Origin of the sequence: Listeria grandensis FSL F6-0971 (genome assembly GCF_000525835.1) — a bacterium.
Classification (GTDB): domain Bacteria; phylum Bacillota; class Bacilli; order Lactobacillales; family Listeriaceae; genus Listeria_A; species Listeria_A grandensis.
The window spans coordinates 1-57,671 of the sequence record NZ_AODD01000026.1 but is presented as its reverse complement, the minus strand read 5'-3'; the positions used below and the strand labels follow the sequence as shown (position 1 = coordinate 57,671).

52 protein-coding genes, 1 other RNA gene and 6 pseudogenes (1 of these 59 running past the window's edge) are annotated in these 57,671 nt (G+C 42.1%); 43 read left to right on the top strand and 16 right to left on the bottom strand.

Annotation, left to right across the window (positions count from 1 at the left end):
* Both PGRAN_RS13120 and PGRAN_RS13115 read left to right on the top strand, forming a co-directional pair.
* Positions 1–1,497: the 3' portion of a gluconokinase gene (locus PGRAN_RS13120; protein ID WP_036067691.1), read on the top strand. It extends 48 nt beyond the left edge of the window; 1,497 of the gene's 1,545 nt are visible here — the last part of the coding sequence; its start codon lies off the left edge, out of view; the stop codon is at positions 1,495–1,497.
* A 261-nt stretch (positions 1,498–1,758) separates the two neighbouring features.
* Complete coding sequence (locus tag PGRAN_RS13115; protein WP_149024070.1) at positions 1,759–2,130, top strand: hypothetical protein; 372 nt, start codon at positions 1,759–1,761, stop codon at positions 2,128–2,130.
* A 245-nt stretch (positions 2,131–2,375) separates the two neighbouring features.
* On the opposite strand, the gene PGRAN_RS13110 is transcribed toward PGRAN_RS13115, so the two are convergent.
* Positions 2,376–3,233, bottom strand: coding sequence for a GRP family sugar transporter (locus tag PGRAN_RS13110; protein WP_036067689.1), 858 nt, complete (start codon positions 3,231–3,233; stop codon positions 2,376–2,378).
* A gap of 157 nt (positions 3,234–3,390) precedes the next feature.
* On the opposite strand from PGRAN_RS13110, the gene PGRAN_RS13105 reads away from it, so the two are divergent.
* From PGRAN_RS13105 to PGRAN_RS13070, 8 genes and pseudogenes are all read left to right on the top strand, one after another.
* On the top strand, positions 3,391–5,352 hold the full coding sequence (locus PGRAN_RS13105) for a BglG family transcription antiterminator (protein WP_036067687.1): 1,962 nt from the start codon (positions 3,391–3,393) through the stop codon (positions 5,350–5,352).
* A complete protein-coding gene (locus PGRAN_RS13100) occupies positions 5,352–5,816 on the top strand; it encodes a PTS sugar transporter subunit IIA (protein WP_036067684.1) in 465 nt (154 codons plus the stop codon). Before PGRAN_RS13105 ends, PGRAN_RS13100 begins: the two co-directional genes overlap by 1 nt.
* The gene (locus PGRAN_RS13095; RefSeq protein ID WP_036060685.1) at positions 5,813–6,133 is read left to right on the top strand and encodes a PTS fructose transporter subunit IIB; all 321 of its coding nucleotides are present in this window, start codon (positions 5,813–5,815) and stop codon (positions 6,131–6,133) included. The genes PGRAN_RS13100 and PGRAN_RS13095 overlap by 4 nt, the downstream gene beginning before the upstream one ends.
* A gap of 12 nt (positions 6,134–6,145) precedes the next feature.
* Positions 6,146–7,252 carry a PTS fructose transporter subunit IIC gene (locus PGRAN_RS13090; RefSeq protein ID WP_036067681.1) on the top strand — a complete coding sequence of 369 codons (1,107 nt, stop codon included), beginning with the start codon at positions 6,146–6,148 and terminating at the stop codon, positions 7,250–7,252.
* Positions 7,253–7,267: 15 nt separating this feature from the next.
* Positions 7,268–9,870 (top strand): annotated as a pseudogene (locus PGRAN_RS13085) (alpha-mannosidase).
* Between the two features lie 103 nt (positions 9,871–9,973).
* Positions 9,974–10,240, top strand: an RNA gene (gene ffs / locus PGRAN_RS16065) — signal recognition particle sRNA large type.
* 214 nt (positions 10,241–10,454) lie between these two features.
* The gene (locus tag PGRAN_RS13080; protein WP_036067679.1) at positions 10,455–10,706 is read left to right on the top strand and encodes a DUF2187 domain-containing protein; all 252 of its coding nucleotides are present in this window, start codon (positions 10,455–10,457) and stop codon (positions 10,704–10,706) included.
* 729 nt (positions 10,707–11,435) lie between these two features.
* The gene (locus PGRAN_RS13070) at positions 11,436–11,918 is read left to right on the top strand and encodes a hypothetical protein (RefSeq protein ID WP_036067674.1); all 483 of its coding nucleotides are present in this window, start codon (positions 11,436–11,438) and stop codon (positions 11,916–11,918) included.
* Between the two features lie 82 nt (positions 11,919–12,000).
* On the opposite strand, the gene PGRAN_RS13065 is transcribed toward PGRAN_RS13070, so the two are convergent.
* The 3 genes and pseudogenes from PGRAN_RS13065 to PGRAN_RS16860 all read right to left on the bottom strand — a co-directional run bounded on the left by PGRAN_RS13065 (position 12,001) and on the right by PGRAN_RS16860 (position 15,096).
* Positions 12,001–12,909 carry a LysR family transcriptional regulator gene (locus tag PGRAN_RS13065; RefSeq protein ID WP_036067672.1) on the bottom strand — a complete coding sequence of 303 codons (909 nt, stop codon included), beginning with the start codon at positions 12,907–12,909 and terminating at the stop codon, positions 12,001–12,003.
* A gap of 74 nt (positions 12,910–12,983) precedes the next feature.
* Positions 12,984–14,752, bottom strand: a pseudogene (locus tag PGRAN_RS13060) (CocE/NonD family hydrolase).
* 191 nt (positions 14,753–14,943) lie between these two features.
* Complete coding sequence (locus tag PGRAN_RS16860; RefSeq protein WP_159101149.1) at positions 14,944–15,096, bottom strand: hypothetical protein; 153 nt, start codon at positions 15,094–15,096, stop codon at positions 14,944–14,946.
* Positions 15,097–15,253: 157 nt separating this feature from the next.
* On the opposite strand from PGRAN_RS16860, the pseudogene PGRAN_RS13055 reads away from it, so the two are divergent.
* The 7 genes and pseudogenes from PGRAN_RS13055 to rpsN all read left to right on the top strand — a co-directional run.
* Positions 15,254–15,688: pseudogene (locus tag PGRAN_RS13055) on the top strand (DUF3284 domain-containing protein); the annotation flags it as partial.
* Positions 15,689–15,892: 204 nt separating this feature from the next.
* Positions 15,893–17,623: a DNA polymerase III subunit gamma/tau gene (dnaX, locus tag PGRAN_RS13050; RefSeq protein ID WP_036067668.1), complete on the top strand. Its 1,731-nt coding sequence runs from the start codon at positions 15,893–15,895 to the stop codon at positions 17,621–17,623.
* Positions 17,624–17,654: 31 nt separating this feature from the next.
* Entirely contained in the window at positions 17,655–17,972 is a 318-nt protein-coding gene (locus PGRAN_RS13045; protein ID WP_036067665.1) for a YbaB/EbfC family nucleoid-associated protein, read from the top strand.
* Between the two features lie 265 nt (positions 17,973–18,237).
* Complete coding sequence (gene recR, locus PGRAN_RS13040) at positions 18,238–18,834, top strand: recombination mediator RecR (protein ID WP_036067663.1); 597 nt, start codon at positions 18,238–18,240, stop codon at positions 18,832–18,834.
* A gap of 17 nt (positions 18,835–18,851) precedes the next feature.
* On the top strand, positions 18,852–19,112 hold the full coding sequence (locus PGRAN_RS13035; RefSeq protein ID WP_036067661.1) for a YaaL family protein: 261 nt from the start codon (positions 18,852–18,854) through the stop codon (positions 19,110–19,112).
* 72 nt (positions 19,113–19,184) lie between these two features.
* Positions 19,185–20,060 (top strand): alpha/beta hydrolase, encoded by an 876-nt coding sequence (locus PGRAN_RS13030; RefSeq protein WP_051998640.1) that lies wholly within the window; start codon positions 19,185–19,187, stop codon positions 20,058–20,060.
* A gap of 286 nt (positions 20,061–20,346) precedes the next feature.
* Positions 20,347–20,616 (top strand): 30S ribosomal protein S14, encoded by a 270-nt coding sequence (gene rpsN / locus PGRAN_RS13025; RefSeq protein ID WP_036067659.1) that lies wholly within the window; start codon positions 20,347–20,349, stop codon positions 20,614–20,616.
* Between the two features lie 47 nt (positions 20,617–20,663).
* Here rpsN and dhaM read toward each other — a convergent pair whose 3' ends face one another.
* Genes dhaM through dhaK form a run of 3 tightly spaced genes read right to left on the bottom strand, consistent with a single transcriptional unit; the run spans position 20,664 to position 22,640 of the window.
* A complete protein-coding gene (dhaM, locus tag PGRAN_RS13020; RefSeq protein ID WP_036067657.1) occupies positions 20,664–21,038 on the bottom strand; it encodes a dihydroxyacetone kinase phosphoryl donor subunit DhaM in 375 nt (124 codons plus the stop codon).
* Position 21,039: 1 nt separating this feature from the next.
* Positions 21,040–21,636: a dihydroxyacetone kinase subunit DhaL gene (dhaL, locus tag PGRAN_RS13015; protein WP_036067655.1), complete on the bottom strand. Its 597-nt coding sequence runs from the start codon at positions 21,634–21,636 to the stop codon at positions 21,040–21,042.
* A gap of 11 nt (positions 21,637–21,647) precedes the next feature.
* Positions 21,648–22,640: a dihydroxyacetone kinase subunit DhaK gene (gene dhaK, locus PGRAN_RS13010; RefSeq protein WP_036067652.1), complete on the bottom strand. Its 993-nt coding sequence runs from the start codon at positions 22,638–22,640 to the stop codon at positions 21,648–21,650.
* 109 nt (positions 22,641–22,749) lie between these two features.
* Here dhaK and PGRAN_RS13005 point away from each other — a divergent pair, with 109 nt between their 5' ends.
* From PGRAN_RS13005 to PGRAN_RS12990, 4 genes and pseudogenes are all read left to right on the top strand, one after another.
* Complete coding sequence (locus tag PGRAN_RS13005) at positions 22,750–24,114, top strand: aminotransferase class I/II-fold pyridoxal phosphate-dependent enzyme (protein WP_036067649.1); 1,365 nt, start codon at positions 22,750–22,752, stop codon at positions 24,112–24,114.
* A 196-nt stretch (positions 24,115–24,310) separates the two neighbouring features.
* The gene (locus tag PGRAN_RS16665) at positions 24,311–28,621 is read left to right on the top strand and encodes an immunoglobulin-like domain-containing protein (RefSeq protein ID WP_036067646.1); all 4,311 of its coding nucleotides are present in this window, start codon (positions 24,311–24,313) and stop codon (positions 28,619–28,621) included.
* Positions 28,622–28,745: 124 nt separating this feature from the next.
* Entirely contained in the window at positions 28,746–29,372 is a 627-nt protein-coding gene (tmk, locus tag PGRAN_RS12995; protein WP_036067643.1) for a dTMP kinase, read from the top strand.
* 112 nt (positions 29,373–29,484) lie between these two features.
* Positions 29,485–29,815, top strand: a pseudogene (locus PGRAN_RS12990) (cyclic-di-AMP receptor).
* A gap of 25 nt (positions 29,816–29,840) precedes the next feature.
* On the opposite strand, the gene PGRAN_RS17050 reads toward PGRAN_RS12990, so the two are convergent.
* Positions 29,841–30,833, bottom strand: coding sequence for a PucR family transcriptional regulator (locus PGRAN_RS17050; RefSeq protein WP_206537372.1), 993 nt, complete (start codon positions 30,831–30,833; stop codon positions 29,841–29,843).
* 1 nt (position 30,834) lies between these two features.
* Positions 30,835–31,461 carry a PucR family transcriptional regulator ligand-binding domain-containing protein gene (locus PGRAN_RS17045; RefSeq protein WP_206537371.1) on the bottom strand — a complete coding sequence of 209 codons (627 nt, stop codon included), beginning with the start codon at positions 31,459–31,461 and terminating at the stop codon, positions 30,835–30,837.
* 310 nt (positions 31,462–31,771) lie between these two features.
* Here PGRAN_RS17045 and PGRAN_RS12980 point away from each other — a divergent pair, with 310 nt between their 5' ends.
* Positions 31,772–32,983 carry a pyridoxal-phosphate-dependent aminotransferase family protein gene (locus tag PGRAN_RS12980; protein WP_036067642.1) on the top strand — a complete coding sequence of 404 codons (1,212 nt, stop codon included), beginning with the start codon at positions 31,772–31,774 and terminating at the stop codon, positions 32,981–32,983.
* Between the two features lie 248 nt (positions 32,984–33,231).
* Complete coding sequence (locus PGRAN_RS17345) at positions 33,232–33,426, top strand: hypothetical protein (RefSeq protein ID WP_036067639.1); 195 nt, start codon at positions 33,232–33,234, stop codon at positions 33,424–33,426.
* 33 nt (positions 33,427–33,459) lie between these two features.
* Here PGRAN_RS17345 and PGRAN_RS12970 read toward each other — a convergent pair whose 3' ends face one another.
* Both PGRAN_RS12970 and PGRAN_RS12965 read right to left on the bottom strand, forming a co-directional pair.
* Positions 33,460–33,840, bottom strand: coding sequence for a DUF1700 domain-containing protein (locus tag PGRAN_RS12970; RefSeq protein ID WP_036067637.1), 381 nt, complete (start codon positions 33,838–33,840; stop codon positions 33,460–33,462).
* Complete coding sequence (locus tag PGRAN_RS12965; protein ID WP_036067634.1) at positions 33,833–34,162, bottom strand: PadR family transcriptional regulator; 330 nt, start codon at positions 34,160–34,162, stop codon at positions 33,833–33,835. The genes PGRAN_RS12970 and PGRAN_RS12965 overlap by 8 nt, the downstream gene beginning before the upstream one ends.
* Positions 34,163–34,368: 206 nt before the next feature.
* Between PGRAN_RS12965 and PGRAN_RS12960 the strand changes: the two genes are divergently transcribed.
* Positions 34,369–34,650: a hypothetical protein gene (locus PGRAN_RS12960; protein ID WP_036067631.1), complete on the top strand. Its 282-nt coding sequence runs from the start codon at positions 34,369–34,371 to the stop codon at positions 34,648–34,650.
* 217 nt (positions 34,651–34,867) lie between these two features.
* Here PGRAN_RS12960 and allB read toward each other — a convergent pair whose 3' ends face one another.
* Both allB and PGRAN_RS12950 read right to left on the bottom strand, forming a co-directional pair.
* A complete protein-coding gene (gene allB, locus PGRAN_RS12955) occupies positions 34,868–36,241 on the bottom strand; it encodes an allantoinase AllB (protein ID WP_036067629.1) in 1,374 nt (457 codons plus the stop codon).
* Complete coding sequence (locus tag PGRAN_RS12950) at positions 36,231–37,739, bottom strand: allantoin transporter (RefSeq protein WP_036067627.1); 1,509 nt, start codon at positions 37,737–37,739, stop codon at positions 36,231–36,233. The genes allB and PGRAN_RS12950 overlap by 11 nt, the downstream gene beginning before the upstream one ends.
* Before the next feature lie 242 nt (positions 37,740–37,981).
* Between PGRAN_RS12950 and PGRAN_RS12945 the strand changes: the two genes are divergently transcribed.
* From PGRAN_RS12945 to PGRAN_RS12900, 10 genes are all read left to right on the top strand, one after another.
* Positions 37,982–38,476, top strand: coding sequence for a dual specificity protein phosphatase family protein (locus PGRAN_RS12945; RefSeq protein WP_036067624.1), 495 nt, complete (start codon positions 37,982–37,984; stop codon positions 38,474–38,476).
* An 80-nt stretch (positions 38,477–38,556) separates the two neighbouring features.
* Positions 38,557–39,549 carry a DNA polymerase III subunit delta' gene (gene holB, locus PGRAN_RS12940; RefSeq protein WP_036067622.1) on the top strand — a complete coding sequence of 331 codons (993 nt, stop codon included), beginning with the start codon at positions 38,557–38,559 and terminating at the stop codon, positions 39,547–39,549.
* A gap of 5 nt (positions 39,550–39,554) precedes the next feature.
* Entirely contained in the window at positions 39,555–40,385 is an 831-nt protein-coding gene (locus tag PGRAN_RS12935; protein ID WP_036067620.1) for a PSP1 domain-containing protein, read from the top strand.
* A gap of 11 nt (positions 40,386–40,396) precedes the next feature.
* Positions 40,397–40,786, top strand: coding sequence for a DNA replication initiation control protein YabA (yabA, locus tag PGRAN_RS12930; protein ID WP_036067619.1), 390 nt, complete (start codon positions 40,397–40,399; stop codon positions 40,784–40,786).
* A 52-nt stretch (positions 40,787–40,838) separates the two neighbouring features.
* Positions 40,839–41,579: a tRNA1(Val) (adenine(37)-N6)-methyltransferase gene (locus PGRAN_RS12925; RefSeq protein WP_036067616.1), complete on the top strand. Its 741-nt coding sequence runs from the start codon at positions 40,839–40,841 to the stop codon at positions 41,577–41,579.
* A complete protein-coding gene (locus tag PGRAN_RS12920) occupies positions 41,566–41,829 on the top strand; it encodes a GIY-YIG nuclease family protein (protein WP_036067614.1) in 264 nt (87 codons plus the stop codon). The genes PGRAN_RS12925 and PGRAN_RS12920 overlap by 14 nt, the downstream gene beginning before the upstream one ends.
* A gap of 9 nt (positions 41,830–41,838) precedes the next feature.
* Positions 41,839–42,720 carry a 16S rRNA (cytidine(1402)-2'-O)-methyltransferase gene (gene rsmI / locus PGRAN_RS12915; RefSeq protein WP_036067613.1) on the top strand — a complete coding sequence of 294 codons (882 nt, stop codon included), beginning with the start codon at positions 41,839–41,841 and terminating at the stop codon, positions 42,718–42,720.
* A 286-nt stretch (positions 42,721–43,006) separates the two neighbouring features.
* Positions 43,007–43,600, top strand: a complete 594-nt coding sequence (locus tag PGRAN_RS12910; protein WP_036067611.1) for a nuclear transport factor 2 family protein — start codon at positions 43,007–43,009, stop codon at positions 43,598–43,600.
* A 469-nt stretch (positions 43,601–44,069) separates the two neighbouring features.
* Complete coding sequence (locus PGRAN_RS12905) at positions 44,070–46,469, top strand: hypothetical protein (RefSeq protein WP_036067608.1); 2,400 nt, start codon at positions 44,070–44,072, stop codon at positions 46,467–46,469.
* Between the two features lie 21 nt (positions 46,470–46,490).
* Positions 46,491–46,712: a hypothetical protein gene (locus PGRAN_RS12900; RefSeq protein WP_036067606.1), complete on the top strand. Its 222-nt coding sequence runs from the start codon at positions 46,491–46,493 to the stop codon at positions 46,710–46,712.
* Between the two features lie 61 nt (positions 46,713–46,773).
* Here PGRAN_RS12900 and PGRAN_RS16655 read toward each other — a convergent pair whose 3' ends face one another.
* Complete coding sequence (locus PGRAN_RS16655; protein ID WP_420911978.1) at positions 46,774–46,926, bottom strand: IS3 family transposase; 153 nt, start codon at positions 46,924–46,926, stop codon at positions 46,774–46,776.
* A gap of 56 nt (positions 46,927–46,982) precedes the next feature.
* Positions 46,983–47,204, bottom strand: a pseudogene (locus PGRAN_RS16405) (IS3 family transposase); the annotation flags it as partial.
* Between the two features lie 601 nt (positions 47,205–47,805).
* Between PGRAN_RS16405 and PGRAN_RS12890 the strand changes: the two are divergent.
* The 5 genes from PGRAN_RS12890 to PGRAN_RS12870 all read left to right on the top strand — a co-directional run bounded on the left by PGRAN_RS12890 (position 47,806) and on the right by PGRAN_RS12870 (position 51,117).
* Complete coding sequence (locus PGRAN_RS12890; protein ID WP_036067604.1) at positions 47,806–47,991, top strand: hypothetical protein; 186 nt, start codon at positions 47,806–47,808, stop codon at positions 47,989–47,991.
* A 219-nt stretch (positions 47,992–48,210) separates the two neighbouring features.
* The gene (locus tag PGRAN_RS12885; RefSeq protein ID WP_036067602.1) at positions 48,211–48,819 is read left to right on the top strand and encodes a P-loop NTPase fold protein; all 609 of its coding nucleotides are present in this window, start codon (positions 48,211–48,213) and stop codon (positions 48,817–48,819) included.
* A 135-nt stretch (positions 48,820–48,954) separates the two neighbouring features.
* Positions 48,955–49,815: a hypothetical protein gene (locus tag PGRAN_RS12880; protein WP_149024066.1), complete on the top strand. Its 861-nt coding sequence runs from the start codon at positions 48,955–48,957 to the stop codon at positions 49,813–49,815.
* Between the two features lie 170 nt (positions 49,816–49,985).
* Positions 49,986–50,327, top strand: a complete 342-nt coding sequence (locus PGRAN_RS12875; RefSeq protein WP_149024065.1) for a hypothetical protein — start codon at positions 49,986–49,988, stop codon at positions 50,325–50,327.
* 511 nt (positions 50,328–50,838) lie between these two features.
* Entirely contained in the window at positions 50,839–51,117 is a 279-nt protein-coding gene (locus PGRAN_RS12870) for a hypothetical protein (protein WP_206537370.1), read from the top strand.
* A gap of 481 nt (positions 51,118–51,598) precedes the next feature.
* Here the strand turns inward: PGRAN_RS12870 and PGRAN_RS12865 are convergent, their stop codons facing one another.
* A complete protein-coding gene (locus tag PGRAN_RS12865) occupies positions 51,599–51,883 on the bottom strand; it encodes an AbrB/MazE/SpoVT family DNA-binding domain-containing protein (RefSeq protein ID WP_036060638.1) in 285 nt (94 codons plus the stop codon).
* Between the two features lie 222 nt (positions 51,884–52,105).
* On the opposite strand from PGRAN_RS12865, the gene PGRAN_RS12860 reads away from it, so the two are divergent.
* The 4 genes and pseudogenes from PGRAN_RS12860 to PGRAN_RS12845 all read left to right on the top strand — a co-directional run bounded on the left by PGRAN_RS12860 (position 52,106) and on the right by PGRAN_RS12845 (position 57,669).
* Positions 52,106–52,954, top strand: a complete 849-nt coding sequence (locus PGRAN_RS12860; protein WP_036067598.1) for a GRP family sugar transporter — start codon at positions 52,106–52,108, stop codon at positions 52,952–52,954.
* Between the two features lie 159 nt (positions 52,955–53,113).
* A pseudogene (metG, locus tag PGRAN_RS12855) lies at positions 53,114–55,109 on the top strand (methionine--tRNA ligase).
* Positions 55,110–55,363: 254 nt separating this feature from the next.
* Positions 55,364–56,131 carry a TatD family hydrolase gene (locus tag PGRAN_RS12850; protein ID WP_036067597.1) on the top strand — a complete coding sequence of 256 codons (768 nt, stop codon included), beginning with the start codon at positions 55,364–55,366 and terminating at the stop codon, positions 56,129–56,131.
* 296 nt (positions 56,132–56,427) lie between these two features.
* The gene (locus PGRAN_RS12845; RefSeq protein ID WP_036067596.1) at positions 56,428–57,669 is read left to right on the top strand and encodes a G5 and 3D domain-containing protein; all 1,242 of its coding nucleotides are present in this window, start codon (positions 56,428–56,430) and stop codon (positions 57,667–57,669) included.
* Positions 57,670–57,671: the final 2 nt, after the last annotated feature.

Sequence of the window (57,671 nt, the reverse complement as noted above, 5' to 3'; positions counted from 1 at the left end):
ACGAAGGCAGTGATTTTTGATGGGAATGGGGAGGTTGTAGCAAGGGAATCGCGAGGCTATCCTTTGTTGACGGATGATTCTGGGATGGCGGAGCAGGAGCCACGCGTGATTTTGGATGCGGTTGTGGCGGCGATTAATGCCGTGATAGAGACGGCGGCGGTGGACGCGAAACAGTTGCTAGCGATTTCCTTTAGTGCTGCGATGCATAGTTTGATTGCGGTGGACGTGGACGGTGAGCCTTTGACGAATTGCATCACTTGGGCGGATCAGCGAAGTGGTGCGGCTTTGGAGCGACGGAAACGCGATTTTTATTTGCATCAAGTGTATGAGAAGACAGGGACACCGATTCATCCGATGAGCCCGTTTGCGAAGCTCTGCTGGTTGCATGATGATTTTCCAGATGTGGTGGCGCGAACGGACAAGTTTATTGGGATTAAAACCTATGTTTTGCACGCGCTTTTTGGCGAGTATGTCGTGGACGAGGCGTCGGCTTCTGCATCAGGACTTTACAATATGTTGGAACACGACTGGGAGCCGATAGCACTCGACATTACGCGAATCACAGCGTCTCAACTGCCAAAAGTTGTCGGGGAATCGTATCAGCTTCGGGGCGTGGTGTCAGCTTGGAAAGAGGCGCTACACGTCGTTGCGGAAAACACGATTTTCGTCGTTGGCAGCAGTGACGGTGCGCTTGCCAATGTGGGGATCGGCTCGGTTGGTGAGCATGACGTCACGCTGACTGTCGGAACAAGCGGTGCCGTACGCAAACTGACGCAAACGTATCACGTCGATGATTGGCAGCGAACCTTTTGCTATGGCGTCGCGGACGGTTACTTCGTGCAAGGCGGTGCGGTAAACAATGGCGGTGCCGTTCTTGCTTGGGGATTAGAGCAGTTTGGTACGGATGCCGAGCGCGCCACGAACGATTTCACACGTTTTATCGACGATATCGCGCAGACAGAACCAGGTGCAAACGGTCTCCTTTTTCAACCCTATTTACTAGGTGAACGCGCGCCTTACTGGACCGATCAAATTCGTGGTAGTTTCGTCGGGATCACGATTAACCATACACGTGCGCACTTTATCCGAGCTATTTTAGAAGGAATCGCTTTTAATTTGGCGCATGTGTACGAAGTAATGAGTGATCCTAACGACAAAATTCACGTCACCGGTGGCTTATCGCAACATCCGATTTGGTGCCAGCTCGTTGCCGACGTATTCGACCGTGAAGTCATCGTGCCACACACAATCGAAGGCTCAAGTCTTGGCGCGGCCATCATCGCGTTATATTCGCTAGGCATTTTGCCGACACTAGAACTTCCAAAAAAATGGCCACCAAGCCATGTGTACCAACCGAATCCAGAGAATGTGGCGATTTATAAAAGCCTTCAACCGATTTTCCAACAAATCACGACGCAATTAATGAGTAGTTACGAACGCCTAATTGATTGGCAAAAAAGCCAACTAAATGGTAAGATAGAGAGAAATAACAGATGAGAAGCGCATCGTAACAAAAAAATCGTGGGGTGATACAAATGAACCGCAAATTAGTATGGACGTTAATTATTTTAGTCGGAATTTGTCTGTTAGGGACATTGATCGCAGTATTGGCAAACTTATTTTATTTTCACGCTTAAAGAACTGGCTTCGGCCGGTTTTTTTATTGGTTAAATTTTGAAAGTAGGAACGAATGTGGTAATATAATACATGTATTGGTTTGTCAAAAATAATACTTAATTAAAGAGGGGAAACATGTCGATGAAAAATAAAATAGCGTTATTTCTAATGGCGGTCTTGGTTGTCCTATCACCAGTTACAGCTGGAATGACAGGCGTTTCAAGTATTCAAGCCGAGGCGGCAGTTAAAAATCCTGTCAAAGTATCACTGAGCACGACGACACCAAAGCAGTACAGCACGGTAAAACTAAACGTGTCAGGTGTACCAAAAAATACATCTTATTCTGCGGTTCTTCATTACAAAACAACGAAACGTACCATTTACGGAAAAGTAGGTACGCCGTACAACATTAAAATTAGTTCAGCGACAAAAAGATACAAGGTAAAAGTAGAAGTAACTGTGAAATATAATAAAAAGACCTATAAACAATACGCCTATTTCACACCGCGTTGATTTGAGTGATAAACCAGTATAGGAATGAGGGATGACACCGATTAGTCGGTCTTGTTCCTTTTTTTATTTCAACAAACGAGAAAGTGATTAAAAATGAAAAGGAATTGGATAGCATAGCAACATTTATTTTGATAGTGTACACGGTATTGTTTTGGGTTCTCATTCACTTTTGGGTAAAAAATATCATACGTATTTTTCCATTTAAGCACGCGTGGAGTGCCAGTTTTCTTATATTCTCATACCTTTTATTTCAGCAAACTTAGCATCACAACCCCACCCATAATCAATCCAACCCCCGAAAGAATAAACGTCCACTCGAGTGGGCTCTTTTTTTGCTTGAAAATCAGAATTCCACCAATCGTCGCCACAATCACGCACGCCTGTGACATCGAGAAACTAGTTGCTACACCAAGCACTGCGGTCGCAAGGAACATGCCTAGATTCGCAATCGACCACGATAACCCCGTCAGCAGATTGAACGTGATATTTTTGCGGGAAATGGCAGATTTTTTCGCTAAATTAATGCCAATGGCGCATGTCAGCATCCCGATCGCCTGTGGTAAGATGATAGCGAAACCAGTGACGTGAAAAAGCTGGTTCGTCACGACGTAAAGCGTTAAAAAGAACGAAGATAAAATAACGATAGCGTAGACATGAATGGAAACAGACTCCTTGATATGATTCCCGCGTTTTTGAAATCCGGTCATCACCACCCCAACTAATATTAAAATCACTGCAAAAATCCCAATGATAACGGCGCTCACGGTTTGCCATTCGTGAAAAATGACGACGGCGAACAGTGTGGCTCCAACGAGTTGCGTGCCATTAGAGATCGGCATCGCCTTAGCGACACTAGATGCCGCGATTCCTTTAAATTGTAGTAATTGTCCAAAACTCCAAAAAATGCCCGATACGAAGCTTACGATAAATGAAGCGAGTGTGACTTCGGGAGACACAATCCAAAATAAAATAAAAGCGAATACAAGTGCGCTAATCGACGTCCCGAGTAATTGCTCTTCTGGGGTGCTTTTTCGTAAGTTCGCAATGATTGGCATAAAGCCCCAACCAAGAACAGGTAATAAGGCAACAAAATAAATCAACATAACAAGCTTCCTCTCCTAATTAATGATGCCTTTTAAACGTATCATGCGCGTTATGAGTCGGCAATATACCAAAATTACGGTATTCAATGCGGTAATTTTCGTAGTTTTCGGCGTGGGAACTTTGTAATAGAATAGGTTTAGGGAAAGGAAATCAAAAATGAAAGCGGTAACGAAAATGATTGCAAATCGTGAAAAAAATATCATCCAGTTTCTAATGAAGGCAGGCCAGACACGTGTAGGGGCGATTGCGGACCACCTGGGACTTTCAGAAAAAACCGTATCTAATTCGCTCAAGGAAATCGATCCAATGTTACAAGCGTTCGGAGTAACCGTCGTGCGCAAACCGAAAATCGGCGTGTATCTGGAAGGGGATAGTCAGGCATTCACACAAGTAGCGCGGTTCATCGAGAGCCAAGCAAGTACGATTCCCTCGACGAAAGAAGAGCGCGTCATCTACATTTTCATCCAGCTACTAAAAGCAAGCGATTACGTAACGATTCAAAAGCTCGCAGAAGCGCTCTACATCAGCCGCGCAACGATTGAAAAAGACATGATCGAAGTCACTAAAATGTTGGAAAACGAAGGCGTGGCGCTTTATAAAAAGCCGAGTAAAGGCATGAAACTACTCATTGATGAACGCGAAAAGCGCGCCTTAACATCGAAGTTTATTAGCAATTTCTGGGGTAGCAACTGGTATTTAAAGCAAGAGGGGGAAAAAGTTCTGCAAGCGTTTGATACGATTCAGGCGGATGTCACCGGTATTTTTCCAGAAGAAGGCTTGAAAGAAATCATTGCGATTGTTCGCGAATTTAGTGAGACACACGATTTCGAGTTTACCGATTACGCTTTTCAGTCGATTGTTATCCATTTAGCCATTGCGGTGGAGCGAATTCGGAAAGAAGAATATGTGGGAAATCTGGCAAGTAGTGTCATGAAAGACGCGTTGGCATCGCAGCAACAAAACACCGAGGCGCTCGTGACGATGCTTGAAGAAAGCCTAGATATCAGCATTCCTGACTTTGAAATTGGCTATATTCAAATGCATTTAACCGCCGCGTACAATCAGCGAAATGACGATTTTTTCAGTAACCCAGTTGATCCACAAGACGATGTTGCGGGATTTATTGCCGCGTGTTTGGCGCAAATGGCGTATGATCAAGAGCTGTTAGAGGGCCTCACAACACATATGAAATCCGCGATTAATCGATTGCAACTCGGCATGCATTTTAAAAATCCGTACCTTAGCAAAATCAAGCAGAACTTTCCTAGAGCATTCGAGGAGGCGCTTTATTTAAAGACAAACGTGGAGCAAAAGTATGACGTACAAGTGAATGAGGATGAGACGGCATATATCGCGCTTCATTTCGAGGCCTATCATGAGCGCATCCGTTCCTTCCCCGATCCAATCCACGTGGCGCTTGTCTGTAGCACCGGCCTTGGTTCGTCTAGGTTGCTCGCTGCTCGGATTAAGAAATACTTCCCAATGATCAAAATCGAAAAAATCCTCTCTGTGCAGGCGATGATGGAGGCGCGCATCGATGTGGATCTTGTTATCAGTACGATTTATCTGGAGCTAGAGGGCATTCCGAGCATTGTTGTGAGCCCGATGATGAGTAAAGAAGATTTGCAACAAGTCGAGCGACATATGGGACAGGCACGACATCGGAATAAAACGCGTAGCCAGCCGTTTCTAGATTTGATCCAACCGGAATATATTTTTGCGAAACTAGCGGTGACAACGATGGAAGAGGCTATTGCGGCGATTGGAAAAGAACTTATCACACAAGGAATCGCGCAGGTGGGAATCGTTGAAAGCGCGCTTCGCCGGGAAGAACTATCGTTTACCTCGTTTGATCAGATGGCAACGCCGCACGCGGAACCAGCGCTTATCAACGAATCCGCGATCATCGTCGCCACGTTAGAAAAGCCTGTTAAATGGGGACTCGTCGACGTGGATAAAATTTTTTTCATCGCGCTGACGGAACAGAATGATCTTGATTTGGACGCGGTATATGAGCAATTTTATAAATATATTGATAATAAACGATGGATGGAACGACTCACGCAACTAGGAACGTCAGAAGCAATATATGAACATTTAATAAAGGATGGGATGTAATGGAAGTCAAAGATATTTTAACGAAGGAACTCGTCGTATTCGATTTGGAGGCGACAACGAAAGAAATGGCGATTGAAGAAATGGCGGCAATCATGGATGCGCACGATATTTTGACGGATAAAGCGAGCTACATCCAGGCTGTTTTCGACCGCGAAACCCACGCTACCACGGGAATTGGCAACAACATCGCAATCCCCCACGGTAAAAGTGAAAGTGTCAAAAATTCTGCCATCGTTTTTGCGAAGACGAGCCATCTGATTGAATGGGAATCGCTCGATGATGAGCCGGTAAATATGATTTTTCTCCTTGCCATCAGTGACGCCGACAAGACAGATGGACATTTGAAAATCCTTGCTGAAATTGCGACAAAGTTAATGGACGACGATATTGTCGCGGGGTTGAAAGAAACGAGAGATGAAGAAGAAGTCATCCGTATTTTAAATGAGGGAGTGGTAGAAGTATGAAACGCAAAATTATCGCAGTAACCGCATGTGCGACGGGTGTTGCACACACATACATGGCAGCGCAAGCTTTGAAAAAAGGTGCGAAAAAGATGGGTGACTTGATTAAGGTGGAAACCCAAGGCGCGACTGGAATCGAGAATGAATTAACCGAAAAAGACGTGAACATTGGCGAAGTTGTCATTTTTGCAGTGGATACGAAAGTGCGGAATAGTGAGCGCTTTGCTGGGAAGACGATTCTCGAAGTTCCTGTCAGCGCGCCGATTAAAGATGCCGAAAAAGTGATTAATGAAGCACTGAAACTAATCGATGAAAAATAGGGGGAAACGAATATGTTTAGAAAAATTGGGAGCGAGCTTAAAAAACATGTTTTAACAGGTATTTCATATATGATTCCACTCGTTATCGCGGGTGCGGTGATCATGGCGATTGCGCGTGTTGGTGGTTCTTTTTATGGGATTACGGACATTTGGGACGCGAAATATGCGGATAGTGCCAATGGTATTATTTCGTTGTTGCATAGCCTTGATGGGTTTGGCGGCTTGGCGCTGGGCATGATGTTCCCGGTGATTGCGGCCTTCATCGCCTATTCGATTTCGGATAAGCTGGGAATTGCACCAGGACTCATCGGTGGATTGCTGGCACGTGATATTGGCGCAGGATTCCTCGGCGCGCTTGCAGCAGGTTTGATCGCAGGTTACGCGTGTCTATTAATTAAAAAACATGTCAAATTACCAAAAGCAGCAACGTCGATCGTACCGGTCTTTTTAGTGCCAGTATTCGGGACGTTGATCACGGTTCTCATCATTAATTATGTTGTCGGCATTCCATTTGCGGATCTAAACAAAGCGCTAGAGGCATGGCTAAACGGTATGTCAGGGACGAATCAAATTTTGATGGCGGCGATTATTGGGGCGATGGTTGGCTTTGACTTAGGTGGACCTGTGAACAAAGCGGCCGTTACAACAGCGATGGCACTTTTGACGAGTGGCATTTACGCACCGAACACAGCAGCGCAAGTAGCGATCATCATTCCGCCACTAGGCCTAGGTTTGGCGACACTTATTGCCAAAAGAAAATACAATACCGAAATGCGTGAAGCTGGGAAATCCTCGCTGATTATGGGACTTGTCGGCATTAGTGAAGGCGCGATTCCATTTGCAGTCGAGTCTCCGCTCAAAGTCATCCCGGCAACGGTTCTAGGTTCAGCAATCGGTGGAGCTCTAGCAGTAGGGCTAGGCGCGATCAACCAAGCACCCATCAGCGGTTTCTATGGCTGGTTTACCGTGCAAAACTGGTGGTTCTATATTTTAGCTATCGCGGTTGGAGCGCTCGTTGTTGCAGGTATGTCTGTTGCTTTGCGCAAAGATAGCGCTGGTCAGGAAGAATCTTATACAGTGGAAGAAGATGATTTTGACGAAGCAGAATGGGAAGCTTAAAAAACGGAGGTAATTATGGTTAAAGCACACATTGTTAATCATACGCATTGGGATCGGGAATGGTATTTTACGTCCGCCGATGCGTTAGTGTTAAGTGAACAACTTTTTACAGAGGTCATCGAGGAGTTGCAGAAGCATCCAGAGGCGAATTTCGTGTTGGACGGGCAATTGTCGATTTTGGATGATTATGTCGCGCTGTATCCTGAAAAATTAGCCGACATAAAGCAATTGATCGCGGATAAACAACTATTTATTGGGCCATGGTTTACACAAACAGACGCTTTTTTCGCGCACGGCGAATCGATTTTGCGGAACGCGATGATTGGCATTTTTGATAGCAAAAAATATGGCGACTACATGAAAATCGGTTATTTGCCAGATACGTTTGGATTTAACGCCCAAATGCCGACATTGCTTGCCCACGCTGGTTTTGATAATATCATTTTTTGGCGTGGTATTCATCTCGGTGAGCAGGTGCAATCAACGTATTTTAAGTGGCAGGGTTTGGGCGATGAGGCGGAAATTTATGCGATTAATATGCCTCAAGGTTACGGAACGGGGATGTTACTTGAGCCGACGTCGGCGTATGTGAATGGGCGTCTAGACCCCGCAATTGATTTTATTACGCAGTATAGCCAGACGAAAGAAGTACTGATTCCATCGGGAAATGACCAACTAAACATCATCACTGATTTTTCTGGGAAATTGGCGCAAATAAACGAGATGGGGCGTCATTCTTACGCTTTGAGTACGTATCAGGATTTTATTGAGTATGTGAAAACATTGCCTGATTTGAAGCATTTTCGAGGCGAATTCCGAAGCCCCGTACTCGCTCGTGTTCACAAAACAATCGGTTCAAGCCGCATGAATATCAAGCTTAAAAGCGCCGAACTGGAGCAAAAACTACTCACGCGCATCGAACCGTTACTGGTTATTGCTAAAGCATCCGGCATCCACATCAGCGAACGCTTGCTCATGCACACTTGGAAAAAGTTGCTGGAAGGGCAAGCCCACGATAGTCTAGCAGGTTGTGTCTCCGATCCTGTTGCCGAAGATATTTTGCATCGGATGAAGGAGGCCGACGAATTATGCGATAGCATCGAAAACACGATTGTTAAGAAAATCGCGGACGACCTGTCGCTTGCGAGCAACGAAATCCTTGTTTTCAACACGGAGCTTACCAGATTTAGCGGCTATAAAGATATCGAGGTAATCACGAAAACGAAGCAGATTCATTTTCCGGAATATCCAGACGCAACGATCACACAAGAAACATACATTGAAGCCAGAGAAAACGTGTTAGAAGAGACGCCAGCAGGGAATCAATTTATTGAAGAACCAGGATACTATGTGCTGCAAGTGAGGCTGGGTATAGATCTGCCAGGATTGGGTTACAAGGTAATTGCGTTTGAGGAAACCAAGCAATCACTGGATGCGATGACCCAGACAGACAAAACAGCGATTCAGAATGAGCATTACAAAATTGCTTTTCAAGACGGCGGAATCACGCTAGAAACACCAGATGGCGCGAAGCAACCCGTTTTCATCGAGTTAGAAGATAGCGCCAATGCTGGTGACACGTATGACTACTCCCCGTTAGCAGGCGATGAGCCACGCTCGTTCTTGTTCACGGAGGCAAACACCGAAAAGTCGTCAAAAGTGGAGCGCTTAATTTTGTCAGGGGTAGGGAAGTTCCCGCTGGATTTAGATGATCGATTGAACGTGACGAAGGAAGGAGAATTAGCCATCCAAATGACGCTAGAACTCAAAATCGGCAGCGAATTACTTTTTTTGTTAATATCGAAGTGGATAACCAGATTCTGAGTCATCGTCTTCGCCTAAAAATCAACACTGGCGTGAAAACAACGACAAACATCGCGTCACTGCCATTTGGCTATCTCGAAAGAACACCAGGCGTACCGGCGAATTGGCAGGAAACCTATAGCGAAATGCCGATCGATATCGAGCCACTGGAACAAAGCGTCACGCTGAGCAACTCAACAAGAAGCTGCACGATCTTCACACGAGGCATCAAAGAATACCAACAACACGGCGATCAGTTAGCGCTAACGCTTCTCGCAACGACAGGTCAACTCGGCAAACCAGATCTCGCATACCGTCCAGGCCGCGCATCAGGAGACACGACCAAAAAAGGCCACATTCTCATCCAGACAGAAGGCGCCCAGCTCGTTGGTACACACACATTTTCACTCGCAATCCATCTGAGCAGCACGACTTTCGATGCCACTAGAACAGCACAAAAAAGCCGCGAATTTAACGCGACAACCGTGTCCTATCAACGCCAAGCTTACAATTATTTTTTGCACCGGCTAGATAATAAAATCCAGAAAACCGAACAACAACGAGGCTTACCGCGCACCCTAGAACTCATCGACATACCAAAAGAATACCTCGTTTCGGCGTGCTATCCCTCCTACTATGAAGCAGACAAATACATCATTCGACTCGAAAATCCAACAAGCACACCACAAAAACTGGAACCAACACAGATCACAAAAGCAAAAGTCGAATTACTAAACGCTATCGAAGAACCCTTACCAAATCAAGATTTCATCATTCCAGCGATGGACGCAATAACATTACGATTACCAATTTAAAAAGTAGTATGAATTCGAGTCAAAACCATGTTTCCACTTGCCTTTTCCAAGAAATAAAGGTATATTAGTACATGAGCCGTTTTTAGAAATGGCAGCTAATTTGTCATGCTAGATGGGGACGTAGCGGAGCCCTGTAACCCACAATCCGCTCTAGTGGGGTTGAATTCCTTATCGAGGCTTTGTACCTGTTTGGTCAGCCCTTTGTAAGTGGTGTTGACGTTTGGGTCTTGCGCAATGGAAACCTGTGAACCATGTCAGGTCCGGAAGGAAGCAGCATTAAGCAGTGCTTTCCATGTGCCGTGAGGTCGCCTGGGCTGAGCTAACTGCAGAGGTAACGCAGATGGATACATCGCCGGAATAAGGTGCATGGCATTATAATTTAGAATGTACGAGCCTTCTTTCTTCATTGAGAGGAGGCTTTTTGTTGGAGTCTTTTAATGACATGAGTTACGTGTAATCCACCTATAGCTGTTCGAATAACGCCAAATAACGAGTATCTTGCCCCTGTTGCGAAGGCACTATAACGCGATTGATGTATCTAATTCCCCTCATATAAGCTATACTAGATAAAAGGGGTGAATGAAATGCCAGTAGAAAATCAAGGTGTGAATTTGCTAGAACTGCGGAAATCTCCAAAGTTGAGCCCCGAAATACAAGGGGAAATAGAGGATTACGTGACGTGGGAACGAGAAGACAAGCTATACTTCGGTCGAATTGAAAAAATGCTCATCAACTCAGCCATTGTAGCGATCGACGAAGATTTACAAAAGGAACACAATGCACCAGTACGTACAGTTGTGAATTTTAAGAAGTATCAGGTGGTTGAGGTGGAATAGGAATAAGCGAGGATGGTAGCCATTGATCTAAAAAATCAATAGACACCTTCCTCGCCTTTTTTATGGGCTTATTTCACCACTTATTACTTGTTAATGTTACTTTGAAATGCGTATGGCCAGAATCTTTACTGGACGGTGCTACAATTTTGTACCATGCTTCACTTTCTTTAACAGGGAATGTAGCAGTGTATGTTTCTTGAGGCTTCAACAATGCGGCAGAAGGTTCAACGAGTGTTTCCGTTTTCAATTTTGAGAGTGGTAAACAAACAAAGAGTAGTACAGTAAATATAATCAGCATTTTTTTCAACAATATAACCGCATTTCCTATGATGTCTTTCTAGTTTATTGTACCTAGGAAATCTCCAAAACACAAGATATATTTAGAAAAATTTATATAAAAGACATTATTGTTATTTGGGGGCTGAGTTATGTAATATTATCATCAGAAATTGAAGTTTGCGTGATTTAAAAAAATCAGTCAAATTGGGCATGAATTATCAAATCACTCAAAATGAATTCGAAAAATGTTGACAATAAATTTCGGTGAGTTAGTATAAGTGTAAGGATGTCAGAAAAATAAAAACATATAAAATGAAGGAGTAATTATGCAAATGAGAAAGGGAGTTACTGAAGAAATTTGAAAAAGTGTCCAGCCAGGGCGCTTTTTTAATGATTAATTATGCTATAATGTAATAAATTACGAATGAACCTACACGAGGAGTCGGACCAATGAAATTCACAAAAAAATCATGGGGAATCGCAGTGCTGACAGTCATCTGCATCATTGCTATCCCAACCGTCATTTTCACTACAAACAAAGCGAAGGCAAGTACAGCAATCGACAAACGGATCGCGGTATACGGCATCCCATCCGATGATATTATTGATATAAGCAAGCTCGGCTATGACTTCAAAAGCGGTGGTTACAGTCGTATTATCACGACAAAAAAAGACATGGCGAAGTGGAAAGCTTATCTCGAAAATCCGAAGCATCTAGATGCGAATTACGACATTACTTATGACAAGAACAACAAGGAAGTCCGCAAAAAGAAAAACACAAATGACCCGCAAAGTACGGATTGGTATTATATTTTCCGTTATGATCAAGGAGAAGTGACCGTGAATATGAGTGTTTTCGGGAACTGGATTGATCCTGAGGACGACGAATCCAAAGATTACAGCGCGTTGCTTACCTATCCTAAAGTTAACTAGAAAAATGGTTCTATAATAAATGTCAGGGCAGGAATAATCTACCTCAACATTTATTAAAGAACCATTTTTGTATCTTTCTAGGCTACAAAGCCGCTAAATTCCTCTGTATAAACATAAACAAATCTAAAAGGAGATCCGTTTCATTACTTCTATCAAAAGCAGCTACAATATTTTGATCTTCGCCGTCGTTTTCTAAGTCGATAATTTTGATATGATACTTATTCTCTAGCGTGCCGTCGTTCATTCCTGAATATAAAAAGGTCAGGCCTTTACCAAGTGAAACCAAAGATAAACCTTCATCAAGTTCTTTCACATAACAATTTGCCTTCACATTGAAACCATTCTTGAGACACTGGCTGACCACGTAATCTACAATAACAGGCGACTGTTGCCTTTCAAGTAAGATAAAAGTTTCCTGACTTAAATCAGCAAAACGCAATTTTTTCTTATGACATAGCGTTGAATCAACAGGCATAGCAATTTGTAAATGATTTTTCATAAACATCGCTTTCTCAACGTCCTCACTAGATGGAATATAAGTTAATAAATTAAAAACCAAATCATATTGACCACTAGAAAGTCCATCAGCTAGCTTCATTGGTGTATCCTGTTTCATCACAAATTGGACATTAGGCCGGCTACTTTTAAAACGTTTCAACAGCTCGAACATGATACCCATATTGAAATTCGCGAGATAACCGATTTTTATAATTGGGGATGTTGAATCTAGATGTGCTTGTTTATCAAACATATGAGCTAGCTTATCTACACGCTTTAAAACATCATTTACTTCTGTTAAAAACTGTTCGCCAGCTTTTGATAATGCAATCGTATGACTATGCCTGATAAACAGTTCCACACCTAATTCTATTTCTAATTCTTGTATGCGCCTACTTAGCGTTGGTTGCGAAATATACAGTTTCTCGGAAGCTTTTGTAAAACTACTCTCCGCAGCAACGGTAACAAAATACTTCAAGGTTGTTAACTTCATCATAACTCCATTCCATTCCAATCCAATGTATTGGTAGTAGCTTTATTATAAAGTTAACACCTTTAATTCACAAGTTATTTTGATGAAATTGCCATCAATGGTAATTGGAGATAGGAAGCATGCTCTCCGCCAAGATGAAGAATATGAGTGCCCTTATTATCCGGCGTACAACCAGGTGTTCCGAGCATAACTGATCCAAGCTCATCTTTCGTACTAATAACAACGCGTAACGTTTCACCGGCTTTATAAGATAGGCCAAGGGGACTTAATACAATATCCAATGCAACGATTTCCCCTTGTACTAATTTTTCAACTCTGTCAAAACTGTAAGCGGGAATTTCATCGGTTGCGAGTTCACTATCAAGGTGACGCATGGAGGCACGAAGACGTCCCCAAGAGCCTTTATACCGTAAAGCGGATGCTCCTTCTTGCGTAAAATCTTGCAGAGCAGCGCCGTGATTTGGAACGACGAATTCACTCAAAACATTACCGAGTTTGTCTATTTTTTGAAGCCAAACAAAAACATCCATATCGTCATAGCTATCCACTTCCATGAAGAGTTTCGCTTTCGGATAACCAACAAAATCCGTGTCCTTGTCGAAGGTCATTTGAAAAGAAGTACGCCCTGGTAAGCTGTTGGCAACATATTTCACTGGGAAGTCTTCTGATTCTGGACTTTCTTGTAACGTACGGAATTTACCATTCATGTAGTAACGTTTATTTTCGCTAGCGACAGGTGGGAAAGTTTCTGATGGTAGGTCCGTTTGATTACTTCCATGGAAATCGATAAGGGAATAGCGCACTGTTGGTGTATCTAGCCAACCATTGTCTTTTTCGAGCAAATAATAATCAAAGAATCGACGTAACTCTTCTGTATTGCTTTCATCATAGTAATATGGCCATTCTTGACGATCGTGAATACGAAGCCACTTTTCTGTTGAGCCCAATGAGCGCCACGCACGGAATGTACCCATGTGTGTAATGTGTTGGAGTAGCTTGCTATAACGAAAGCAGGAACAGTGATTTTGCTTGCATCCGCAATTTTGTCTTTCCAAATATCAGCATCGGCCATCGGATAAGCGCTCATTTCTTTTACTAGATCTTCACGTTGGGCACCTTTAGCGCTAACGTGATTCACTTGCAAACGATCTATGAAATTTTCATCAGGGATACCGCCGATAAAAGCTAAATCGCGATAGCCGTCTGCAAGTCCCTCGGTAGGATTGATGCATGTTAAGTGGGGGGGCTGGGCAGATGCAATAAACCATTGGGAAAAAGCTAAATAGGACGTTCCTGTAAGCGCTGTGTTGCCATTAGACCAAGATTGAGAGGCTAACCATTCAACTAAATCATAACCGTCCTCTGCTTCTTGAGAGCCAATCATAGTTGTGTCGCCTTCACTATGAGCGATACCTCGCATATCAGGGTTGCAAACGGCATAACCATGTGCACACCAGTAAGCAGGATCAGGCGCTTCGAATTTTGTCAACCCTGAGTTCCATCCGTTTCCCATGCCCAGCATATTGAAAAGATTTTTGTAACGGGGGGCAGTTCCAGCGCTTTTTCCATAAGGGCTCCAAGCGATGAGAGCTGGCACTTTTTCTTCTGTTACGGGTAAATAGATGTCCGTGTAAATCGTAACACCATCACGTAATTTAACGGGTACGTCTTTTAACATTTTAATATCGCAAGTCAGTGGTTTAAAACCTTCAGCGATTAATTGGCCTTTTCTCAAAAGCATTTCTTTTGTTTCAAATGGACTAAGAACGCCATGCTCGATACCGTTATCAAGATATTCAAAGGATGAACTAAAACACATTTTTTCTGTAACTTTTGCAGTCATCTATACTACCTCCAAGAATAATATTACTAAGCTTCTCTACACCTCAAATTATACGGGGGAATATTTTAGAAGTACAATCGTTTTTCTGTATACGCAGGTTACAAATATTTGTGTTATGCAGTAAATGAATAGCATAAAAAAGCAAAAGCCTCGATACGTTAGATTGTTGGTCTAAGTATCGAGGCTTTTCCCTATTCTGTATCTTTGGACTCGTCTTTCTCATCATCAGCCTTCTTTTTCGTCGGTAAAATAATTTCCTTGTCACCGGGGAGCACGATGGTATAATCATTTTTCTTCACCAGTTTGCCGTTGTCGAAGTCTGGGAAATCTGCTTTTTGTGCCATGCTATGACCTCCATTTCTCTCTCATTATACTACAAATCTCATTTTCTTTCCTTATATGCTTGTAAAAGGAGCACGTAAATGGGATAATTTTAGAGAAGCAGTTGCCATGGAATAAAGTGAAGAAGGAGCGTTAAACCATTGAAAATTACGAAAAAAACTCGCGATCTCGCAAAAAGAGTGTTTTGATACGATTATGAATTCCGTTGTCCATGATGTGAAAGTGGCAACAGGGAAGAAACCGCTTGTGCAGAAGTTGGAAGGTCTTAAGTTTAAGCGGAAGATGGCGAACGGTTCGGAAGCGATGATGATTATTACGAAATGTACGCCACCTGAAGTTTATGAATTCCAGACGAAGACGCATGTGAATACGCACACGACGAGCTACACGATTGAGGCTGTTACAGAGCATACATGTGAAGTGATTTATGATGAGACAGTGGAAGCGAAGACGGCGATGGCGCGTTGGAATAATATCCTTGTCGGCGGTATGCTAGGATTCACGCGTAAGAAACGAATCACTCGGATGCTAGACGGAATCGAAGCCTTGGTAATCCAACAACATAAGGATCTAGTCTCGAAGATTGAAGGCTAACTCGAGCTTATCAAATAGGGTTTTATAAGATATAATGGAAATACAGAATACGCAGATAGCAGACAAGGCAAATTCGGAATGAAGAAAAGTCGGGAGATGGACTACAGACTCACTTCGTTCCCCTGCATAGTGGTACTGTAACTTATTACATTCGAGCAGTACCAACAAAGGTGAGCACTTGTCGCTTCGCTGAAAGGAGTAAAAATGGCATATCAGGCACTATACCGTGTTTTCAGGCCGCAAAGTTTTCAAGATGTGGTCGGGCAAGAACATGTAACACGAACACTCAAAAATGCTATCGTCCAAAATAAGACGTCTCATGCGTACTTGTTTTCTGGTCCGCGTGGAACGGGTAAGACGAGTGCGGCGAAGATTTTTGCAAAGGCGATTAACTGTCCAAATAGCGTGGACGGCGAGCCTTGTAATGATTGTGAGATTTGTACGGGTACGACGGATGGCTCGATTCCTGATGTTCTCGAGATTGATGCGGCATCGAACAATGGTGTCGAGGAAATTCGCGATATTCGGGAAAAGGTGAAGTATGCGCCAACTATCGCAAAGTATAAAGTGTACATTATCGATGAGGTACACATGCTTTCGACGGGAGCTTTCAATGCGCTTTTAAAAACGCTCGAAGAACCACCGAAACATGTTATCTTTATTTTGGCGACAACAGAACCGCATAAGTTGCCGCTGACCATTATTTCACGGGTACAGCGCTTCGATTTCAAACGTATTACGACGCAAGACATTATTGGGCGTTTGGCGTTCATTTTAGACGAGGAAAAAGTGGCGTATGATGAGAAGGCGCTTGACATTGTGGCCCGTGCAGCAGAAGGCGGGATGCGGGATGCGCTAAGTTTGCTCGATCAGGTTATTTCGTACGGTACGCAAGAGGTCACTGTTGCCGATGCGCTTGAAATCACTGGTTCCGTAGCACAAGGCATGCTCACCGAACTTGTCCAAGCCGTTATCAACTCGGACGCAAAAATGGCATTGGAAAAGCTATCCGGACTACTTGCAGAAGGAAAAGATCCAGTTCGCCTAGTGGAAGACCTACTTGTCTTTTTCCGCGATGTATTGCTATTCCAAAAGGCACCGGATTTAACAGATGCGATGGAGCGTGCGGTCATCGATGAAGCGTTCCAAACATTGGCGACGTCTGCGGATGCGAATAAAATATACCAATACGTGACGATTTTAAACGATGCTGGGCAACAAATGCGGTTTTCGAATCATCCAGGAATCTACATCGAAGTCGCGCTTGTGCAGTTGATTCAAGTTGGTGGAGCCGCACCCGTTGCGGCAGCAAATACAACTGCTGCGCCGAGTCAAGATGTTGCCGAACTCGTGAACAAAGTCGATCGTTTGGAGCAAGACTTAAACGACCTAAAACGGCAAATCGCGAATGGTGCAGTGGCAGCAAATGGGACAAATGCTCCATCCGCCGCACCGCGCAAGAAGCAAGCGATATCAGGAAACAAGCAGTTTAAAGCACCAGTAGGCCGTATCAATTCCGTACTAAGCGCTGCGAAAAAACAAGATTTGCAACTCATTCGTAGCTGTTGGAGTGACTTGATTTCGATGCTGATGGCCTCACAAGCCGCACTTTTAAACGAAGCAGAGCCTGTAGCTGCCTCTAGCGACACTTTTGTGTTAAAATTTAAGCATGAGATTCATTGTCAAATGGCGATGGATAATCCCAATTTTGTGGAAACAGTAACGAACGGTATTTCGCGGCTGACGAAGAATAACTACTCCTTCATCGGTATTCCTGAAGACCAATGGGGCGAAATCCGCGAGAACTTCCTGAAAAATGCGGACAACACCGAATCAGAAGACGGCGGCGAAAAACCGTCAGAACCGGCTGTTGACCCAATTATCAGTGAAGCTGCGAAACTAGTTGGAGAAGGCTTACTTGAAATTAAAGAATAAAAAACTAAGATAAGAAAGAGGAGATTTAATAATGCGTGGAATGGGAAATATGCAAGGTATGATGAAACAAATGCAAAAGATGCAAAAAGAAATGGCGAAAGCACAAGCTGAACTAGAGGAAAGAAGCTTCACAGGAACAGCAGGCGGCGGCATGGTAACCGTTGAAATGACAGGAAAACGCCTCGTGACAGATGTCATTGTGAAAGAAGAAGTAGTAGATCCAGAAGACATCGAAATGCTACAAGACCTAATTTTAGCAGCAACAAACGACGCGTTGAAACAAGTAGAAGACACGACGGCATCCACAATGGGCAAATTTACGCAAGGTATGAACTTACCTGGAATGTAATTAGATATTAGATTGAAATTTGTATTAAAAGTATTGATCTAAAGCAAACAATGAGCAGCATTAGGAACTTGCCATGTTTGATATAGAATTAATACTTCGCAATGCACCAAATCGAGCGAAAGCGTTTGTATTTCATGGGTTGCGAATGGATTAACGGTTCACTTTGTTCACCCTTATATTGGGGCTGTAATTCACTTCGTTTCAAACAGCCCCAACAATGCGAACGCTTGCCGCCGATTTGCCCTAGTTAAGGAGGAAACCCCAGATGCATTATCCGGAACCGATTACTAAACTAATGGACAGCTTTATGAAATTGCCAGGGATCGGACCGAAAACAGCGGCACGGCTGGCTTTTTTTACGTTGGACATGAAGGAAGAAGATGTACTTGATTTTGCGAAGGCGCTCGTGGATGCGAAGCGTAACTTGAGCTTTTGCTCGGTTTGTGGGCATATTACGGACAAGGATCCGTGTTATATTTGTGCGGATATGTCGCGGGATCGCAGTATTATTTGTGTCGTGCAGGAAGCTAAAGACGTGATTGCGATGGAAAAAATGCGTGATTTCCGCGGTTTGTATCATGTACTTCACGGTACGATTTCGCCGATGGACGGGATTGGTCCAGAAGACATTAATATTCCTGATTTGCTGAAACGCCTGCAAGATGATACGATCCAAGAAGTAGTTTTGGCGACAAATCCGAATGTGGAGGGCGAAGCGACGGCGATGTATATTTCAAGGTTGCTGAAGCCATCCGGTATTAAAGTGACGCGAATTGCACACGGACTCCCAGTTGGTGGCGATTTAGAATATGCTGACGAGGTGACGCTATCCAAAGCATTAGAAGGGCGACGCGAAATTTAAAAACGAGGTGAGCGAAAATGGAAACAAGAAGCGACAAAAATGCGAAATCTCCACGTGAAAAGAAACAAAAAATAGGTAAACTGCATAAAACATACGATGCCTACTTGGTGGAATTAATCGAAGTCACCCAAGAAAAGTGGAATCAACATAAAAATATTGCTCGCAAAAGCTTCGGATACAACTCCGAAACCGAGTATGAATTGAAAAAAGCAGAGGCTAAATATTTCTATCTTTTTCGTGAAGCAAGACACCGCAACTTAAAAAACGCGCCGAAATAATAGAAGACTAGAGATTCCTATTCGAAAAGGGTCTCTAGTTTCATGTTTAAATAGAAAATATGGAGTGAGAGAATGAAAAAACGTAACGTTATTATGCTGACCCTCGCTATTTTGCTAATAGGGTTAGTGTTATTTGCTACATTTAGAACGACGTTGCTCGATCCTTTAGGTTTTCGGGTGAAGCATGCGATGGGGATTACGAGCACTGCAGACACAACTAATGAACCAATTGTGTTTATCCATGGTTACGACGGCTCCAATTGGACTTTTTTCACTACGACAGTTCGTTATAGCGCCTCTGATTTTGCTACGCGTTCTTTGAAATTACTCGTGCGGGAGAATGGCGATATTGATGTTTCCGGAGTTTATGATAAAGCGATGAAGCGACCGATGATTCGTGTCAATTTTGAAAACCCGCGATCTATCATACCAAATAACGCGGCTTGGTTTGCCAATGCCATGGACAAATTGAAAAAAGAATACGACATCGAAAAAGTGGATATTGTCGCGCATTCTTATGGCGGTTTGACGTTCGTCAATTTCCTACAAAAATACAACTATCAATCAGACAGCTACCCCAAAGTAGACACGTTCACAGCGATAGGCACTCCATTCAATGGTTCTGCGGTATCGAGCGATGGAGACACACCATATGACTTAACGGCGACAGGACCAAAAAAGGAGTCCGCGTACTTTCGAGAGATGATGAAGCGAAAAACTAAAATTCCAAACGATTTGCCAGTATTAAATATTGTTGGTGACCTGAAAGATGGTAGTCGAAGCGATGGCCCGGTGGCGGTGGACAGTGCCAAAAGCGCGGCATTTATTTTCAACAGAAACGACTATCAAGAGGTCTTGTTCACTGGTCGTTTCGCACAGCATAGTTGGCTCCATGCTAATATCGGTGTGGATCGAGAAATTAAGCAATTCATCGAAAATCACCCATAAAAATAGTTATTCAGACTATAAAATTAGTTAAAATGAATTAAAAAGTATTTTCTGACAAATGATTGACTGCATTGAAAAAATAAGGTAGAATAAAGGAGGCTTTGTAAATAGGTTTTATATGTGTGCAGCTTATTTACACGGCCCTCATCCCAAGTAGATAGAGCTGTAAGTGCTAGCTATGGCTCTATCTACTAATGTGATGATTCTTTGGGCTTGCTTTCTAAAGTGTATGGGCGTATACTTAGTAAATCGTAATGATTACTATTTATAGAAAGGAGACAAAGATATGGCTAAGAAATCAAAAATAGCAAAAGCCGCCAAGCAACGTCAACTTATTGCCCAATACGCAGAACGCAGAAGTGAGTTAAAAGCGAATAACGATATGATCGGATTAAGTAAATTACCAAAAGACTCTAACCCAATTCGTTATAAAAATCGTGATTTAATAGATGGTAGACCACGGGCTTACATGCGAAAGTTCGGGATGTCGCGGATCACTTTTCGTGAATATGCGCATAAAGGACAAATTCCTGGCGTAAGAAAAGCAAGCTGGTAAAACCGAAAAATGCCCGCGTTACTTTTAGGAGTAGCGCGAGGCATTTTTTATTTGATGATGATTGTTTTTAAATTCTCGTTGATTTTCTGGGTGCTCTCATCCATTTGGAGCTGGGCAGCAGTGATGTAAGCTCCTTCCAGAATTGGAACATCGAACAAGATGATCTCTTTATCGGAAATCTCCTGAATGGTTTCAATGTTCATTTTGGCGCTACCGAGATCGTAGAATGCATAGATATGGTCGGCTTCATTTGTTTCAAAAGCAGTGCTTACTTTCTCAAAACTAGTACCGATTTTCCCATCATCGGTTCCGCCGACATGCGTTATAGCAACGTCTCGCGCTACTTCTTGGATGAGTTGATGAATGCCGTATGCAACATCTGCGGAATGCGATACGATGACAATGCCATATTTTTTCGTCATATTACTTCGCCTCCTGTGCTAGTAAGGCTTTGAAAAGAAGGGCTGAGGAGTAGGCGCCTGGATCGAGATGGCCGATGGAACGATCGCCAAGATACGAGGCGCGTCCTTTTGTAGCTTTCAAATCTTTTGTTTTTTGAAGTGCGGCTTCGATGACATCAGGTGTCAATTCGTCTTGGCGTAGCGCATGGATGACGGGCTCCCAAACATCGATCATTGTTTTTTCACCAGCATGGGATTTACCGCGGTGTTCGATACCTGCAAGTCCTGCTTCTAAAGCTTCGATGAATTGTTTTTCGGTCAACGTGTCGGTTTCCACAGCTTTACTCATCGCGAGAAAAGCACTGCCATACAGTGGTCCAGACGCACCGCCGACTTTGCTAAGTATTGTCATACCAGCTGTTTTGAATGCTTCTTTTACGCTTTGTGGCTCCTTTTCGCCCAGTGTTTTTTGGAGTTCGGTGAGGCCTCGCGCCATATTAATGCCATGGTCGCCATCGCCGATCGCTTGGTCTAAATCGCTAAGTAGTTGCTTATTTTGGATGATGCGTTCGCTGAAATCGTTCAGCCACAGAATGGCCCATTGTGTATTATAATTCATGATTTCGCCTCCTATTTCCATGCACTCGTTACGACAGGATAATCCAGCATATCGAGCCATTTTTCGTCAGTTAATTTCAAAATCGTTAAGGATAAGCCGTTCATATCAAGTGATGTCATGAAATCACCAACGATAGTTTTGACGATGGGGATCCCGTGCGCTGCGATGATTTTATGCACGTCATTGGCGAAAATGTACTGCTCCATGAGTGGTGTTGCGCCCATACCGTTGATGAGAACGACGATATTGTTATCCGCGCCAAGAATGAGTTCCGCGTTAATCCGTGCAAAAAGCAAATTTGCGAGTTCGTGCGAAGTCATCACTTTTTCGCGACTAGATCCAGGCTCACCGTGAATCCCGACGCCGACTTCAATCTCGTCTTCTAGGAGTTCGAAGCCGCGATGCCCAACTTCGGGAACGGTTCCTGCTGACAAGGCAGCGCCAATCGATTTGACGGAAGCTACGACTTTTTCACCGAGGGCTTGGAGTTCTTCGAGGGAGGCGCCGGCTTCGGCAGCTGCGCCAACAATTTTATGGACAAATACGGTTCCTGCGACACCTCGGCGACCAGTGGTAAAGGAACTATCTTCCACCGCGATATCATCATTGACGAGGACAGATGCGACGCGAATGTCTTCTGCCTCTGCAAGCTCTGCCGCCATTTCAAAATTCATCACATCCCCCGTATAATTTTTCACGATAAGGAGCACGCCGTTTCCTTGATCCGCGGCTTTTATTCCTTCCAAAATTTGATCAGGAGTTGGTGATGTAAAAACGTCGCCACAAACAGCCGCGCTCAGCATTCCTTTGCCAACATAACCAGCATGAGCGGGTTCATGACCTGAACCGCCGCCGCTCACTAGCCCAACTTTTCCAGGACGTTTATCGTTACGAGCAATAACGCGGGTTCCTGCGACACGATAAATAAGATCACGATGCGTTTTGACGAGACCTTCGACCATTTGTTCCACGGCTTGATCCACTTCATTTAGAATCTTTTTCATTTTTGCTGTCTCCTCCTTGAATTTAGTTACTATAATTATAAATTTCCCTGATGGTGGGAGATTAAACGTTTGTGATACAATAGATGGGATAAGATTGGAGGGATGATTGATGCAAAATAGGATGCCAATCGTGGAGGTTTTGGAGAGTCACGTGGAGATAGCTTCTCTACATGTACCAGGACATAAAAACGGACTATTATTTCCCGGGAAATATCGCGAAGTTTTGCGTTATGATCTCACAGAAGTTTTGGGATTAGATGATTTGCATCACCCAGAAGGTGCGATACTTGAGGCGCAGCAACTACTTGCGACATGTTACGATGTGGATCGAAGTTACATATTAGTGAATGGGTCGACAGTTGGGAATTTGGCGATGATTCTGGGGACTTGTAAGCGTGGTGATACGGTGATTGTGACGCGAGATTGTCATAAATCGGTGATGCATGCAATCGAAATGGCAGGTGTTCATGCGATTTATCTGGCAACACGAAAGGAACCGCAGACAGAGACGGCAAATGGTGTCGATGCCTCGCTATTACGCGAAGCCTTACAGATGGAAACGATTCGCGCCGTCATATTCACTTATCCGAGCTACTACGGTTTCGATTTTGATTTAGCAGCCTGCATCGAAGCGTGCCGAGACTTTGGCGCACTCGTACTCGTCGATGAAGCGCACGGTGCTCATTTTCAAGTGGATGCATCGTTGTTTCCGGTCTCAGCCATCCAACTTGGCGCTGATGTTGTCGTCCATTCCGCGCATAAAACCCTGCCAGCCTTGACGATGGGATCTTATTTACATATACCAAAATGGCGTGACGAATTAGCCGAGATTACGCGCTATTTGCAAATGTTGCAATCGAGCAGCCCATCCTATTTAATCATGGCGTCCCTCGATTACGCGCGGCATTATGTGGCAAAATACAACAAACAAGACACCGAAGCATTCCAAAAAATGCGCGCAGATTGGCTAGCTTGGCTTCAAAAAAATAAGCTCACCGTCATCACGCCCGGCGATCCACTAAAACTCATCGTGCGCAAAGACGGGGTGTCAGGTTTTGACCTTCAAACAGTATTCGAGCAAGCAGGCTACTATCCAGAACTCGCGGATACTAATAATGTTTTACTTACACTGCCCTTAATTAAAGAGGGGATGGAATTCCCGATACCGACAACAGGGCTAAAGTGGGAGGGTGTTGAATTTGGCACGTCAAATCCACCAAATCCAATGACAATCCCATCAATTATTCGAATCCAAGCTTTCAATACATCTCGTTCAATCTATTTCGAAAGACTTGAACATACAATTGGCAAAACAGCAGCAGAAATGGTTATCCCATACCCACCAGGAATTCCCGTTATTCTAGCTGGAGAGATAATAACAGCGGCGCATATCGAGATGCTCCTAAGGGTAAAAAAGCATCATTACCAAGGTGGCGAAAAACTCCACGAAGATAGACTTAAAATTTTTATATAGACAAACTAGTTCTCATTGGTTAAGTTACATAATCAAAGAGAACTTTTTTCAAAGTTCACAAAATGTTCACAGAAAACCCCTTCAGAACCCAAAGGCAACCTCTTCACTATGCCTCTTTATCCGGTATAATGAATCCAAGGCTCATATTTCAAATGTGAATAACCTAATGAATTCAAAGAAAAGAGGAAACAATAATATGAATAAAGTCGCAGTCCCGGTCATCGTTTTTTGCCTTGGGATGAGCTCATTAGTACCGTCCAACCAAGCATTAGCAATCGAAAATATGAGTACCACTATTGGGGCCACAGCAGTTACTAGTGGCAAACTCATCGATAGCCCATACTCAATCAAAGTACCAACACAAAAAGATCCACTACTCTACATTCCAAATCAATATTCTTTTTTCCCGAGATTTACATCGGATACAGAGATATCTTACGTAGTTAGTGGTACAGAAAGAGCGCTACCAGCAAGCGATGTTGTCTTTCAACCGAATACAATCACGCCGGGTGCAGAAGACACTTATATGGAAGCCTCAAAAGTTGGTATTTACAACTCGAGATGGGTCGATCTTCGTCTTATCCCGTTGGAACTAACATCACCAATTACAGTAGGTCATGGAGCCAATACTTTCCTAAGATTCACGAATACAGGTACAACCTCAGATCCTATCGTTAAAATTCAATACCTAGATCACGAAACGAAACAGCCTGTTGACGTATCCGGATTTTTCACTTACACGGATATTGATAACACAGAAAGCCTGAAAGTTTTTAAAGAAAGCAACGTGCAAAATATCTATGTTATGGAAAAAAGTACTTTGCTATACAGCGATGATGAAACATCCACATCCATCACATCTGGCGGCGTTGCAAGCGATGAGTTTGTCAAAGAAAGTTGGGGTTCTTTTATATATGGACCAACCGATCATCTTATTATGGCACCGCGAGCAGCTGGAACGTTTGTCATAGGTTACATCGGTAAATCTCTCGTGCCAATTGATTTTCCAAAACCACAGTTCATGGCAGACGAAGCTACATCAAATGTGGAGGATAACCAAGTAGAATACACGACAATTCAAGAAGTACCATACCGAGATACAGACGATATTGAGAGCAAATTAGTCATGAAGACATCGCTCGAAAATATGCTAGATATTCAAGATGTTAAAATCACAGATATTTCAGGCAAAGACGCGTCATCTTTATTCACCATCGCTATCGACAAAAATTCGAATACGGTGACGGCAACGGCTAATGCAGCGGCGCTAAAAAATACGAACCTATACTCTAATAGCTACATGTTAAAAGTAACCGCGAATCTAAAAGCAGGCACCAACTACGATTCCTACGTGAAAAATAAACACTTAGAAATTCCAGCAGTATCAGAAACCGAGTTAGCCGCAAAAACATTAACAAGCGATAGCGCGATTGCCAAAATTCGAATTTTCGAAGCACCAGTTTTAACAGCAAGTCATCTTCACGCAACAGCGGGGTCCACGGCGGCAGGCATCGATTGGACGAGCACGATGTCCGCGATAGATGAAGTTGATGGCGATGTTTCGGACAAAGTAACCGTTGACTACAGCGCGGTAGATTTCAAAAAAGAAGGCGACTATCCAGTCACATACACGATTACAAATAGCAAAAACAAAACTGCAACGAAAACCGTGACAATGACAATCACAGCCGACGCTCCAGTCATCGAGGCAACAGACCTTGATATCATCGCAGGTACAGATGAAAATGCAGTTCCATGGTACACAGGTGCTAGCGCGACAGACAAGGTAGACGGCGATTTAAGCAGCCAGCTTGTCGCAGATTATAGCCAAGTTAATTTTAACAAAGAAGGCAACTATCCGGTTATTTACAGCGTCAAAAATAGTAATAATAAAGCTTTGACGAAAACCGTGACAGCGCGCGTAACAGCGAATCTACCAGTCATCTCAGCACAAGACATCACCATTAATGCAGGAACCGCAGCAACAGATGTCCCGTGGTATCAAAACACATCCGCAACAGACACAGTAGATGGCGATATTAGCGCGAATTTGGCAGTCGATTACAGCAAAGTAAACTTCAAAAAAGAAGGCCAATACCCAGTCACATATACAGTGAAAAACAGCAACAACAAGACAACAACGAAAACAATCGAAGTAACCGTAAGCGCTGATTTACCAGTACTTCAAGCCACAGACCTACAACTCCTAGCTGGAACAAAAGCAGAAGACGTAGCGTGGTATCAAGACGTGACAGCAACAGATAAAGCAGACGGCGATCTAAGCACCGAAGTAATCGCCGATTACAGCGCCGTTAATTTCAAAAAAGAGGGCACATACCCAGTCGTGTACACCGTGACAAACAGCAATAACAAAACAACAGCAGTCACTGTTACTGTCACAATCACCGCAGATGCCCCTGCATTGCAAGCCGCCAATCTAGACACATTAGCTGGCACAAAAGCAGGAGATATCACATGGTTCCAAGGTGTTTCTGCAACCGACAAAACAGACGGCGATATTAGCGCAGATGTAAAAGTGGATTACAGTCAAGTCAATTTTAACAAAGAAGGCAGTTATCCAGTCGTGTACAGCGTAACAAGCAGCAACAACAAAACAACAAGCAAAACAGTCAATATGAACATTACCGCGGAGAATCCAGTGCTCCAAGCAACAAACCTAGCGACAATCGCTGGAACGAAACCGGATGAAATCCCGTGGTTCCAAGATGTTTCCGCAACCGACCTTGCAGATGGTGATATTAGCGCCAACATCAAGGTAGATTACAGCGCAGTAAACTTCAAAAAAGAAGGCAGTTACCCCGTCGTTTACACAATCACAAACAGCAACAACAAAACGACAACCAAAACAATCAACATTACCGTTACCTCTGAAAAACCTGCTCTTCAAGCTAATAATTTAGATATACTCGCAGGAACAAAAGCCACAGACATCCCGTGGTTCCAAAGCATAACAGCACTTGATAAAGCAGACGGCGATATCAGTAAAGACGTAACGGTCGACTTTTCAAAGGTTCAATTTAAAAAAGAGGGTAATTACCCAGTCATTTACACCGTGACGAACAGCAATGGTAAAACCTCGACTAGCACCGTTAACCTGCAAGTTACAGCTAAAGAACCCGTTTTAACAGCAACGGATCTCGACATTATCGCAGGAACTGATGCGCAAGATATCGCGTGGTATCAAGGCGTTTCCGCAGAAGATTTGGCAGACGGAGACATCAGCACCGATATTACAGTGAATTATGACGAAGTGAATTTCAAAAAAGAAGGCAACTATCCAGCAACGTATAGCGTGACCAACAGCAATGGAAAAACAACAACAACGACAATCAATGTACAAGTAACCGCTGAGAATCCAGTCCTTTACGCAAGAGACCTAGCAATCATTGCCGGTACAAAAGAACAAGACATTGCCTGGTTCCATAACGTTACCGCCGAAGACAAAGCAGACGGAAACATCAACGACCAAATCCAAATCGACTACAGCAGCGTGGATTTGAACAAAGAAGGCAATTACCCAGTCACATATACGGCCACAAACAGCAATAATAAAACAACAACGCAAACCGTGAACATACAAGTGACCGCCGAAAATCCAGTCATCGAAGCAAGCAATATCAGCGTTTTAGCAGGATCAACGAGCGAAGAATACCCATGGTTCCAAAATGTTACAGCAACTGATAAAGTAGACGGTGATATTTCGCAACACGTATCCGTCGATTACAGCCAAGTAGATTTCAAAAAAGAAGGCAACTATCCAGTCAGCTATACCGTGACAAACAGCAACGACAAAGAAACAACAACCACAATCAACCTACAAGTCACTGCTGAAAACCCAGTCATCGCGGCCGTAAACAAATCAATTTTAGCCGGCACAACATCAGAAGAAATCAGCTGGTTCGATGACGTTTTTGCGACCGATAAAGTAGATGGTGATTTGAGTTCCGACGTGACGGTTGATTATGCGAACGTAGACTTCAAAAAAGAAGGCATCTACCCAGTTCACTACAGCGTGACCAACAGCAACGGCAAAACAACTGTAGAAACGGTTCAAATCGAAGTCACAGCCGAAATGGCAATTTTGGAAGCATCAAATCTAAGCGTGATGCAAGGTACAAGTGAAGAAAGCGTTGCGTGGCTAGAAAACGTAACCGCTGAAGATACCGTTGACGGAGATATCACAGATCAGGTCAGCTACGACGCGAGCCAAGCCGATTTAACGAAAGCAGGCAATTATCCAGTTGTCTACAGCGTAACGAATAGCAATAACAAAACAACAACCACGACAGTAAACCTGCAAGTCACTGCACCACAATTAGCACCAGCACAACCGGCACCAGAACAGCCAACACCAACACAACCAGAAATAAAGCAACCAGAAGTAAAACAGGCGATACATCTGCGCTTCTGTATGTACTTCTTGGTTCAGCATTCATCCTATTCGGCACATTACTACAAAGACGACGCAAACAAGACTAGGCGCTAGATAAATAGAGGTAAGGAATCAGCAATTTCGATTTCTTACCTCTATTTTCATATAAATATAAGCGTTTTGCGCCAGTTCATGGTATGCTTAGAACTAAGAAAATGAATAAGGATGGTAACAAAAAATGAACGGTATTTTTATCACGTTAGAAGGTCCAGACGGATCAGGAAAAACAACGGTCGGCACACGTTTAGCAGAGCGTTTAGAAGAAGCCGGAATCCAATTTGTCAAAACCCGTGAACCCGGAGGTAGCAAGATTTCCGATGTCGTGCGGGAAATTTTCCTGAACGATCTCGACAGCAGAATGGACGCGAAAACCGAAGCTTTGTTGATTGCGGGTGCAAGACGTCAACACGTTGTGGAACTTATTCGCCCAGCGCTCGCCGAAGGGAAACTGGTTTTGTGCGACCGCTTCATCGATAGTTCACTTGCCTATCAAGGCGTTGGACGCGATATTGGGGTTGACGAAGTTTTGAAAATCAATCAATTTGCTGTGGAAACAACGATGCCAGATGTGACGTATTATTTAGACGTTCCAGCAGACGTTGGGTTGGCGCGAATCGCTGCAAATAAAGGTCGCGAAGTCAACCGGCTCGATATGGAAGATGTGACATTCCACAACAAAGTACAAACTGGCTATGAAACCGTGCGCGACATGTTCCCAGAACGGATTGAAATTATTGATGCCACAAGAACCATCGAGGAAATCGTCGCAGATATTTTCGGACGAATAAAGTCAAGACTAGGCTGACAGCACTTGTTACATATCGAGATGAGCCCCGTCCGTCATGAGGTTTTATTAGTAAAGCTTTCGACTGATTTCTGATATAATAAAGAAAAACATTGTAAGGGGATGGAAAATGATGAAACTTATTTTTGCGATTGTTCAAGATCAGGACAGCAACCGCCTATCCGACGCGTTAACGGATGCCAATTTCCGTGCCACTAAATTAGCATCAACAGGTGGCTTTTTTAAAAGCAGGAAACACGACTTTTATTATCGGTGTGGAAGACGAGCAAGTCGAAACCGCGCTTGAAATTATTAAGAATAACTGTAAAGCTCGTGAACAAATCATGAGCCCCGCTGCATCGCTTGGTGTGACGGTAGACACCTATGTGCCGTATCCGATTGAAGTCCAAGTTGGCGGCGCGACAGTATTTGTCATGCCTGTTGATCAGTTTCAACAGTTCTAAAAAAGGTTGAGCTAGAATTTCTAGCTCAACCTTTTTTGTCCGACAACAACAACGCCAACCGTAGCTTCAATGAAAAATCAGCATGCGTAATCGGGTGATCCAACAACGCCGCACATTTCGCAATTCTGTACTTCACCGTATTCCGATGAATATAAAGCTGTTTCGCCGTCTCTGTAATCTCACATTGACAACTCAAATACACTTGCAACGTCCGCCGCAATTCCTGATGCATTTCATTTTGAGGATACGCAAGCGTCTTCAACGTAAACAAACAAAAATGCTGAATCTGCTCTACCGGAATAAATTGCATCAACTCCATAATACCCTTCGACTCATAAAAATGCACAAATGAATGGTAGTGGTCCATCTCACTTTGCCGATACGTATCAACGGCCTCCATGTAAGAATAATGAATCGAAGCCGTCTCATACACCTCATTACCCGCCGCAAACGAAATCGAAATCGGGAACAGCCGGTCAAGCGCTGTCTGAATCGCAACCAGGCGCTCTTTTAAATCCACCACATGCTGCTGCAACAAAATAATAAACTTATCCTCCGTCGGGTGCGGAAATATCAGCGCGCTCTCAAAATTCCGATGCAATTCCCGCTCCAACCACTCATACGTCAGCGAATAAATTTCTTCTTGAAGCGTCAAATGTTTCAAAGCCATCGAACTCTCATCAATCCCCGCAATCAAACACCGATAATAATCCGAGGGCAACAACCCATAACCTTTCCCGTAATCCAACAAGTTCCGCGTATATTCCGCATCATCATCGCCCTTTTGCAACAACTTCGTGAAAAATTTCCCACGCAACGCCCGATTACTCTCCGCCAATTTCTGATTCTTATAAATCGTAAACGAAATAATCGTGTTCGCCTGCTCAATCGCTAGCTGTGAGAACGGATACGGAATTTGATCCGCCTTTAAAATCACCAGAAAATACGGATAATACGTCGTCACTTTCACAGGGAAAACCGAGATCAACAACGAATCATTTTCGAGCAAAAACGTCATCTCACTTATGAGTTCCGGCGTTTTTTTTTAATTTTTCATGGATATCATCCAAAGTCGTTGCATAACTCGCTTGTTTAAAGTGCTGTGTACTTGCTACGACCTCCAAAAACGGGTTAATCAAAACAACCGGTCGCTTCAAAATACCACCCAAATTCTGAATTAGCGACTGAAGCGATGCGCCCTTAATCATCATTTTCGAAAACTTCTGCTGAATATCAATTGCATAATGGAATTTCTCCGTCTGATGATCCCAAATATAAGACAACAACTGGTGAGAAATCGTGCCGAGTGTCACCGTAAGCGGAATCCGTAAAATCGGAAACTGCAATCGGTTCGCCGTCGCGATTACCATCGGATCTAGCTTATCAATAAACCGCCCCAACTTAATCCCGAGCCCGGCAGCCGGCAAACGATGCAAATCTTCAATCAATTTACACAGTGCCTCCGGATCGTTCTGAAAAGCCATCGCAGTTGTGAGCAAAAACGTATTTTTAGGCAAATAAGCAACAATATCGGGCGTCTCCGAAATCTCAATCGTATCAACCAGATTTTCGAGATTAGCCTCCGCATTAATCACTTCAATATTGGAAAACCTTGGCGTTAGTAGCAGTTCGGACATTGTTGTCATTGTAAAAACCCCTTCCATTGGCAGGACGACCAAGCATCAGACCACACCAAAGTTTAGTCCCCTCAATTGTACTATAGAAATGCCTCATTTGTCGTTAGAAAATATTGTCTACTATGGACAAAACGCCTCTATCTTTTCGTGCTACTTGACTAATGTTTCCTATTTAGAATTATCTTAAAATAAAAGCAGAAGCATAGCTATTGTGGCGGTCGGTCAATGGAGAGTGTATGATGAATTCCCAAGTAACGTTGTGAATAAATATACATAAACGACCAACCGCTCTTTTTTAATATCGAAGGAGGAACATAGTATGGTAAAAGAACTACAAGCATCGATTCGGACAATCATGACTCCCGGCCCAGTAGAAGCCGAACCACGCGTGTTAAGAGCAATGAGCGCACCAATTCTAGGACAATACGATCCAGAATTCTTCGCAATGATGAACGACGTAACGAACCTTTTGAAATTACCGTTCCAAACTGAAAATGAATGGGCCCTTGCCGTTGATGGCACAGCCCGCGCAGGACTAGAAGCAGCTGTTTGTGGCATCATCGAACCTGGCGACAAAGTACTCGTACCATCATTTGGCCGTTTTGGCTTTTTGATGGCGGAACTCGCGCAACGTGCAGGCGCGCAAGTTAAAATCGTCGAGCAAGCATGGGGTACTATTTTTGACCCGAAGAAGGTCATAGAAGAAATCAAAGCCTACAATCCAAAAATGCTCATCATGGTTCACGGCGAAACGTCGACAGGCCAAATGCAAGACTTAAAGGAGATCGGGTTATTCTGTAAAGAAAACGACGTTCTATTCATGGTCGATGCCGTAGCGACATTCACCGGAGCCGATTTCCAAACCGATGCGTGGGGAGTAGATATCGCCGTTGCCGGAACGCAGAAATGCCTCAGTGTTCCAACAGGGATGGCCCCAGTAACCTATAATGCAAAAGTCGAGAAAATCCTCGCATCCCGTTACCAAGTAGAACTCGGCCTAACAAAAGACGTTCGAAATGACCGCTTCATTTCGAGCAATTACCTGGATCTCAGCCAAATTCAGCAGTATTGGGGACCAAAGCATATCAACCACCATACGGAGATGACATCGATGATTTATGCATTACGCGAAGGCTTGCGCATTGTTCACGAAGAAGGGCTAGAAAACCGTTTTGCCCGTCACCGCAAACATGAAAAAGCGATGATGACCGGTCTAAATGCGATGGGCTTAACGCTATTCGGCGATATGGCTAGCAAAATGCCGACGGTAACGTGCGTTAACATCCCAGAAGGACTTGACGGAGAGGCCGTTCGCGCGACATTACTACACCACTACGGCGTCGAAATTGCGAGCTCCTTCGGTTCCCTTGCCGGTAAGATTTGGCGCATCGGAAACATGGGCTTCAGCAGCCGAAAAGAGAACGTTCTGCACACTTTAAACGCACTAGAAGCCTCGATCACATTCCACGGCGGCAAAATTGCAAAAGGTGAAGCAGCACAAGCCGCATTGAAATTTTATAGTGAGAACTAAATATAGTAAAGAATCCCTGCTTGAGAGAGTGGGGATTTTTTAGTTTGATAGAAAAAATGGATCAGGAGGTGGAATCAGATCATGAATAAATCACTATAAAATACGTACTAGTTCCTCTAGCTCATCACTCTAGCACGATAGAAGGCGACACAATTTCATTGGCAGGCACGGTTAAAGCAATCTAAGGAAATATTACCAATAAACTACAATACGATAGAGACGAATTCAAAACTGGTGAGAACGCTATTTTGGGCACTGATTTTCAAACAGCCAGTCCAGCAGAAACGCCAGTCCTAATGCTCATGAATTATGCGCTACTTGAGAATGACTTCCCAATTCAGATTGTAAAAGATAAACTGGAAGAAGAGAAAGAACATGCCAAACGCTTTCAAAATAGCGAAGACCAAAAAATACTGATGAACAAAAATAGAAACGTAGACTGATTTCGAGATTATCAGTCCACGTTTCTATTTTTGTTAATCCAATGCATCCAAAAGCAACATCAATATAATAAAACACATGCCTGCAATCAGCACTATTTTAAACGGAGAAATCTGCTTGGCCGCAGGTTTCTCTGTCTTTGTTTCCACCTGAACTTGAGGCGTGGCCTCTTGTGGCATCGATTTCTGAATAATTGGTTGCTGCACACGCTTGGGTACCACAACAGCTCCTTGTACATACTGCTCTATAATATCATTCGGATCACCCAACAAAGCAATGGCATCCGCTTCCGATATTCCGTTCTCTAAACTTATCGCAATGTGTTCATCCAAATCTTTGATAATACTGGCACGCTCATCTTCCGGTAATGAACGCAGACCATGATGTAGCGTTTCAAAAAAATCTGATCTATTCATTTGGATTTATCTCCTTTCGTAAAGCTGCGATACTTGCTGTGAATTCATCCCATTCTTGCAATGTCTCTTTTAAAAAAATGCGACCCTGGTGCGTGATATGATAATACTTCCGCTGTGGACCAGTAGGCGATTCCACCGTATACGTTGCACAATAACCTTCTTTTACAAGCCTGCGTAAAAGAGGATAAAGCGTACTTTCGGTAATTGGAATATGCTTCTTTATTTGTTGCGTCAAATCGTATCCATAAAAATCATCCGTCTGTAAAATGAAAAGGACACACATATCCAGCGCACCTTTTCGAAACTGTGTCGTTACGCTCATATTCATCCCCCAATAAAAAATTATTCCAGTGCAATCATATGTGATAAGTATAGCAAGTTTAAGGCTTAATAGCAATACTCTTGTTAGCTAGTATGTAGTATATATAATATTTGTGGTTGACAAAGTAATGTCCATGTATTATGCTGTTTACAGGTACTATGCATTGCATAATAGTATACTTCATAATATTTCAAAGGAGAATGAACATGAATAAATTAGCAAAAGTAACAATCGCAAGTGGAATGGCATTGATCGTAGGATTTTCAGGATTTGGAGCAAGTGAAGCATCAGCAGCAAAAGCAACAGCCAAGAATCTTTATAAAAAAGTAGAAGTATCGGTAGACTATGGTCGTCAAGAACTAGATTTCGAGTTTGAAGTAAAATCAAACGGTCGCGTGGAAGTAGAATTCGAAAATGATTTCACACGTAAAAAAATTACGCGGAGCAGCAGCTCAAACAGAAATCGACAAAGCATTTGCGACATATAATGTAACGGGTAAAACACGCGCACAGATCGTGAACCATATTCTAAAAACATACAAACTGTCTACGCGTTATCAAGAATTCGATTTTGAGGCGAAATTAAAGAACAACAAACGTGTAGCATTTGAGATTGAAAGATAATCAACCAAGATAATAAAAAATAGGGGAATAATCGAGGTTTAAATGAATTAAACTTGGATTATTCTCCTATTTTTTGTTTCCTTATTGAACGGTTTCTTTTGCGTTTTGAAGAACAAACGCGCCTTCATGTGTATCGCGTACGCCATTTTCTTTATCATAAATCACTGAACCGCGAAGTACTGTTGCGACGACTTGTGCACCAATTGTACGACCGATATACGGGCTGACTTTATGGCGATACTCTAAGTCTTCTGCTACAAGCGTGTACGGCGCATTTGGTTGGATTAGCGCGAAATCAGCGTCTTTGCCAATGGCGATGTGGCCTTTGTTGCTTAATTTGTATAGATCCGCTGGGTTCGACGCGATCAATTTCGCGAACTGAGTAAGTGCCATGCCGCGTTTTTGCACGGCTTCATCGAACATGATATCGACGTTGTTTTGCAATCCGGAAATGCCACCCCAAGCTGTAAATGCGTGGCCGATCTTCATATCTGGTGGACAAGGCGAGTGATCCGACGTGACAAAATCAATTTCACCTGCAAAAAGTTTCTCCCAGAGACGATCTTGATTCGCTTTATCACGCAGCGGCGGGGCACATTTCGCGGTTGTGCCAATCGTTTCGAATTGCTCTTCATCAATCGCGAAGTAATGCGTGCACGATTCGCACGTTACTTTTTGGCCTTCGTTACGAGCGCGAGTTACTTCTTCTACGCCTTCTGGAGTGCTCAAATGGCAAATATGAATTTGGCAACCAGCGATTTTAGCAAGATAAATGGCGCGACGAACAGCCTCTACTTCAGTGAAAACTGGGCGTGATGCCACATAATCTTTTGCGGATGTTTTGCCTTCTGCTTGAGCAACTTTGCCTAATTCATCGCAGATTAACGCATTTTCAGCATGGATTGCTAGAATTTTGTCCATTTTTGCGATTTTTTGCATACCGGCAAAGAAGGAATAGTCGTCTACGTTGCGGAAATCATTATCGACGCCGTCAAAGCCACACGTTGCTAGGAAACACTTATAAGCCGCGACGCCATCTTCGTTTAGTTCGTTCAGGCGATCTAAATTATGCGGAACAAGGCCACCAAAAAGCGCTACATCGACGCTAAGTTTACCTTTTGCGGCATCAAATTTGAGATTTAGAGATTCACGGTCAATCGTTGCCGGTAATTGGTTGAGTGGCATTTCGATGAACGAAGTTACGCCACCTTTTGCAGCTGCTTTTGTGCCCGTTTCATAGCCTTCCCATTCCGTACGACCTGGTTCAGAAATGTGCACATGCGCGTCAACCATACCTGGGGAAACGACGAGACCGCTTGCATCGATGACTTCCTTTGCCTCGCCAAGATCTGCACCAATGGCCACGATTTTCCCGTTCGTTACTGCCACATCTGTTACTACCGCTTCTGTGTCTAAAATCACTTTTCCATTTTTGATAATTAAATCATAACTCATTTCCTTCAACTCCTATGTTTTTAATATGAACTTCTGTATTTTCATCATAAAACGATGGGTTTTTCTTGCGGTGAAGTGAGGCGAACAGGGCATAAGCGCCGAAAGCGACAATCACACCGACAAACCATGAAAGTCTGGAAACTGGCTCCAAGACAGGGATGAACTTACCACTAAGCGACACAATCACGGCAACGATGGTCACCACGAAGGCGAGCGAATTAAAACCATTTTTGTAATATGAAAATTGACCAGGCTCTGTGTAGAGGCTATCCAAGTTGATTTGCCGCTTCATTATGATGAAATAATGGGCTAGCATCACGCCGATAACTGGTCCAAGAATGCCGCCGATAATATCGAGGAATAAGTAAATACTCGCCTGATTCTCCATCAATTTCCACGGGCAAATCAAGACGCTAATAATACTTGCAATCATAACGCCATGCTTATACGTCAACTTCTTCGGGAAAATCGCAGCAATCTGGTATCCTGCCGGAATAATATTCCCCGTCGCGTTCGTTGAAATCGTTGTCATCAGAATAACGAGGACGGCGAAAATCGATGCAAATAAGCTGTCCCATTTTTGCACAATGTCGAGCACATTCCAAGTTTCCGTACCGTAATGAATACTCGCACCTGCTAAGATACAGACACTGGCTATAGCGAAGAGTACATAAGCTACGGCAAGACCGAACGTCTGACCAGCTGCTTGTGATTTGAAATTTTTTGCATTTTGTGTGAAGTCCGATGCGCTGACTGCCGGCGCTGCCCAAACAGCAACAACCGCATTAATCACGACGAGGAATAAGAAAATGGAGTTCCCGCCAGTTTGGACATTAGATGGTACGTAATTCACGATATTGCCGAACCCTGCTAAATAAATCGCCCAAATAGCCATCCCGCCGAACACGATGTAAATACATGGATTGAGAATCGCGGTAAACTTGTTTAAAACGCCGCCGCCGCCAAAACCAATCGCAACATTGACCGCCCAGAAAAGCAGGAATGCAATCAAACCAGGAATCGTAATCCCCAGAATGCTAGCCCCATCTCCAATTTCCAAAAATCCAGGCCAAATTTTACCGATTAAGATCAAAAAGGCGAGTGATCCCGCGTAGCATTGCAAACCAAACCACATGATCGCCGCCACGCATCCCCGCAGAATACCTGGGAAAAGTGCGCCACGAACTCCGTAAGAAGCTCGCAGAATCATCGCGAAAGGTACGCCGTATTTCGATCCCGCTGCGCCATTTAACACCATCACCGCAGCGATAATAAAGGCGCTTACAATAATGGCTGCCATGATACTAACGGTGGAAAGCCCGAGGATCAGAAATCCCCCAACCGCCACATAGTTAGGAACGTTATGTACAGAACCCATCCACAATGTGAAATAGTTAAACGTACCCCATGTCCGCTTGTTCTCTGTTTTAGGCAGTAAGTCATCACTATAACCACGAGACTTATATTTTTCTAGTTGTGCATTATCCACCTGAACCATATCGTTTTTTTCCTCCTTTTTGTTTACATATAGTAAGAAAACGCTTTCTTTATGTTAAATATAGCATGTCGCTAAATGTATTTCCTTAGACGTTTCATATAAAGTTTTAAAATCGTTTGTCTGTTTTAGACAAGGTGAAATAGATCACAAAAATAAGGCGTTAACAGTAGGGGAATTCGCAAATAAATGCTAGAATGAAAGAGTGAGAAAAAGCTGCTCGGTGAATGAGGAGAGTGAGAAAAGTGGCTAATTATATTAATGAGAAACATCGTCAAATTGACTTTGATCCATATACATTGCCCATCATTGCCTTACCAGAAGTAATTGCAACCTCGTTTGATCCAATTGGAAAAACGCCGATTATGATTCGCATTGCCGATAAAGATAAAGCGTTTGCAAAGATAAAAGATCCTGGCCAATATCAGGGGATTCTGGAGATCAACTTCAACGACATTAATGAAGAAGACGATTATTGGGGGTTGAGTAAAAAAGAATCCGACGAAATGATGCTTTTCAATAAAAAGCATGCCGAAATTATTCACGATTTTGTGGACCAATTTGATGAAATCAGCCAAATTGTCGTGCATTGCAACGCCGGTGTAAGTCGAAGTAGCGCTGTGGCAATGCAGTTGGCGGAATACACGGATGACTTGGAAACATACGCCAAACTGCGCGAAATCAAGCGTTACTTACCGAATACACGTGTTCTTGCGATAATGCGAGGCGAAGAATTTTAAACCAACTTTTTTAGCTAAATTAGCGCCACAACCTTGCCTGTCATGTTATAATGTAGAGAAATGATTGGAGGGGGTTTTTCGTGGGACGACAAGCTGATCTGCAAGCGATGCAACCGATCGCGATGCAATTGTTCATCAAAAGTATTCTGACAGATCGGTTGGCACATGGTTATTTGCTAGAAGGCGCGCGTGGAACTGGTAAGAAGCGCACGGCTAAGTGGCTTGCCCAGACTCGTTTTTGCTTGGAGAAGAGCGACGGGGAACTTGCTTGTGGCACGTGCAATAATTGTCTGCGAATCGAAAATGATAACCACCCCGATGTTCATTGGCTAGAACCAGATGGCAACAGTATCAAAATTGATCAAGTACGGGAATTGAAGCAGGAGTTATCTAAGCGCGGTATGGAATCGGATCGCAAGGTTTTGATTATCGACAGCGCTGATAAGATGACAGTCCAATCTGCCAATTCTTTGCTTAAATTTATAGAAGAACCAGATGGTGGGATGTTGATTTTATTCCTTACCGCAAATCCGCAACAGATCTTACCAACGATTCAGTCAAGGTTGCAACCAGTTAGCTTTCGGGCTTTGCCGTTTGAAGCATTTGTTAGTAACTTAATCGCACAAGGTGTTTTGGAGCAGAAGGCACGCGTGTTAGCAAGTGTTGCTGGAAATGCAGAGCAGGCGCTCGTTTGGAATGAAGATGAGTGGTTTGCCGAAGCGCGCAATGTGACGGTGAAACTATACGAAGGGCTACATCATCAGGGTGTAGATCCTATTTTGCTCATTCATGAATCGTGGATGCCTGTTTTTAAAGATAAGCCGCAGTTGCATCTGGGCTTAGAAATGTTGCTACTTTTGTATCGTGACCGCCTGCATCTGTCCCTAAACGACGATTATCGTCCGATTTGTATGGAACAAGAACCGATGCTAAAACAAGGCATCTTACGGAAGTCACTCACAGATACGACTGCTGAAATGGAAATTATCCTAGAAGCCAAGCGCAAACTAGATTCCAATATGAATACACAACTATTAATGGAGCAGCTCGTACTCAAAATTCAAGGGAGGTAGTCTAATTGCCAAAAATTGTAGGCGTTCGATTTAAAGAAGCCGGTAAAATATATTATTTTTCGCCCGAGAAGCTCACGATCAAAGAGGGCCAGGGTGTTATTGTTGAAAACGCACAAGGAATTGAGTTTGGGAAAGCAGTTATTGCTCCGCGTGACGTCGATGAAGAGGATGTTGTTATGCCTCTAAAACGGGTGATACGTGTTGCAACAGACGCAGATTATAAATGTGTAGAGGAGAATGCGGCATCTTGTCAGCGCGCTTTTCTACTCTGTGACGAGAAGATTCATGAACACAACATTGAGATGAACTTAGTGGATGTTGATTATACATTTGATCGTAATAAAATTATTTTTTACTTCACTGCCGAAGGACGCGTCGATTTCCGAGAACTTGTGAAAGACTTAGCGTCGATTTTCCGGACGCGAATTGAATTGCGCCAAATCGGTGTACGAGATGAAGCGAAATTACTCGGCGGGATTGGCCCATGTGGCCGGATGCTGTGTTGTTCGACGTTTTTAGGAGATTTCGAACCAGTGTCGATCAAAATGGCGAAAGATCAGAATTTATCGCTGAATCCGACGAAGATTTCTGGCCTTTGCGGTCGTTTAATGTGTTGTTTGAAGTATGAGAACGATGAATACGAAGCGGCGAAGAAAGAAATGCCTGATGTAGGCCAAAGCGTTGTCACACCAGATGGCAAGGCGCGGGTTGTGGGCATTAATCTGCTTGGCCGAATTATGCAAGTTAGATTACCAGATCAAGACGCGGTCATTGAATATGCATTAGAAGAATTACGTCCCTTTAATGCCTTTTCAAAAGCAACCGCGAAGTCATGAGGTGAACGCCGATGGACAAAAAAGCGCTCTTTGATTCAGTCAGTAATATGGAAGAACAAATCGGCGAGTTATACCAACAACTTGGCGACTTAAAACAAAACTTAGGCGAGATGTTAGAAGAGAACAATCGCTTAAACTTAGAAAATGAACATTTGCGTCGTCGTTTAGAAGAACTGGACGGAACTCAACATGTGAGCCAAGTGCCAGCTGAAAAAGAGCTTGGCGCGATGGCACCAGCTCGCAAAGAAGCGATGCGCCAAATGATCGAAGTTGGCGAAGGTTACGACAATCTAGTCAAACTGTATAAAGAAGGCTTCCATATTTGCAACGTGCATTTTGGAAGCCCACGTGGAAACGATGAAGATTGTCTATTCTGCATGTCGTTATTAAATAAAAAGTAAAACGCGGCTTTCTCTTATATAAAGAGGGGGCCATTTTTTAGAGGTGATTTAGATGTTAATTGGAGATGAGCGATTAGACCATTTATTAGCGGAGGACTTGCGCATTATTCAGAGCCCATCGGTGTTTTCCTTCTCTTTGGATGCAGTGTTACTGGCAAGGTTCAGCTATATACCGTATCAAAAAGGTGGACGCATTATCGATTTGTGTAGTGGTAATGGAATCATCCCACTATTGATTAGTTCGCGGACCAAGGTGCCGATCATTGGTGTAGAAATTCAAGAAAGGCTCGCGGACATGGCGCGTCGTAGCATCGATTACAACAATCTTACGGATCAGATTGAAATTTTGCAGCAAGATTTAAGGGAAGTCGTGCCGATTCTCGGAAAAGGGAAAAATGGTTTTGTAATCTGTAATCCGCCGTATTTCGCGATGGGTTCCACGCACGTCAAAAATGAAAACGAGCATTTGCGCATCGCCCGGCATGAAGTACATTGCACATTGCGCGATACGATTCAAGTTGCAGCGGATTTGTTGAAGCAAGGCGGCAAGGCAAGTTTTGTACATCGTCCAGAGCGCTTGCTTGAAATCATCGATATCATGCGGGAATACGGCCTTGAACCAAAACGAATTCAATTTGTGCATCCACGCATAGAACGAGAAGCAAACACGATTCTAATTGAAGGCACGAAAGGCGGCAAGCCCGGTGTGAAATATTTACCGCCAATCATCACGCAAACCGCAGACGGTGAGTACACGGCGCAAGTGAGGGAGTTACTATATGGCAAAGAGTGATACGCATTATTTTTATGTATTGGCATGCAAAGACGGTTCCTATTACGGCGGTTATACGACAGATGTAGCGCGCCGGGAGGCCGAACACAACGCTGGGATACGTTGCAAATATACGCGAAACCGACGCCCAGTTCGAGTGATTCATTCCGAATGTTTCGCGACACGCTCTGCGGCAACCAAAGCCGAAGCCGCCTTCAAAAAGTTACCACGTAAAGATAAAGATCAGTATTTACAAGACAATAAGGAGTGAGCTCACGATATGAAAAGCCAAAAAAGCTTTACTGAAACAGGTGATGCAAAAGGAACGCTGTATCTGGTACCAACACCGATTGGCAATTTAGAAGACATGACGATGCGTGCGATTCGAATTTTGCAAGAAGCGGACCTGATCGCAGCGGAAGATACACGTAACACGATTAAGTTACTCAATCATTTTGACATACATACAAAAATGGTCAGTTATCATGAACATAATAAAACGACACGCCAAGATGAGCTTATCCAGAAATTACAGACTGGAACAACGATTGCGGTCGTGAGCGATGCAGGAATGCCATCGATATCTGACCCAGGTTACGAACTAGTAGGCGCTGCAATCGAAGCAGGCATCACGGTTGTGCCACTTCCAGGCGCCAATGCCGCGCTCACTGCCCTCATCGCCTCAGGCTTAGCACCACAACCGTTCTTCTTTTACGGCTTTTTACCGCGTGGCAATAAAGACCGAGAAGAAGCACTGGGCCGCTTAAACCGACGCGAAGAAACATGGATCATTTACGAATCCCCGCATCGCCTTAAAGAAGTTTTAAAAGCGATGAACAAAGTAATTGGAAGCACCCGCAAAATCGTATTATGTCGCGAGTTGACGAAGAAGTACGAAGAATTTTTGCGAGGAACGATCGAAGAAGCGCTGGAATGGGCAAAAGAAACCGAAATCCGCGGTGAATTTTGCATTATTGTCGAAGGAAACGAAGAAGCACCAAGCGAAGACGAAGAAGTTTGGTGGATGGCCATCCCGATCAAAGAACACGTCGAAAAAGTTATGGAAGATGAATCGGTGTCCGCAAAAGAAGCGATCAAACAAGTCATGAAAACCCGCCAACTCCCAAAACGCGAAGTTTACCAGGCTTATCACGAGCTATAAATAGATGGAAAAGAAAATCGCCAGCCCACGCAAATCAGGGTTGACGATTTTTTGTTATTATTCAGCGCCTTCACGTTATAAATCAATGTCCATATGGCTAAGAAAATACCAAGTGGAATAAATGGATACAACAGAAAGAACAAGCATCAGAGCGGATTCATATAAGCACACTCTTTCATAGGATGATATTCTCATTATACGTCACAATTAGAAGCACATCATAGTTTTTGCATAAAAATGGTTGCGCTTGCTATAATAGAATCAGTAAGAAAAAGGAGGAGTTACAATGACAATGTTACCTAGCATTGGCAAACCAGCGACGAGGGCATTACAAACAATCAACATCACAACACTAGAGCAAGTTGCAGCGCACGACGAAAAAACCCTTTTAAAAATACACGGGGTTGGGCCGAAAGCAGTTCGCATCTTGGGAGAAGCCTTGATAGAACAAGGATTAACGTTCAAAGAGTCCCCACAGAACAGCATGGCACCGGCTATAGATTTTGCAGTATTATGTGATATTAAATGCGACAATGCACCTAAAAAACGCATAATCCGAGACTATCTTATTGCAGCAGCATCAGGCGACCGAGCCATACTGGAAGACTTACTAGAAGAGAACTTCATCTGGAATGTACCAGGAGAGTTCCAAATAAAAGGTCGAGAAGCGTTCATTACAGAAGTCTTAGCCCACCTCCAAGAAATCAGCACACTAGAAATCCAGACGCTCCTAACTCACGGCAAAGAAGGCTCCTCGCATGGAACCGTCACCGATAAACAAGGAAAACACGTCTACTACTCCGACATCTTCACCTTCAAAAGCAACAAAAAAGACGCCAAAATCTCAGAATTAACCTCATTCGTAGTCATAGAAAAATAACGATGGGTTATTACAGATTTTAAAAAAGGTAATAGGCTTTGTGACAAGGAACAAATCCCCCATATTCGAGTATTTTAAGGAAAAGGGGTTATTTGGATTTTTGGCATTTAAATGGCGTCAATTTTCTAAGTTAAATTACACTTACTGATTTTAAGTCTATATATAGGAAAAGTGAAATGGAGGCACGCGTAGTACCATTTTTTTTGTGGTGTCAAAACTTATAAGTTTTGACGCTTTTTTAATGTGGGTTGTTTCCGTGTTTTTTGACGTGTCATAACTAGGAGTCGAAAGTTTTAGATGAACCCAATATTAGCAAGGTTTTCTAGTGGATTAATGGGAGAAATACGCGACAATGGTTCTCCCATATTTACAAATATAAGAAAAAAGAGATTGCTATCTACAAGTGTTGTGTGATACATTTTAGTGGAGGTGTATTGCTCAATTACAAACAGAAAAGGGGCTTAACAAGATGAAAAAGGGACTATCACGATTACTTTTAGTCACGATCGCTATTACAATGATCGTGTCTACGATTCCAGCGTACGAACCGTATGCGGAACAAGGAGTGCCACCAGCAGAAGGAACAATAGAAGGCACGCCAGAAAAAACAGAAGTTGTAGAAGAACAAACGGAAAATGAACAGCAAGACACACAAATGACAGAAGATGAGAAGACAGAAGTCTCTTCCGTGAAGGTAGACGGCGATTGGAAAGATCCTTACTATGAGGGTAAAAGAATGTTAAGAAGTGTGCAGGATAAACCAGAAAAAGCAACGATAAAAACCGTGTCGAACGGTGTTGGCACAGGTACAGGCGCCATGAATTTATCGTGGAAAGCGATGCCAGGTGCAACGGGTTATAAAGTCATCATTGGTAACGGCTATAACTACGAGTACTTTTCAGTAGGAAATGTGACATCGTGGACGACGAAAGGCAAAGGCATTTTTCCTACCAAAGCAGAACTAGACAAAGGGCTATATCGTTTCCATACGGATGGAAAAGGAACAGAATTTGCGAATGATCCAACACAGCTCTATGAAAATACGTTTAAAGCAGGAACGACCTGGACATTGCGTGGACAAAAGAAATATATTGTCCGTATTTTAGCCATCTATGCTAGCGGAGATGGCCCAACATCGGATATCACGGAGGCGGTTATGCCACCAGAAACATTACCAGCGAAACCAGAGAAATCAACCATTAAAACGGTATCAAATGGTGCAGGAACTAGTACAGGGTACATGGATATCTCATGGCAAGCCGTATCCGGTGCGATTGATTATAAAGTAGTGATCAGCAATGGCTATAATTATGAGTATTTCAACACAGGAAATGTGACCAATTGGTCTACCAAAGGGAAGAAAATATTCCCAACACAATCGGAAATAGCTAATAAACAATACAAGTTCCACCAAGATGGCAAGGGCGTGGAATTTGCGAGTGATCCACGTGCATTGTATGAGAATGGTTACCAAGCAGGAAGTACGTTTGGCTTGCGCAACCAGAAGAAATATATTGTGCGTATTCTGGCCGTTTATCCGTGGGGAGACGGTCCAACATCGGATATTACAGATGCAAGCATGCCAATCGAGCAGATGGCGAAACCGACGGTAACGAGTTATCGTTCAGAAGAGGATGCAAGTAAAGGGTATTTGGATGTCAGTTGGCAACCAGTTGCGGATGCCATTTCCTATAAAGTTGGGCTGTTCAACGGTTTTAACTACCAATACGTAAACGTAGGTAAAACAACGAACTGGAGTACCAAAGGGAAGAAATTATGGGCATCCAAAACAGATATTGCGAATGGAAACTACCAATTGCATACAGATGGGACAGGTAGTGAGCTACCAATGGATCCGATGCAGACATATACCGCAGCGAACAAAGCCAATCCGAATGTAAACTACAGTGATCGTTTATTCTATTACACTCGCGTTATAGCAGTCCTAGCTGATGGAGAGGCTCCGGTATCTGAAGCAGGAGTTGTGACAATGCCGTATAAAACAATTGATGATGTGAACTTATCATCGAGAGGAATTGATGATAAAGTAGGGGCTATTGATTTATACTGGAATGAGGTAACAGGAGCCCAAGGGTATATAGTATGGGTTTTTGACGGATTAAGATACAATAGATTTGATGTAGAGACAGCCACAGGCTGGACGTCACAATTTAAAAATGTGTGGTCTACATCTGACGAAATAAGCCAAGGAAAAGGTTCACTACATTTAGATGGGGAAGGATCAGAACTAACGATTATTCCAAGTCTTGTTTACAAGGTAAATGGGAGCAGTTATTCTGATAAAAATGTATACTGGACAAGGGTTACTGCCTATGACAAAGATGGGCAAACGATTGCTCTCAATCAAAATAATACAATAGAGATTGAAGCTTTACCTATTGATGGTGCAAGAACTGTAGTAGAAGGGAACGTCGTTCAAATATATCCAAGTGCTGGGGACGCGGATGAAGAATCGGAAGAGATAGGTCCTGATGTTGATGAAGAAAATGGTTATATTATTGTCTCTGATGAGGAATTAGGATTACTAAGAGCGGCAGGTTCTACACAAGTATCAAGGTGGGGGGCATGGAGTTATACGCACATTGCTGTATCAACAACTGTAGCAGAGGGAGCGCTCAATCTTGCTTTTTACTCTGGATTAGCAGGTAGTATAGCGATGTTCGGAATCCCAGCTTGGGCTATCTCAAGCCTGATAGGAGGTGCGTCATTGTCAAAATATGGTCAAGCACCTGGTAGGGCATTGGCTAAAAAATGGGATAAAAACAAAAACGGTTGGATTGGTTTTTACAAACAGTGGGGATACAATGCAGCTGGAAAACAAGTTGCATCTAGATATACCACTAAATAGTGGTTAATGGAGGCGAGGACATTGTTAAAAAAATGGAATGATTTTTATGAGGATCATCCTTATTGGAGTGTCTGGATAATAGTTGGTGTAAGTAGTGGAGTAACTATTTTGATAGAATATATAGTACATCGTGATTTTATAGTAAGTGGTGAATTTTTAGAATCAGGATTTTATGGAATGCTATTTTTTATTATTGGATTGTTGTTATTTGCTAGGAGAAGAGTAAAAAGAAATAAAAAGTAGTTAATTTAAAGAAAGAGCGCACTGAAAATGTACTGAAACCCAAATGTTGAACCAAATTTAATTAAACTTCTCGGCTGGCCTGGAGACGGTATTCTACCAGACTCAAGCCAGCCAATTTCAATTTGATACGTCGATGATTGTAGTAGTCAATATAAGACTGAATACACTCGAAATGCTGTGAAATATAGCAAAAAGAACAAATCTGGAATGGCAACCCTTTTTTGAACAAAATTTATAAGGTGTTGCGTAGCTAAATCTGTATCTCAGAATTTACCCTGTTACGCTGTTGTTCCTTATAGATTTCGCGATGCGAAAACTAACCGGACTTTGATAATTAAGCGTACCGTGGAGCCGGATATGATTCCACCAATTCACGTAATCAAAGAGCTGTACTTTCAGTTGTTCCAATGTTTGAAAATGATTAGGATACACAAATTCTTTTTTGAATGATTTGTAGGAACTCTCTGCGACGGCGTTGTCATAGGGACACCCTTATTACTAAGTGGATGAACGCCAATAAAGTAGACATCTAAATAACAAAGAAAGGGCGCGCTACACTAAAAAAGTGATGCTCTTTCTTTGTATATCAGCTTTAAAACTAGTTTTAAAAATGGTTTTTCATTTTTCGAACGTTCAGAAAGACGCTTATATATTTTTAAACGTCCTTAAAGGTGGAAATCCGCGTTTTGCTGGCGAGACCCCAGATATTGTGAATTCTTTCAGAAAAATTATCCTTCCTTTTCATTTGAGGAGAGAATGTCGGGTCATTTGGAGCTATACAAGAATAAATAAAAAGAAGATGCTTTTCACCTTTATATCCAGGTGGAAAGCATCTTTAACTGTATCAAAGAGAGAGGCAACGTTTCAAAGGGAGAGAGGCGCTGCCAAGATACAAAAAATACATGAAGAATGTACTAACATACTAAACCTTGCTCAAATGTCGGATCATGATGCAAGACCTGGTAATGCAGTGGCTAAAAAATGGGATAAAAACAGCAATGGTTGGGTTCTATAAACAATTGGGGTACAATGCTGCGGGTAAGCACGTTGCAACTAGGTATACCACCAAATAATAGGAAATGGAGGTATGGAGATGAAGGCATTGTTTAAGAAATTGAATCATTTTTATGATGAGCATCCTTATTGGAGTGTCTTTATAGCAATTGCTGTAAGTAGTATAATAGGTTTTTTTATAGGACACCCCAATTACGGAATGTTATTCTTTATCATTGTCGTATTCTTTGTTACTTGGAGAAGAAAGAAAAGAAAGAAAAGATAGCTAATGAGCTAGATATCCTTTGATATATCTAGCTTTTGTGATGTATCGGCATATTTCATAATGTGTCAAAAAGCATGCTTTTTGACACTGACGAAAAAGAAGCAAAATCGTATGTCAAAATATCTGAAATTAAGTTTTGAAATATAGCAAGCCAATGTGCACATTTTGACATTGATTCATGACATAGTATATTCTTAGTACAGGGAGGGAGATATAGAGGTGTCTAAAAAACATGAAGCAAAAAATTGTATATCAGACGATGAGTTTGATTTAGAGGTCGATGTAAAAAAATTTACTGATGAGTACATTAGCTCAGATGAGTATGGCACACTGTTTTTAAATGGAAAGTGGGGAGACGGAAAAACAACATTTCTAAATTTTGTTAAAGAAAAAAATAAAGGGATGGAAAACCGCGCAAAAATAAGAGAAATTAATATATGGGAATCTAATATTTTGAATACACCATACCAACATGTCTATCAAACAATTTTTCCTTGGAAATCTTATTGGCTGCGTCTTTGGTATGCTGTTGTAAAAATAGTTATTTATATTATTATCGCACTGATTACTTCGGGAACAGCGTTATATATAGCTCAATTTAAAAATATGTCAGATCCACCGGATAAGATTTGGATATGCTGGGGTATCATTTTATTAGTGGTTGGTTCTGTTGCATTAATATATAAAGAGAATATTAATAACAGAGATTGGGAAGTTCACTATTATAAAAAAATTAAAAGCGTATTCAATTTACGGAGACAGAAAAAGATTTGTCATATATGGTTTTATTTACTTAATGCCGCCCCTATTATTTATTGGTTACAGTAAAAATATACGGTTATCAACAGCATATTTTTTTTTGAGTGGGGGTTCACTTTATTAGTGTATGGCGTTTGTATATTTATATATATAAATTGTAAATCAATCCCCAAAATAGTTCTTTTATTTGACGACTTTGATAGGGTGCCTATAGAATATAGAAAAGTCATATACCCTATTCTAAGTACACTATCTAATAGGAATATTCTCATCATTCTTGTAGGAGACTACGAGATACTTAAAGAAGATGAATTTACATTTACTCAGAAAATGATACATTGGCGGTATGATTTATCAGATAAGCTTAGGGGAAGAAAAGTATGGGAAAATTTCAATCGTGACATTAGGAAGCGAATAGGCGAAAGTTCAGAATCGAAAAATGAAGTGCAGACCCAAGGGAAGATATATAAAACGTATGATATAAGGGGAAAGGATTGGGAACTCTTTAATAAGCTCGAAGGCATATTTGAGTCAGACGAAACTAGCACAAGAAGTGCTAATGAATTTTTTGACCTCCTTGACACATGGTACTTCAAATGGAAGTATAATGAAATAAATTTTGGGCAGTTTGCTATAGTAGCATATATATACAGTTTTCATAAAAATATATTTGAATACGTGTGTAAGAATAAATTAGAGCTATGCGAGCATTCAATTTTTCATAAACCAGACCTAAAAGTACCGTTAAAAGACCTGAAGGAAATGCATCCCAAATTAGGTTACTTAGTGGCTAATGATCTTTTTTATTTAGAAAAAAGGTCTAATTTACAAGAAGCTAATCTCGGCTTTACTATAGAACAAGGTGGATGGATGTTTCCACAAATATGCCAATCATCTTTCTTTCCACAATATATGCCGTTTAACACAGATAAAGGTTTGAAAACAGATGAAATAGAAGGAATTTTTGAGCTTGATAAGGAATCTTTTTTGACTGCTGTACAAGGAGAAAAAAGGTTTAAAGAATATTACGTCATTGAAGATATATCTAAATGCTCTCCCCGATAATACTTTAAATAGGAATGATCTTGATACGTATCTATGTAATGTAGCCTATGAATTCCTGAAACCTATGCGTCAAAGTAGCAATCTTACTTATGCTAGTACGTCTTTTTTACACTCTAATTAGTTATCTTAAAAGAAGTAATACGAATGAAAGTAATATAATAGAGCTGGTGATGAAGACGGGGTATGATCTATCAGAAAAGATTGTACTATTGGTCAATATTTCAGGAAGACGTGATACCGAAGAAGCGCAGAAGAAGGAGTACGAAAGTAAAATAAAAGAGTGTTTGGACGAATTCGACGGATCAATAACAGCTTATGAGCAACCCATTGTGTTGATTACGAAGGCACTAGAGTACACAGATGGAAATAGGTATAGTAGCATTATGGATTCGCTATTAAAAATGCCTAAAAAAGAGTTGGCTGCTTTTCTAACAAGTGAATTTAAAAAATCAATAACACAAACAATAAAATCCCTTACTGATGCGAAACAAGAGAAAGTCAAAAAAATTTAAAAAACAATATTATGAAACGATTTTTTCTTACAGCTTAACTTTGACAACCAGTCATTATTTTGTATTTAGTAATTTATTTGACGGTGGCATAAAATACGGGCTAGGGAGTGCAAAACGCGAATTTACAACGCTAAGGAATTTTTGAAACCAGTGGCACAATGGATTGGTGTTGTTTATATTTGTTGGAAATCTAGATCAAAGTATCCATAAAGCCCTGATTTAATGTACATGTAGATAATTTTCAAAGTTAAATATGTTCAGAAACGCGTATTTAAATCTATGTGCACTATTTTTTGTGGACATAAGTTAGGAACAACATTCTTTCCCAATATAAGTCACTATATTTTGACTACATGTGTAGATGCTTATTATATTACAGAGTGCTCACCCTAGTGCTAGATACAGTAGATTTCGAACAATCTATTGGTACTAAAAGCTTTATGATACTACTCAACATTTCTTAGCGTTGCAAATTTGCGTTGTGCTCTCCCTACCCATATTAGGAGGATTTATGGAATTTAAAGATTTAGTTTCTATAATAGCAGTATTAACGACAACAACGGTAGCACTATTTTCCGTATTTCTAAACCGTCGTTCAAATTTGAAACATCAGCTATTTTTAGAAAAACTTAGGATATACAAGGAACTCATGGAGATAGTTTCTCGTTCTACAAGTTCTGAAGCTGACAATGAAGAACTTCGGTTGCGTTTAATATCTGTAAAACAAGAAATTATACTATTTTCTACTGAAAAAAATTATTCAGGAACGGGCGGATATTGGGGATTTTAATTTCACAACTCATGGACAAACTGCAGAGCAGCAAAACGAGAAATTTGATAGATATTTAACTCTGCTGAATTTAATGAGAGTTGATTTACTAAAACAGAGCAACAAAATTTCTGATACAAATCTACGCAAGTTAATCTAGTCACGATGTTAATTGAATAAGTTAATGTATTAGCTTTTCAAAGTTCTATTTGTCAAATGTCTAGAACTTAAGAATTATAGACTTGATCAGTGTGACCAGGAAATTCTGATTTCCTGGTCTATTTATATGACTAGAAAATCGTCTATAAATTAAAGTCTATATATCGTTATAGAAGAAACTTGTATTCCCATACATAAGTCTTTTAATCAATTAATCTTTTTGTATATTATCTATATTGCGTTTCTAATGCATCAAAGTACTTTTTATAAGAACCCAAACAAAAAAGCATCCTATTTGAGGCTAGCACGCTTTCAAATAGGATACTTTCTTTAGTTGTAGACTTTAGATATCATCGCCGAATTGACGACGGATGTCAGCTACTAATTTCTCAGCTCCATCACGGCTAAGTGTTAATTTACCGTCAACAACTTGTTTGTTTTGATCGGAAAACTCACCAGTGATATCACAAAGATTGCTAGCTGTATATTTCTTTAGGATAATTTCATCTTCATTGATGTAAATTTCTAAAGCATCTTTAACAGCAACGCCTAGGTTACGACGAATTTCAACTGGGATTACAATGCGTCCTAGTTCGTCAATTTTTCTTACCATACCTGTAGATTTCATATTCTTACCTCCTAACTCTGTGGTCTACTACCTATAATACCAAGAATTTCCTAAAAAAGCTAGATGAAAATATCAATAAAACACAAAAAAAAAGATTATTGTGCTGAAAAAAGGGTATAAACCTAGTTGGAGCGCTATTTCTAAAATAAAAGTTGCACAATTGCAAATTTTATTTCTTAGGGAAAAGTGCGCGATATATAGAGTTGAAAAGGAGTTTTTTTGATGGATATTTTAATTGCACTTATTCCAGCGGTAATGTGGGGAATCATGCCGCTTGTCGTTTCTAAAATTGGAGGTAAACCATATCAGCAAACGCTAGGTGTCACGTTTGGTGCACTTATTTTTGCTATCGGTATGTATTTTTATTCGACCCCACACTTCACAATGACAATAGTACTCGTAAGTTTTGTCTCAGGGATCTTTTGGACAGTAGGGCAGCTGAATCAGTTTCGGGCGTTTACCCATATCGGGGTATCCAAAGCAATGCCACTGTCAACTGGGATGCAACTTGTTGGGACCTCCCTGTTTGGCGTTTTTGTATTTCAAGAATGGGGCACCAATGCGAAATTAGTACTCGGTTTTTCTGCATTGATCTTTATTATCATCGGGATTTTCATGACGTCTTATCAGCAACATAAATCAGCGGATAGCAACATGAAACAAGGATTGGTTGCCCTTATCATCTCCTCTTTGGGCTATGTGGCGTATGTCGTTATTCTGAAAGCTTTCGACATCAGTGGATGGGAAGCAATTTTGCCGCAAGCTGTTGGGATGGCGCTTGCCGCAGTAGTTTTTTCATTCAAAGACCGGAAAACTTTCTTTTTAAAAGAAACATGGCTTAGCATTATTCCTGGTGTCATTTGGAGTATTGGGAACTTGGCGTTACTTATTTCTAATACGGTTATTGGTGTGGCGATTAGCTTCTCCTTATCACAAATGGGTGTTGTCATCTCGACGCTCGGCGGGATTTTACTGCTCGGCGAGAAGAAAACCAAGCGCGAATTAATCCTAGTCATCATCGGAATTATTTTAGTCAGCGCCGGTGGATTCATGATCGGTTTTACAAAATAATGAAATTTGGCAGTGCAGGAGAAAATTCTGCGCTGCCTTTTTCAAATTTTTCGGGCTCGCGGTATTTTGTTTTGCGTAGAAAATGATATAATAGAAGGTAATTGTGAATTTAACACCGGAAAAACATGATTTTCGGCGGGAGAATAGGAGAGGATTAGATTGCCAAAAGAGAATAATACATTTTATATTACGACTCCGATTTATTATCCAAGTGGAAAGGCTCATATTGGGCATGCTTATACAACCGTTGCGGGAGATGCGATGGCGCGTTACAAACGACTACGCGGTTTCGATGTGTTTTACTTAACGGGCACAGACGAGCACGGTCAGAAAATCCAACAAAAAGCAGAAGAACAAAAAAATTACACCGCAAAGCTATGTAGATGATATTGCAGCAGGATTCCAAGATTTATGGAAAAAGCTCGAAATTTCAAATACAGACTTTATCCGCACAACGGAGCCACGTCATAAAGACGGCGTTACAAAAATTTTCCAAAAATTGTTGGATCAAGGAGATATTTATCTTGGTCAATATGAAGGTTGGTATTCCGTTTCTGATGAAGAATATTTCACAGAAACTCAGCTAGAAGAAGTATATCGTGATGAAAATGGCAAAGTAATTGGTGGAAAAGCACCGAGTGGCAACGAAGTAGAATTGGTGAAAGAAGAATCCTATTTTTTCCGCATGAGCAAATATGCTGATCGTTTGCTTGATTACTACAATAATAATCCAGAGTTCATCCTACCGGAATCACGCAAAAACGAGATGATCAATAATTTCATCAAACCAGGACTCGAAGATCTAGCAGTCTCGAGAACTACTTTTGACTGGGGAATTAAAGTGCCAGGAGATGCAAAACATGTGGTTTACGTGTGGATTGACGCGCTTTCTAACTACATAACTGCACTGGGCTACGGCTCTGATGATGAAGGAAATTTCAATAAATACTGGCCTGCAGACGTGCACATCATCGGTAAAGAAATCGTCCGCTTCCATACGATCTATTGGCCGATTATCCTGATGGCGCTTGATTTACCACTACCGAAGAAGATTTTCGGACATGGCTGGATTCTGATGAAAGACGGCAAAATGTCCAAATCAAAAGGAAACGTGGTAGATCCGTATATGTTGATTGATCGCTACGGTCTAGATGCGTTGCGTTACTACTTGCTACGCGAGGTTCCATTCGGTTCCGATGGGCTATTCACACCGGAGGACTTCGTGGATCGCGTGAACTATGATTTGGCAAATGACCTTGGAAATCTGTTAAATCGGACTGTTGCGATGATAAATAAATACTTTGATGGCGAAATTCCAGCTTATCAAGGTAACGTAACGCCTTTTGACGGCGAATTAGAGATTTTCAAAGACAACGTTCTAAAAGAATATGAAATCAATATGGAAACAATGCAATTCTCGGTCGTCCTTTCCCAGTTATGGACATTTGTCAGCCGCACGAATAAATACATCGACGAAACGGCGCCATGGGTACTCGCAAAAGAAGAAGCGAAACGCGACGAGCTGGCCAGCGTGATGACGCATCTAGCAGAAAATTTACGAATCATCGCTGTTATGCTGAAACCATTCTTAACGCAATGTCCAGAAGGTATTTTCACACAACTAGGCATTACGGACGAAGCGTTAAAAGACTGGGCATCCATCACAGGCTATGGCAAAATTCCAGCAGGCACCAAAGTAGTTGCAAAAGGAACACCAATCTTCCCTCGTTTAGATGCAGCGGAAGAAGTAGCTTATATTCAAGAGCAAATGAAAGCAACCATTGTGGCGCCAAAAACAGAAGAACCGACTGTTGTAGCGCTTGAAACACCAGAAATCGGCATTGAGGACTTCGACAAAATCGATTTGCGTGTCGGGGAAGTCAAACAGGTTGAAAAAGTCAAAAAAGCGGACAAATTGCTTTGTTTCCAACTAGACCTAGGTGAAGGCAAGCTACGCCAAGTTCTCTCAGGTATCGCAGAATTCTATCAACCAGAAGAGCTCATCGGTAAAAAGGTAATTGTCGTATCGAACTTGAAGCCAGTGAAATTACGTGGGTTAATGAGTGAAGGCATGATCCTGTCAGGGGAAAAAGATGGCAAATTACAAATAATCGAAGCAAGTAGTGCCCTTCCAAACGGCGCGAAAGTGAAATAATAAAAGTGAGGTGGTTTTCTAAGGAATCCATCTCACTTTGGTTTTTTCTCTTGTATTCATGCATCAACTAATGAACATTAGAAGAAATTTTGCAGCATTGGTATATAGAAATACAGTTTTGAATCGTTCTATTGTTCTACTAAAAAAACTACTTTCTTCTATATAATAATGCTACACAATAAAAATGAGTTATACTACTCTATAGAAGAAAGTAGTCATTTGATCCATTGAAGATAAAGAAATGAGGGATAAAAATGCTTTTTGATACACATGTTCATTTAAATGATGATGCCTTTAACGAAGATTTAGAGGCGGTTATCGAACGAGCTAAAGAAAATGATGTAACTCGCATGGCCGTCGTTGGTTTCAATGAAGAGACAATTAAACGTGCCCTAGAACTTGCCCAGACATATGATTTTATTTACTTAATCGTCGGATGGCACCCAACAGATGCGATTACATTTACAGAGGAAAAATTAGAGTGGTTACGTGAATTAGCTACACATCCCAAAGTAGTTGCGCTTGGCGAGATGGGACTGGATTATCATTGGGATACATCACCAAAAGAAATTCAATTTGAGGTTTTCCGCCAACAAATCAGGTTAGCTAAAGAAGTAAAGCTTCCAATTGTTATTCATAATCGTGAAGCAACAGAAGATGTTGTGCGCATTTTGCAGGAAGAAAAGGCGGATGAGGTCGGCGGAATTATGCACTGCTTCGGAGAAACGTTAGAAGTGATGGAAGCTTGTCTTGCGATGAATTTCTATATCTCATTTGGAGGAACAGTTACCTTTAAAAACGCGAAATTGCCAAAAATTGCAGCAGAAGCAGTGCCATTAAATAGGATTTTGGTCGAAACAGATGCGCCATATCTTGCTCCGCATCCAAATCGCGGGAAAAGAAATGAACCAAGTTACGTCAAGCTTGTTGCCGAAAAGGTCGCTGAATTAAAAGAAATGAAATATGAGGAGATCGCTTACCACACCACAGAAAATGCAAATAAACTGTTTGGATTGTATTGATTTTTGTAACACTATCGTAATATAACCTGAACTCTGTAACGGAATCTTAAGCAAGCGCGAAAGAATGTTTAAGAAAAGTTTAAGAATGCGCTATATTATGCCTACGACCAGAGACTGATTAGCGTGAAATGTTTTTGACATATTAGACACAAAATGTAATGAAAAGGTTTTGTAATGGCCTTATAGCAACGATTTTCAAGCTCTTTTTGATCTGGGCAAATAAATGCGTAAACTCGTTGACAGTTCTTTCGTCCCCCGTATATAATCACAACAGAAGTTAGAAAGGGGAGAAATACATGACCATGGAAACTAGCAGTAACGCAAGCCAGAAATCAAAATGGCGTTTACCAATAATGATTGGCGCGTTTGTTATTGTCATAGCATTGGTTTTTTATTTCGTTTTCGAGGGAACTAAAAACGATATCACGATTGTAAAAGCAGGCGAGGTTACAAAAGTTAGCACGCACGCAAAAACAGTTGGAGAAGTATTAAATGACGAAGGTGTAAAAATTGGAAAACATGACGAACTATCATATTCCAAAAATACAGCTATAAAAGATGGAATGAAGATTGCTTACATTCCATCAAAACAAGTAACAATTAATGACGAAGGTAAAGAAGCAAATGTATGGACAACAAAAGATACAGTTGCCGAAGTACTGAAGGATGAAAATATTACGACACGTCCGCAAGATGCTTTGAACGTTTCATTGGATGACAAAGTAGCGGCAAACATGGAAGTTAAAATCGACCGTGCTGTAGCTCTTGTGATTCAAAATGGTGCGAAGAAAGAAGTAATGTGGACAACAAAAGATACAGTTGCAGCTCTATTAGCAGAGAAGAATATTAAGCTAGATGCACATGATGAGGTATTGCCTGCAAAAACGGCAAAACTTGCGGAAAATATGACGGTTATTGTTACATATGTAGACAAAAAAACCGATGAAAAGAAATCGGAAGTTGGTTTCAAAACCGTAGTAAAAGAAGATGCATCGCTTGATAAAGGTGTAGAAAAAGTAGTACAAGAAGGAAAAGCGGGCGAGAAAGTAGCCAAATACAATGTTGTTCTTGAAAATGGGAAAGAAAAACAGCGTAAACTTCTTGCAGAACAAGTAATAGCTAAACCAGAAGATAAGATCGTCGTTCGCGGCACGAAAGAAGAGGCAGTTGTGGCGGCTATTAGCAATAGTCCAGCACCTTCTAAAAAAGCAACGACCTCAAGCAGTAGCACTTCAAAAGTAAGTAGCAAGCCAGCATCTGGCGGTAAAACGTTCACGATGGAATCAACAGCTTATTCAGGTGGTGGTACAACAGCAACAGGTATCAACCTAACAGCAAACGCAGGTTTAAAAGTAGTTGCTGTAGATCCAAGCGTTATCCCACTAGGCTCTAGAGTCTACGTATCTGGATACGGAGAAGCAATTGCCGGAGACACTGGTGGCGCGATTAAAGGAAATATCGTAGACGTATACTTCCCGAATGAAAGCCAATGTTATACTTGGGGTAGACGTCAAGTAACCGTAACAGTTTTAGATTAATA

Excerpts from the sequence above, each read along its gene's own strand:
- PGRAN_RS13115 (WP_149024070.1), top strand. The coding sequence starts at position 1,759 with ATGAAAAATAAAATAGCGTTATTTCTAATGGCGGTCTTGGTTGTCCTA.
- PGRAN_RS13110 (WP_036067689.1), bottom strand. The coding sequence starts at position 3,233 with ATGTTGATTTATTTTGTTGCCTTATTACCTGTTCTTGGTTGGGGCTTT.
- PGRAN_RS13105 (WP_036067687.1), top strand. The coding sequence starts at position 3,391 with ATGAAAGCGGTAACGAAAATGATTGCAAATCGTGAAAAAAATATCATC.
- PGRAN_RS13100 (WP_036067684.1), top strand. The coding sequence starts at position 5,352 with ATGGAAGTCAAAGATATTTTAACGAAGGAACTCGTCGTATTCGATTTG.
- PGRAN_RS13095 (WP_036060685.1), top strand. The coding sequence starts at position 5,813 with ATGAAACGCAAAATTATCGCAGTAACCGCATGTGCGACGGGTGTTGCA.
- PGRAN_RS13090 (WP_036067681.1), top strand. The coding sequence starts at position 6,146 with ATGTTTAGAAAAATTGGGAGCGAGCTTAAAAAACATGTTTTAACAGGT.
- PGRAN_RS13080 (WP_036067679.1), top strand. The coding sequence starts at position 10,455 with ATGCCAGTAGAAAATCAAGGTGTGAATTTGCTAGAACTGCGGAAATCT.
- PGRAN_RS13070 (WP_036067674.1), top strand. The coding sequence starts at position 11,436 with ATGAAATTCACAAAAAAATCATGGGGAATCGCAGTGCTGACAGTCATC.
- PGRAN_RS13065 (WP_036067672.1), bottom strand. The coding sequence starts at position 12,909 with ATGAAGTTAACAACCTTGAAGTATTTTGTTACCGTTGCTGCGGAGAGT.
- PGRAN_RS16860 (WP_159101149.1), bottom strand. The coding sequence starts at position 15,096 with ATGGCACAAAAAGCAGATTTCCCAGACTTCGACAACGGCAAACTGGTG.
- dnaX (WP_036067668.1), top strand. The coding sequence starts at position 15,893 with ATGGCATATCAGGCACTATACCGTGTTTTCAGGCCGCAAAGTTTTCAA.
- PGRAN_RS13045 (WP_036067665.1), top strand. The coding sequence starts at position 17,655 with ATGCGTGGAATGGGAAATATGCAAGGTATGATGAAACAAATGCAAAAG.
- recR (WP_036067663.1), top strand. The coding sequence starts at position 18,238 with ATGCATTATCCGGAACCGATTACTAAACTAATGGACAGCTTTATGAAA.
- PGRAN_RS13035 (WP_036067661.1), top strand. The coding sequence starts at position 18,852 with ATGGAAACAAGAAGCGACAAAAATGCGAAATCTCCACGTGAAAAGAAA.
- PGRAN_RS13030 (WP_051998640.1), top strand. The coding sequence starts at position 19,185 with ATGAAAAAACGTAACGTTATTATGCTGACCCTCGCTATTTTGCTAATA.
- rpsN (WP_036067659.1), top strand. The coding sequence starts at position 20,347 with ATGGCTAAGAAATCAAAAATAGCAAAAGCCGCCAAGCAACGTCAACTT.
- dhaM (WP_036067657.1), bottom strand. The coding sequence starts at position 21,038 with ATGACGAAAAAATATGGCATTGTCATCGTATCGCATTCCGCAGATGTT.
- dhaL (WP_036067655.1), bottom strand. The coding sequence starts at position 21,636 with ATGAATTATAATACACAATGGGCCATTCTGTGGCTGAACGATTTCAGC.
- dhaK (WP_036067652.1), bottom strand. The coding sequence starts at position 22,640 with ATGAAAAAGATTCTAAATGAAGTGGATCAAGCCGTGGAACAAATGGTC.
- PGRAN_RS13005 (WP_036067649.1), top strand. The coding sequence starts at position 22,750 with ATGCAAAATAGGATGCCAATCGTGGAGGTTTTGGAGAGTCACGTGGAG.
- PGRAN_RS16665 (WP_036067646.1), top strand. The coding sequence starts at position 24,311 with ATGAATAAAGTCGCAGTCCCGGTCATCGTTTTTTGCCTTGGGATGAGC.
- tmk (WP_036067643.1), top strand. The coding sequence starts at position 28,746 with ATGAACGGTATTTTTATCACGTTAGAAGGTCCAGACGGATCAGGAAAA.
- PGRAN_RS17050 (WP_206537372.1), bottom strand. The coding sequence starts at position 30,833 with ATGACGTTTTTGCTCGAAAATGATTCGTTGTTGATCTCGGTTTTCCCT.
- PGRAN_RS17045 (WP_206537371.1), bottom strand. The coding sequence starts at position 31,461 with ATGACAACAATGTCCGAACTGCTACTAACGCCAAGGTTTTCCAATATT.
- PGRAN_RS12980 (WP_036067642.1), top strand. The coding sequence starts at position 31,772 with ATGGTAAAAGAACTACAAGCATCGATTCGGACAATCATGACTCCCGGC.
- PGRAN_RS12970 (WP_036067637.1), bottom strand. The coding sequence starts at position 33,840 with ATGAATAGATCAGATTTTTTTGAAACGCTACATCATGGTCTGCGTTCA.
- PGRAN_RS12965 (WP_036067634.1), bottom strand. The coding sequence starts at position 34,162 with ATGAGCGTAACGACACAGTTTCGAAAAGGTGCGCTGGATATGTGTGTC.
- PGRAN_RS12960 (WP_036067631.1), top strand. The coding sequence starts at position 34,369 with ATGAATAAATTAGCAAAAGTAACAATCGCAAGTGGAATGGCATTGATC.
- allB (WP_036067629.1), bottom strand. The coding sequence starts at position 36,241 with ATGAGTTATGATTTAATTATCAAAAATGGAAAAGTGATTTTAGACACA.
- PGRAN_RS12950 (WP_036067627.1), bottom strand. The coding sequence starts at position 37,739 with ATGGTTCAGGTGGATAATGCACAACTAGAAAAATATAAGTCTCGTGGT.
- yabA (WP_036067619.1), top strand. The coding sequence starts at position 40,397 with ATGGACAAAAAAGCGCTCTTTGATTCAGTCAGTAATATGGAAGAACAA.
- PGRAN_RS12925 (WP_036067616.1), top strand. The coding sequence starts at position 40,839 with ATGTTAATTGGAGATGAGCGATTAGACCATTTATTAGCGGAGGACTTG.
- PGRAN_RS12920 (WP_036067614.1), top strand. The coding sequence starts at position 41,566 with ATGGCAAAGAGTGATACGCATTATTTTTATGTATTGGCATGCAAAGAC.
- rsmI (WP_036067613.1), top strand. The coding sequence starts at position 41,839 with ATGAAAAGCCAAAAAAGCTTTACTGAAACAGGTGATGCAAAAGGAACG.
- PGRAN_RS12910 (WP_036067611.1), top strand. The coding sequence starts at position 43,007 with ATGACAATGTTACCTAGCATTGGCAAACCAGCGACGAGGGCATTACAA.
- PGRAN_RS12905 (WP_036067608.1), top strand. The coding sequence starts at position 44,070 with ATGAAAAAGGGACTATCACGATTACTTTTAGTCACGATCGCTATTACA.
- PGRAN_RS12890 (WP_036067604.1), top strand. The coding sequence starts at position 47,806 with ATGAAGGCATTGTTTAAGAAATTGAATCATTTTTATGATGAGCATCCT.
- PGRAN_RS12875 (WP_149024065.1), top strand. The coding sequence starts at position 49,986 with ATGAAGACGGGGTATGATCTATCAGAAAAGATTGTACTATTGGTCAAT.
- PGRAN_RS12870 (WP_206537370.1), top strand. The coding sequence starts at position 50,839 with ATGGAATTTAAAGATTTAGTTTCTATAATAGCAGTATTAACGACAACA.
- PGRAN_RS12865 (WP_036060638.1), bottom strand. The coding sequence starts at position 51,883 with ATGAAATCTACAGGTATGGTAAGAAAAATTGACGAACTAGGACGCATT.
- PGRAN_RS12860 (WP_036067598.1), top strand. The coding sequence starts at position 52,106 with ATGGATATTTTAATTGCACTTATTCCAGCGGTAATGTGGGGAATCATG.
- PGRAN_RS12850 (WP_036067597.1), top strand. The coding sequence starts at position 55,364 with ATGCTTTTTGATACACATGTTCATTTAAATGATGATGCCTTTAACGAA.
- PGRAN_RS12845 (WP_036067596.1), top strand. The coding sequence starts at position 56,428 with ATGACCATGGAAACTAGCAGTAACGCAAGCCAGAAATCAAAATGGCGT.